Annotated in this window: 39 protein-coding genes, 1 rRNA gene and 1 riboswitch (1 of these 41 running past the window's edge); of the genes, 26 read left to right on the top strand and 14 right to left on the bottom strand. The window is 67.7% G+C overall.

Annotated features, from left to right (window positions below):
- Positions 1-23: 23 nt before the first annotated feature.
- Positions 24-138 (top strand): 5S ribosomal RNA (gene rrf, locus AC5P8R_RS17470).
- A 355-nt stretch (positions 139-493) separates the two neighbouring features.
- Here rrf and AC5P8R_RS17465 read toward each other — a convergent pair.
- The 3 genes from AC5P8R_RS17465 to hemH form a co-directional block, all read right to left on the bottom strand.
- Positions 494-2,599: a methyl-accepting chemotaxis protein gene (locus AC5P8R_RS17465; RefSeq protein ID WP_014648911.1), complete on the bottom strand. Its 2,106-nt coding sequence runs from the start codon at positions 2,597-2,599 to the stop codon at positions 494-496.
- 290 nt (positions 2,600-2,889) lie between these two features.
- Positions 2,890-3,744 carry an alpha/beta fold hydrolase gene (locus AC5P8R_RS17460; RefSeq protein WP_495223673.1) on the bottom strand — a complete coding sequence of 285 codons (855 nt, stop codon included), beginning with the start codon at positions 3,742-3,744 and terminating at the stop codon, positions 2,890-2,892.
- Positions 3,741-4,703: a ferrochelatase gene (hemH, locus tag AC5P8R_RS17455; RefSeq protein ID WP_032957857.1), complete on the bottom strand. Its 963-nt coding sequence runs from the start codon at positions 4,701-4,703 to the stop codon at positions 3,741-3,743. Before hemH ends, AC5P8R_RS17460 begins: the two co-directional genes overlap by 4 nt.
- A gap of 165 nt (positions 4,704-4,868) precedes the next feature.
- On the opposite strand from hemH, the gene AC5P8R_RS17450 reads away from it, so the two are divergent.
- From AC5P8R_RS17450 to tatC, 4 genes are all read left to right on the top strand, one after another.
- The gene (locus tag AC5P8R_RS17450; RefSeq protein WP_495223672.1) at positions 4,869-5,768 is read left to right on the top strand and encodes a lipid-binding SYLF domain-containing protein; all 900 of its coding nucleotides are present in this window, start codon (positions 4,869-4,871) and stop codon (positions 5,766-5,768) included.
- A gap of 75 nt (positions 5,769-5,843) precedes the next feature.
- Positions 5,844-6,071 carry a Sec-independent protein translocase subunit TatA gene (gene tatA, locus AC5P8R_RS17445; protein ID WP_014648907.1) on the top strand — a complete coding sequence of 76 codons (228 nt, stop codon included), beginning with the start codon at positions 5,844-5,846 and terminating at the stop codon, positions 6,069-6,071.
- A 15-nt stretch (positions 6,072-6,086) separates the two neighbouring features.
- Positions 6,087-6,545, top strand: coding sequence for a Sec-independent protein translocase protein TatB (gene tatB, locus AC5P8R_RS17440; RefSeq protein WP_032957854.1), 459 nt, complete (start codon positions 6,087-6,089; stop codon positions 6,543-6,545).
- A complete protein-coding gene (gene tatC, locus AC5P8R_RS17435; protein ID WP_005420449.1) occupies positions 6,542-7,291 on the top strand; it encodes a twin-arginine translocase subunit TatC in 750 nt (249 codons plus the stop codon). Before tatB ends, tatC begins: the two co-directional genes overlap by 4 nt.
- An 85-nt stretch (positions 7,292-7,376) precedes the next feature.
- Here the strand turns inward: tatC and AC5P8R_RS17430 are convergent, their stop codons facing one another.
- Genes AC5P8R_RS17430 through AC5P8R_RS17420 form a run of 3 tightly spaced genes read right to left on the bottom strand, consistent with a single transcriptional unit; the run spans position 7,377 to position 10,891 of the window.
- Positions 7,377-8,288, bottom strand: coding sequence for a BPSS1780 family membrane protein (locus tag AC5P8R_RS17430; RefSeq protein ID WP_014648905.1), 912 nt, complete (start codon positions 8,286-8,288; stop codon positions 7,377-7,379).
- A 49-nt stretch (positions 8,289-8,337) separates the two neighbouring features.
- Positions 8,338-9,084, bottom strand: coding sequence for a glutamine amidotransferase (locus AC5P8R_RS17425; RefSeq protein WP_014648904.1), 747 nt, complete (start codon positions 9,082-9,084; stop codon positions 8,338-8,340).
- Positions 9,056-10,891, bottom strand: coding sequence for a GspE/PulE family protein (locus AC5P8R_RS17420; protein ID WP_169411260.1), 1,836 nt, complete (start codon positions 10,889-10,891; stop codon positions 9,056-9,058). Before AC5P8R_RS17420 ends, AC5P8R_RS17425 begins: the two co-directional genes overlap by 29 nt.
- An 83-nt stretch (positions 10,892-10,974) precedes the next feature.
- Between AC5P8R_RS17420 and glyQ the strand changes: the two genes are divergently transcribed.
- The 4 genes from glyQ (at position 10,975) to AC5P8R_RS17400 (ending at position 19,913) form a co-directional block, all read left to right on the top strand.
- A complete protein-coding gene (glyQ, locus tag AC5P8R_RS17415) occupies positions 10,975-11,886 on the top strand; it encodes a glycine--tRNA ligase subunit alpha (protein WP_014648902.1) in 912 nt (303 codons plus the stop codon).
- A gap of 87 nt (positions 11,887-11,973) precedes the next feature.
- Positions 11,974-14,049 carry a glycine--tRNA ligase subunit beta gene (glyS, locus tag AC5P8R_RS17410; RefSeq protein WP_495223671.1) on the top strand — a complete coding sequence of 692 codons (2,076 nt, stop codon included), beginning with the start codon at positions 11,974-11,976 and terminating at the stop codon, positions 14,047-14,049.
- A gap of 213 nt (positions 14,050-14,262) precedes the next feature.
- Positions 14,263-16,059, top strand: coding sequence for an autotransporter assembly complex protein TamA (locus tag AC5P8R_RS17405; RefSeq protein ID WP_049407641.1), 1,797 nt, complete (start codon positions 14,263-14,265; stop codon positions 16,057-16,059).
- Positions 16,056-19,913 (top strand): translocation/assembly module TamB domain-containing protein, encoded by a 3,858-nt coding sequence (locus AC5P8R_RS17400; protein WP_014648899.1) that lies wholly within the window; start codon positions 16,056-16,058, stop codon positions 19,911-19,913. Before AC5P8R_RS17405 ends, AC5P8R_RS17400 begins: the two co-directional genes overlap by 4 nt.
- Positions 19,914-19,924: 11 nt before the next feature.
- On the opposite strand, the gene AC5P8R_RS17395 is transcribed toward AC5P8R_RS17400, so the two are convergent.
- The 3 genes from AC5P8R_RS17395 to AC5P8R_RS17385 all read right to left on the bottom strand — a co-directional run bounded on the left by AC5P8R_RS17395 (position 19,925) and on the right by AC5P8R_RS17385 (position 24,308).
- Positions 19,925-21,064: a heat-shock protein gene (locus tag AC5P8R_RS17395; RefSeq protein ID WP_495223670.1), complete on the bottom strand. Its 1,140-nt coding sequence runs from the start codon at positions 21,062-21,064 to the stop codon at positions 19,925-19,927.
- Positions 21,065-21,168: 104 nt separating this feature from the next.
- Entirely contained in the window at positions 21,169-22,623 is a 1,455-nt protein-coding gene (locus tag AC5P8R_RS17390; protein WP_495223669.1) for a J domain-containing protein, read from the bottom strand.
- Positions 22,620-24,308, bottom strand: coding sequence for a molecular chaperone HscC (locus tag AC5P8R_RS17385; RefSeq protein ID WP_046433293.1), 1,689 nt, complete (start codon positions 24,306-24,308; stop codon positions 22,620-22,622). The genes AC5P8R_RS17390 and AC5P8R_RS17385 overlap by 4 nt, the downstream gene beginning before the upstream one ends.
- Positions 24,309-24,434: 126 nt before the next feature.
- On the opposite strand from AC5P8R_RS17385, the gene AC5P8R_RS17380 reads away from it, so the two are divergent.
- From AC5P8R_RS17380 to AC5P8R_RS17365, 4 genes are all read left to right on the top strand, one after another.
- Positions 24,435-26,582, top strand: a complete 2,148-nt coding sequence (locus tag AC5P8R_RS17380) for a S46 family peptidase (RefSeq protein WP_049442105.1) — start codon at positions 24,435-24,437, stop codon at positions 26,580-26,582.
- Positions 26,583-26,789: 207 nt separating this feature from the next.
- Positions 26,790-30,248 (top strand): hybrid sensor histidine kinase/response regulator, encoded by a 3,459-nt coding sequence (locus AC5P8R_RS17375; RefSeq protein ID WP_014648893.1) that lies wholly within the window; start codon positions 26,790-26,792, stop codon positions 30,246-30,248.
- Positions 30,249-30,388: 140 nt separating this feature from the next.
- A riboswitch (yybP-ykoY riboswitch) is annotated at positions 30,389-30,478 on the top strand.
- Between the two features lie 88 nt (positions 30,479-30,566).
- Entirely contained in the window at positions 30,567-31,142 is a 576-nt protein-coding gene (locus AC5P8R_RS17370) for a manganese efflux pump MntP (RefSeq protein WP_032957840.1), read from the top strand.
- A 146-nt stretch (positions 31,143-31,288) separates the two neighbouring features.
- Positions 31,289-31,744: an REP-associated tyrosine transposase gene (locus AC5P8R_RS17365; protein ID WP_126411537.1), complete on the top strand. Its 456-nt coding sequence runs from the start codon at positions 31,289-31,291 to the stop codon at positions 31,742-31,744.
- A 102-nt stretch (positions 31,745-31,846) separates the two neighbouring features.
- Here AC5P8R_RS17365 and AC5P8R_RS17360 read toward each other — a convergent pair whose 3' ends face one another.
- Together AC5P8R_RS17360 and acs are read right to left on the bottom strand one after the other, a co-directional pair.
- Positions 31,847-32,512 (bottom strand): response regulator transcription factor, encoded by a 666-nt coding sequence (locus tag AC5P8R_RS17360; protein ID WP_006477308.1) that lies wholly within the window; start codon positions 32,510-32,512, stop codon positions 31,847-31,849.
- A gap of 97 nt (positions 32,513-32,609) precedes the next feature.
- Complete coding sequence (gene acs, locus AC5P8R_RS17355) at positions 32,610-34,553, bottom strand: acetate--CoA ligase (protein WP_495223668.1); 1,944 nt, start codon at positions 34,551-34,553, stop codon at positions 32,610-32,612.
- 245 nt (positions 34,554-34,798) lie between these two features.
- On the opposite strand from acs, the gene AC5P8R_RS17350 reads away from it, so the two are divergent.
- The 4 genes from AC5P8R_RS17350 (at position 34,799) to xth (ending at position 40,686) form a co-directional block, all read left to right on the top strand.
- Complete coding sequence (locus AC5P8R_RS17350; protein ID WP_046433283.1) at positions 34,799-36,226, top strand: DcaP family trimeric outer membrane transporter; 1,428 nt, start codon at positions 34,799-34,801, stop codon at positions 36,224-36,226.
- 227 nt (positions 36,227-36,453) lie between these two features.
- Positions 36,454-38,118, top strand: a complete 1,665-nt coding sequence (locus AC5P8R_RS17345; RefSeq protein WP_014648890.1) for an MFS transporter — start codon at positions 36,454-36,456, stop codon at positions 38,116-38,118.
- Between the two features lie 198 nt (positions 38,119-38,316).
- A complete protein-coding gene (locus AC5P8R_RS17340; RefSeq protein ID WP_495223667.1) occupies positions 38,317-39,726 on the top strand; it encodes a coniferyl aldehyde dehydrogenase in 1,410 nt (469 codons plus the stop codon).
- 192 nt (positions 39,727-39,918) lie between these two features.
- The gene (gene xth / locus AC5P8R_RS17335) at positions 39,919-40,686 is read left to right on the top strand and encodes an exodeoxyribonuclease III (RefSeq protein WP_495223666.1); all 768 of its coding nucleotides are present in this window, start codon (positions 39,919-39,921) and stop codon (positions 40,684-40,686) included.
- Between the two features lie 72 nt (positions 40,687-40,758).
- Here xth and AC5P8R_RS17330 read toward each other — a convergent pair whose 3' ends face one another.
- Entirely contained in the window at positions 40,759-41,010 is a 252-nt protein-coding gene (locus AC5P8R_RS17330; protein ID WP_014648887.1) for a GlsB/YeaQ/YmgE family stress response membrane protein, read from the bottom strand.
- An 84-nt stretch (positions 41,011-41,094) separates the two neighbouring features.
- On the opposite strand from AC5P8R_RS17330, the gene AC5P8R_RS17325 reads away from it, so the two are divergent.
- The 9 genes from AC5P8R_RS17325 to AC5P8R_RS17285 all read left to right on the top strand — a co-directional run bounded on the left by AC5P8R_RS17325 (position 41,095) and on the right by AC5P8R_RS17285 (position 49,224).
- On the top strand, positions 41,095-41,694 hold the full coding sequence (locus tag AC5P8R_RS17325) for a 4'-phosphopantetheinyl transferase family protein (protein WP_046433275.1): 600 nt from the start codon (positions 41,095-41,097) through the stop codon (positions 41,692-41,694).
- A gap of 39 nt (positions 41,695-41,733) precedes the next feature.
- Positions 41,734-42,372: a 16S rRNA (guanine(527)-N(7))-methyltransferase RsmG gene (rsmG, locus tag AC5P8R_RS17320; protein WP_495223665.1), complete on the top strand. Its 639-nt coding sequence runs from the start codon at positions 41,734-41,736 to the stop codon at positions 42,370-42,372.
- A gap of 112 nt (positions 42,373-42,484) precedes the next feature.
- Complete coding sequence (locus tag AC5P8R_RS17315; protein ID WP_014648884.1) at positions 42,485-43,282, top strand: ParA family protein; 798 nt, start codon at positions 42,485-42,487, stop codon at positions 43,280-43,282.
- Positions 43,282-44,205 (top strand): ParB/RepB/Spo0J family partition protein, encoded by a 924-nt coding sequence (locus AC5P8R_RS17310; RefSeq protein WP_014648883.1) that lies wholly within the window; start codon positions 43,282-43,284, stop codon positions 44,203-44,205. Before AC5P8R_RS17315 ends, AC5P8R_RS17310 begins: the two co-directional genes overlap by 1 nt.
- Before the next feature lie 127 nt (positions 44,206-44,332).
- On the top strand, positions 44,333-45,067 hold the full coding sequence (locus tag AC5P8R_RS17305; protein WP_262087746.1) for a suppressor of fused domain protein: 735 nt from the start codon (positions 44,333-44,335) through the stop codon (positions 45,065-45,067).
- A 45-nt stretch (positions 45,068-45,112) separates the two neighbouring features.
- Entirely contained in the window at positions 45,113-46,078 is a 966-nt protein-coding gene (locus tag AC5P8R_RS17300; protein WP_053494542.1) for an NAD-dependent epimerase/dehydratase family protein, read from the top strand.
- Positions 46,079-46,168: 90 nt separating this feature from the next.
- The gene (locus tag AC5P8R_RS17295) at positions 46,169-46,891 is read left to right on the top strand and encodes a glycosyltransferase family 2 protein (protein WP_005420380.1); all 723 of its coding nucleotides are present in this window, start codon (positions 46,169-46,171) and stop codon (positions 46,889-46,891) included.
- Positions 46,891-47,238, top strand: a complete 348-nt coding sequence (locus tag AC5P8R_RS17290) for a lipid-A-disaccharide synthase N-terminal domain-containing protein (RefSeq protein ID WP_014648879.1) — start codon at positions 46,891-46,893, stop codon at positions 47,236-47,238. The genes AC5P8R_RS17295 and AC5P8R_RS17290 overlap by 1 nt, the downstream gene beginning before the upstream one ends.
- A 213-nt stretch (positions 47,239-47,451) precedes the next feature.
- Positions 47,452-49,224: a DUF885 domain-containing protein gene (locus tag AC5P8R_RS17285; protein ID WP_495223664.1), complete on the top strand. Its 1,773-nt coding sequence runs from the start codon at positions 47,452-47,454 to the stop codon at positions 49,222-49,224.
- Between the two features lie 95 nt (positions 49,225-49,319).
- Here AC5P8R_RS17285 and AC5P8R_RS17280 read toward each other — a convergent pair whose 3' ends face one another.
- Both AC5P8R_RS17280 and AC5P8R_RS17275 read right to left on the bottom strand, forming a co-directional pair.
- A complete protein-coding gene (locus AC5P8R_RS17280; RefSeq protein ID WP_049442091.1) occupies positions 49,320-52,529 on the bottom strand; it encodes an efflux RND transporter permease subunit in 3,210 nt (1,069 codons plus the stop codon).
- 10 nt (positions 52,530-52,539) lie between these two features.
- Positions 52,540-53,020, bottom strand: partial view of an efflux RND transporter periplasmic adaptor subunit gene (locus AC5P8R_RS17275; protein WP_014648876.1) — the end only. It continues 725 nt past the right edge of the window; only the last 481 of its 1,206 coding nucleotides appear in the window; its start codon lies beyond the right edge, outside the window — the gene reads right to left on this strand; it ends in the stop codon at positions 52,540-52,542.

Here is a 53,020-nt window from a genome sequence, read left to right as displayed (position 1 = left end):
GAGTGCGACTCTCCAAAAGCCTCCCTGGTGAAATTAGCGCTGTGGAACCACCCGATCCCATCCCGAACTCGGAAGTGAAACGCAGCTGCGCCGATGGTAGTGTGGCTCAAGCCATGCGAGAGTAGGTCATCGCCAGGGTTTACATCCAAAACCCCGCTGCTCACGCAGCGGGGTTTTTCTTTGTGCGCAGAACATGCGGGTAGTGCCGGCCGCCGGCCGGCACCGCCATAGCTGCACACCGGCCGGTAGATGCACGCCATGCGTGGATATTCTCCGCGGGCAGCCCCAGCGCCAACCAGGGTTGGCGACTACCGAGGGCATGCGGGCGCACAGTAGATCCACGCCGTGTGTGGATGCGGCGCCAGCCAGGGTTGGCCGCTCCCCAAGGCAGGTCCGGAAGCGGCCTTTTTTCCTGACCCATCACGCAAAAGCAGGCAAAAAAAACGGCGCCCTGCGGGCGCCGTCTTGACCGGGATGGAACTGCAGGCCCGGATCAGGCGGCCCGCGAGACCTCGTGCGGTTCCTGCTGGCGGAACACCGATACCGCCTCGGTAAGCGTACCCGCCTGCAATTGCAGCTCGCGTGCGGCCGCGGTGGCTTCCTCCACAAGCGCGGCATTCTGCTGCGTCGCCTGGTCCATCTGCACCACGGTCTGGTTGATCTGCTCGATGCCGACCGACTGCTCCTGCGAGGCCGCCGAGATCTCGTGCATCAGGTGGCTGACATTCTCAACGCCCCCGACAATGCCCTGCATCCGCTGGCCCGCATCGGCCACCAGCTGGGCGCCTTCGCCCACCTGGCGACCTGCCTCATCGATCAGCTTCTTGATTTCTTGAGCCGCAGCGGCGGAGCGCTGCGCCAGCACGCGCACCTCGCTGGCCACCACCGCGAAGCCACGGCCCTGCTCGCCGGCACGGGCGGCCTCCACTGCCGCGTTGAGCGCGAGGATATTGGTCTGGAAGGCGATGCCATCGATCACGCCAGTGATGTCGCCGATCCGCTTCGAGGCTCCCTCGATCGCCTGCATGGTGTCGACGACCCGCTGCATGGCGACGTTGCCGTCGCTGGCGGCGCTCTGGGTGGTGATCGCCAGCTGGCTCGCCTCGCGCGCATGGGCAGCGTTCTGGCGCACGGTGGCAGTCAGCTCTTCCATCGAAGCGGCGGTTTCCTGCAGGTGCGCTGCCTGGCGCTCGCTGCGCTCGGACAGCGCGCCATTGCCCGCAGCGATTTCGCTGGCAGCGGTGCTGATCGAGGACGCGCACTGCTGGATACGGCCCACCATGCGCGCCAGCTGGCCGGCGGTGGCGTTGGCATCGCGCTGGATCGCGGCAAAGGCGCCGTGATACTCGCCATGCATGCGTCGATCGAGATCGCCGCTGGCCAGCGCCGAGAGCATCTGCCGCACCTCGTCAACCGTACTGCCCAACGTATCCAGCAGCTGGTTGATGCCACCGGTGAGGCCATCGAGGAAGCTGGCACCTTCGGTTGCCTGCAGGCGCTGGTCGAGGTCGCCGGCGGCGGCGGCCGCGACGATGCCGGCGACGGCGTTCTCCAAGGCGAGCTCATGGGTACGGTCATGCCACTCCACGGCAAAGCCCAGGCGCACGCCCTGTGCGTCGAAGACCGGAGTAACCACCTGTGCGAAGTGCACCGGGCCGATCTGTACCTTGCCGTTGTGGCTGACCTGCAGGCCATTGAGGATGGCGCGGATCCGGTCCGGGTTGGCGTGGAAGCGATGGATGCTGCTACCGACCAGGCGCTCGGCATCGAAATCGGGGAAGGCCTGGCGCAACGTTGCCTGCTGGTTGCGCAGCAGGGCCACCACCGAGCGGTTCACGTAGCGGATCACGTGATCGTTGTCGGCAATCATCATCGCGGTGCGCGAGGCATCGAGGGCCTGGCGGATCTGCGCGTTCTCGGCGTGTGCCTCGGCTTCGCGTCCACGCTGGGCCTGCACATGGCGTGCGGTGTCGGCCAGCGCATGGGCCAGCGAACCCGGTGCGTAGGCGGTGGTGTCAGCATGTGCACCAAGATCGGCGCCGGTGGCGATGTCGCGCGCCAGCGCGGCCAGCCGGCGGGGACCGTGGCCAAGTGCTTCGGTCTGCTGGCGGAGCCGCAGTGCGACCTGGCCAAGGAACAGGGTCAGGCCGGCCAGCATCGCGGCCTGCAGCAGCGCCGGCCCCACCGCAGCACCGGCCGGCAGCGGGGCCAGCAGTGCAAGCGTGCCGATGCTACCGGCCAGCCACACCGGCAGACGATCGCGATGGCCCAGCAGCACGCCCAGCAGCAGGGCGATCGGCAACGCCGGCGACAGGCCGGTGATCGCGGACAACAGGGCCAGCTGCAGCGCCACCAGGATTGCCAGGGCGTTGCGGGCGATGCCGCGGCCTGCCAGCGGACCGGCCAGCCACAAGGCGGGCAGCACAGCGCCCGCGGCCAACGCGGCGGCCACACCGTGCGGACCGCGCAGGGCCAGCACCAGCCCGGTCACGGCCAGTGCCGCGCTGCCGGTCAGCAGGCGGCGGTCAGCACCGCGGGCGAGCTGTTGCAGGTGCGACAGGCGGGCGGTATCGGGGGGACGGGCGGATGCAATGGACATCGGAGGCTCCTGGGTCAGCAGACGACAACGAGCACGCCGCAACGCACGCAGCAGGGCGTGACGAGGGCGGGTGCCGGGAATTCGAGGGATGCGGCGCGATCAGCGACGCGGAGACGGGACACCGCGGCCACATCCTGTGGGTGACGGTGCAGCAGAGCGGGCATGCGGACTTCCTTGCAGAACCAGACACATGCCGCAGGACCGACCGGGCCCGCGTGCAGCGGGCGCAGGGGCCCGCAACTGATGTATCGGCCGCAAACGCGCGGAGTGAAGCGCGCGGACGCCTGCGCTCAGCCGGCGTTGTCGTTGCTGAAGAAGTGCAGGATCACGCCTGCGATCTGTTCCGGATATTCCATGTGCAGGTGATGGTTGCCGGGAAACACTGCCAGCCGGCCATCCCGCAGGTGCTGCAGGCGATCGCTGCGCATCGGCTCGGGATAATACGACTGCGCCGGCGTGGCATAGATCACCTGTGTCGGGCAGGCGATGGCCTGCAGCAGGTTGTCGATCTGGCCCTCGCTGAGGCGGATCGCGGTGGGCAGCATCAGGCGCGGATCGCTGCACCAGCGATACCCGCCTTCGACCGGTTCCACGCCGCGCTCGACCAGCAGTCGTGCGCACGGTTCGCTGAGCTGGTTGGTCATCATCCGTGCGCGGATCGGCGCGGCCAGGTCGGGGAACACGCGCAGCTGCTTGCGCGCCAGCGCACGGGTGGCGTTCACATGCTCGCGCAGGCGATGGGCGGTCTCTTCTTCGGGGCCGCGCAGGCCGCCGAGAGCTTCGATCGCCACCAGGCGCTCGACGCGGTCGCTGACCGAGGCGGTGAGGCTGGCGATGCCGGCGCCCATCGAATGGCCGAGCAGGCTGAAGCGGTCCCAGCCCAGGGCGTCGGCCACATCAAGCACGTGGCAGATCGCGGCCGCCGTGGTGTAGCTGGCACCGGCCGGCAGGTGCGCGCTGTGGCCATGGCCGGGCAGGTCGATCGCCACCAGCTGCAGCGACGCCAGGTGTGGCGCCAGCGGCACGAAGCTGGCGGCATTGTCGAGCCAGCCATGCAGGGCCAGCACGCGCGGGCCGTCGCCGCTGTTGCGCAGGCCGGCGACGCGGGTGCCGCCCACCTCGAGTTCAAAGGGTTGCAGACTCATGCCAGCGAGGCCACGGCCAGTCGTGCCAGGGCGCGCGCGTGTTCCGGTTCGGCATTGAGGCAGGGGATGTAGCGCATCGTCGCGCCACGTTCGGCCAGCGTTTCGGTGAAGCCCATCGCGACTTCTTCCAGCGTTTCCAGGCAATCGGTGGCGAAGCCGGGGCAGACCACGTCGATCTGCTTCACACCGGATTCGGCCAACGCCCACAGGCTCGGCTCAGCGTAAGGCTGCAGCCAGCGCTCGCGGCCGAAGCGCGACTGGTAACCCATCTGCCAGTCGTCCTTGCCCAGGCCCAGCGCGTTGGCGATGGCCTGCGCGCTGGCCTCGCAGCGCTGCGGATACGGATCACCCGCGTCGGCCAGGCGCTGCGGGATGCCGTGGAAGGAGAACATCAGTTTCTGGCTGCGGCCGTGCTGTTCCCAGTAGCGGCGGATCGAGCCGGCAACGGCCTCGACCCAGCCCGGGTCGACCGAGTAGTCGCGTACCAGACTGACGGTCACGCCCGGGTTGCGCCGCTGCCAGGCGTCGACGCGGTCCTCGACCGAGGCGGTGGTGGTGGTGGAGTACTGCGGGTACAGCGGCAGCACCACGATGCGGCGTGCGCCTTCGCCGGCGAGGCGGTCGAGCTCGTGGGCCAGGGCCGGTTCGCCATAGCGCATTGCGTGGCGCACTTTCAGGGTTGGCAGCAGGGCCTGCATCGCCTGCGCCAGCTGCCGGGTATGGACCATCAGCGGTGAGCCATCCGGCAGCCAGACCTGGGCGTACTTGGCCGCCGAACGGCTGCTGCGCAGCGGCAGGATCAGTCCGCGCAGCAGCGGCTGCCACAGCAGTGGCGGGATCGCGACCACGCGGCGGTCGGATAGGAATTCGGCCAGGTAACGGCGTACGGCGGGGGCCGTCGGCGTATCGGGCGTGCCTAGGTTGACCGCCAGCACGGCGGTATCGGGTGCGTCGAGCATGGGGTGCATTGTCGCCGATCCGGTGTCGCACCGGGATGCAGGGTTCGGATTGCAGGCATAGCGGGCATCTATGTGAGCGGGGAGCGCTCATTGGCGATTCATGACAACACTACTAATTTCAGTCACTTGCTATATCTTCCTATGGACTGACTTCTGGAGCCTGCCATGCGTCGCCCGATCCAAGCCCTGCTGATCGCCGCCAGCCTGCTGTCCAGCCAGGCCATTGCCGGACCGCAGGAAGACCAGCGCGCCCGCAATGCCGTGCGCGTGCTGGCGGAGATCCAGGAAATCCCTGAACAGGGAATTCCGGACAAGTTGCTCGACGAAGGCCGCGCGGTCATCGTCATTCCCGACACGATCAAGGCCGGCCTGGTCATTGGCGGTCGTCGCGGCCACGGGCTGATGTCGGTGCGCATGCCCAATGGCGCCTGGTCCAGCCCGGTATTCGTCAAGCTGACCGGTGGCAGCATCGGCTTCCAGGCCGGCGTGCAGTCTTCCGACGTAGTGCTGGTGTTCCGCAACGACCGCAGCCTGGACAACCTGGTCAATGGCAAGTTCACGCTTGGCGCCGATGCCGGCGTTGCCGCCGGTCCGGTCGGCCGCAATGCCGCCGCCGCCACCGACGGCCAGCTGAAGGCCGAGATCTGGTCGTGGTCGCGCGCGCGCGGCCTGTTCGCCGGTGTCGCGCTGGATGGCGCGGTGCTGCAGATCGACGATGCCGCCAATCTGGACGCCTACGGCAGCAACACCACGCCGCGCATGATCTTCGAAGGTCGCGCCGTCGGTTCGCCGTCGATGGACGTGGTCGCCTTCCGCGATCGTCTGGAAGAGGCCACCTACGCCGCCCGCAACAACCGCAACGGCAACGGTGGCAATGCACCGCGTCCGGCGCCGGCGCCGGCTGCCGCCCCTGTGCCTGCGCCTGTTCAGGCAGCACCGGCGGCCCCGGCCGAAGCCACCACCGCGCCGCTGCAGAACGTTCCGCAGAACCCGCCGCCGCAGCAGCAGGGCTTCCAGCCGGTCAACGACGGCGAAATCCGCACGGAAACGCTGGGCGGAAACTGACTTTCGTCACGCGCGCCGGCTAACACCCGGTGCGCTATGCTCGACAGCCTGATCACTAACGTAACGAGCGTCTTTATGGGCAGTTTCAGCATCTGGCATTGGTTGGTCGTGCTGGCCATCGTCCTGCTGGTGTTCGGCACCAAGCGCCTGACCAGTGGCGCCAAGGACCTCGGTTCGGCGGTCAAGGAATTCAAGAAGGGCATGCGCGACGACGACAAGCCGAACGCGCAGCTGGGCGACGAGTCGCGCAGCCAGGACGCCTCGCGCACCGCGCAGGACGAGCACGACCGCACCCCTCGCTGATCCGGAGCGGTCGCGGTGTTTGATATCGGCTTCAGCGAACTGCTGGTGATCGCCGTGGTCGCCCTGGTGGTGCTCGGTCCCGAGCGCCTGCCCAAGGCGGCCCGCTTTGCCGGCCTGTGGGTGCGTCGCGCCCGCAATCAATGGGATTCGGTGAAACAGGAACTGGAGCGCGAACTGCAGGCCGAGGAGATCAAGCGGCAGATGCAGGACGTTCGCCAGGGCATGCAGGACACCGAGAACCAGCTGCGTGCCAGCGGCGAAGCGATCCGTCGCGAAGCGCAGGAGGCGCAGCAGCAGGGCGATACGCTGGCGCAGGAGGTACGCGCACCGGCGCCTGCGGATCTGCCGCCGCATATGAGCGGCCTGACCCGTGCCGATGCACCGGTACAGGAGGGCGTCGCTCCCGAGCCGACGCCGGCGACACCCCCTGAAGCCGGTGCGCCGCCGCCGCCGCGCACGGAGCGCCAGCCATGAGTGAACAGGATTTCGGCGAGAGCTCGCTGGTCGAACATCTGGTGGAACTGCGCGGCCGCCTGGTGCGCGCATTGCTGGGCCTGGGCGTGGTGCTGCTGGCGCTGCTGCCGTTCACCCAGAAGCTGTACAACGCGTTGGCCGAGCCGCTGGTCTCGCAGCTGCCGAACGGGCAGACGATGATTGCCACCAATCCGGCCGGCGCCTTCTTCGCGCCGTTGAAGCTGACCTTCTTCGTTGCCCTGTTCGTGGCGGTGCCGTGGCTGCTGTACCAGCTGTGGGCCTTCGTCGCGCCCGGCCTGTATGCGCGCGAGAAGCGCCTGGCGGTGCCGCTGCTGGTGTCCTCGGTGCTGCTGTTCTACACCGGCTGTGCCTTTGCCTACTTCCTGGTGCTGCCGGCGGTGTTCCACTTCCTCACCACCTTCAGCCCGGACGTGATTGCGATCACCCCGGATGCAAATGCCTACCTGGATTTCGTGCTGGCGATCTTCTTCGCCTTCGGCGGCAGCTTCGAACTGCCGGTGGCGATGGTGATCCTGGTGCTGCTGGGCTGGGTGACGCCGCAGCAGTTCAAGGAAGGCCGCGGCTACGCGATCGTCGGCATCTTCGTGCTGGCGGCGGTGCTGACCCCGCCGGACGTGGTTTCGCAGCTGATGCTGGCGATCCCGATGTGCCTGCTCTATGAGCTGGGCATCCACGCCGCACGCTGGCTGGTGCCGTCGTCGGCAGTCAAGAAGCCCGCCGCCTGAAAGAAAAAAGGGGACGGAGGGGATTAAGTCGTTTATGCCCAGTGTGTGCAGCTAACGACTTAATCCCCTCCGTCCCCTTTTTTCATCAGGCGTGGAAGATGTCGCTCGAGGTCGGCGTGGTCGGGATCGGCGGTGCGGCGCGGCTGCCACGGTGCACGAACATCTGCTTCCACGCGGCGTAGACCGCGCCGACATACAGCGGCATCAGCACCGTGGTCAGCACCAGCTGGGCGATGAAGGCGGCGGCCAGCGGGCCGCCGATCAGCATCGCGATCTGGATCACGATCACGAACAGGATGTAGATGCAGAACGCGGCGATCAGGCCGAGCACGGCGAACACGATCATTGCGCCGATGTTCTCGATGCAGCCCTGCAGGCTCAGGCGCAGCGCGTGCATGCCGCTCTGCTTGTCGAACACCACCAGCGCCGGCTGGGTGAACATTGCCAGCGACAGTGCGACCGCGCTCAGGAACACCAGCAGCATCCACAGTGCGATGCGCTTGGCCGGCAGGTTGGCCACCAGCGCCGCAGCATCGTCCGGCTTGATCTGCTGGCCACTGCGGCTGATCTCTTCCATCTTGGTCATGACCTCGCTGAAGGCGGTGAAGCCTTCGCGGCCGATCATCAGGAACAGCAGCGCGCCCAGCAGCAGCACCGCCAGCACCTGGATCGCCAGCGGCACCAGCAGGTGGCTGACGCGGTGGTCGCGGATCGGCTGCAGCAGGTGCGAGGCCAGGCCCGGGCGACCTTCGTCGATCTCACCCACGGCGTACAGCATGCCGCCGAACATGATCGGCGAGATGGCCAGGGTCATCAGCTGCACGGCCATGCCGGCGGCGCCGGGAATCAGCGTCGACAACAGGGTGACCACCCAGCTCACCAGCAGCCAGGTCAGACCGATCCGGGCCAGCTGCAGCGGCGCACGCCGATACAGCGAGAACGTATCCAGCAACCACTGGGCGCCCGCCGAGGCCGGCAGCTTGCGAATCTCTTTCATGGACATCCGGGAAGGACAGGAGGGGCCGGGCGCTTGCCCGTGCCGCCGATTATCCCTGTTTTGCCGCCGGCTGGGCTGAAGACAGCCGCGCCTGGCGAACGAAGCGGCGCAGCAGCTGGCGCGCCAGCGGTGCGGCGCTGACCGCGCGCTCGATGCTGCGGGCACAGCCGCCATGGCGGCCGATGCAGTCGGCGCGGGCACGCACGTAGCCGCGCATGTGGTGGGTGGCGAACTCGGGGTGGAACTGCACGCCCCAGGCCTGGCGCCCCCAGCGGAAGGCATGGCAGCCATCCAGCGGCGAGCGTGCCAGTACTTCGGCGCCGTCGGGCGCGCGCAACACGGTCTGCAGGTGGGTGGCGTGGGCGGCGAAGTGCTGCGGCAGGCCCTGGAACAGCGGGTCCTGCGCGGCCTGCGGCTGCAGCTCCAGTTCGATCGTGCCGGACTCGCGCCCGGCCGGGTTGTAGGCCACCTCCCCGCCCAGCGCGTGCGCCAGCAGCTGGTGCCCGTAGCAGATACCGAACACCGGCAGGTCGTCGTGGGCGGCCTGGCGCAGCCATGCGGCACTGCGCTCACTCCATTCGGCGTGGTCGGTGACGAAGGCGGCCGAGCCGGTCACCAGCACGCCGGCGAAGGCATGCGGGTCGGGCAGGGCATCCCCGTGTTCGACATCGACCACCACCGTCTCGTGCTCTTCCAGCCCGGCGGCCACCCGGATCCAGTGCGGGAAGCGCCCGTAGCGGCGCAGCGACGGCACCGGGCGGCCGGTTTCAAGGATCAGGAACGGGGCTGGGTTCATCCGGGGGCGGCAGGACTGACAGGACTTCCTCGATTGTAGTCAGCCCCTGCGCCACCTTTTCAAGCCCGGCCTGGCGCAGGGTTCGCAGCCCTTCAGCCCGCGCGGCACGGGTGAAACCGGCCAGATCCATGTCGGCGCGGATCTGCCCACGCAGCCGCGAGCCCAATGGCAGCAACTCATACAGGCCGATGCGGCCGAGGAATCCGGTGCGCCGGCACTCCAGGCAACCAACCGGCCGACAGGGCGTGGCGGCATCTGGATATGCAGCTTGGCTATCAGCCAGCACCGCCCAGTCGGCAGCACCAAGGGTGTGCGGCTGCTTGCAGTGCGGGCACAGGGTGCGCACAAGGCGCTGGGCGAGGATGCCGTTGAGGGTGCTGGCCAGCAGGTAGTGCGGCACGCCCAGGTCGAGCAGGCGGGTGACCGCCGACGGCGCGTCGTTGGTATGCAGCGTGGACAGCACCAGATGGCCGGTCAGCGAGGCCTGCACCGCCATCTGCGCGGTTTCCAGATCGCGGATCTCGCCGATCATGATGATGTCCGGGTCCTGCCGCAGCAGGGTGCGCACGCCGCTGGCGAAGTCCAGGTCGATGTTGGCCTGCACCTGCATCTGGTTGAACTCGGGCGCGATCATCTCGATCGGGTCCTCCACGGTGCACACGTTCACGTCCGGCGTGGCCAGCCGCTTCAGCGTGGAATACAGGGTGGTGGTCTTGCCTGAGCCGGTCGGGCCGGTGACCAGCACGATGCCGTGCGGGCGTTCGACCAGTGCATTCCAGTCGGCGGCCTCCTGCGGGCTGAAACCCAGCTGGTCGATGCTCTTGAAGGCGGCATCCGGGTCGAAGATGCGCATCACGCACTTCTCGCCGAAGGCGGTGGGCATGGTCGACAGGCGCATCTCGACCTCGCGGCCGCCCGGCGAGCGGGTCTTGATGCGGCCGTCCTGCGGGCGCCGGCGTTCGGCCAGGTCCATGCGGCCGAGCACCTTGATGCGGCTGACCACGGCGGTCATCACCGCCGGTGGCACCTCGAAGACCTTGTGCAGCACGCCATCGATGCGGAAGCGCATGCGCCCCATCTCGCGGCGCGGTTCCAGGTGGATGTCCGAGGCGCGCTGTTCGTAGGCATATTGCAGCAGCCAGTCGACGATGTGCACGATGTGCTGGTCGTCGGCATTGACGTCGCCGGTACGGCCCAGCTCGACCAGCTGCTCGAAGCTGGGCAGGGTGGTGCTGGCTTCGCCGCGGACATCGCCGCGCGCGCCACGCACCGAGCGGGTCACCCCGTAGAACTCCATGGTGTAGCGGTGCAGGTCGAGCGGATTGACCACCGCCAGCTCGATGCTGCGGCGGGTCAGGTGCTGCAGGTCGCGGCGCCACTCCTGCACCAGCGGCTCGCTGGTGGCCACCAGCACCCGTTCGGCATCCACCGCCAGCGGCAGGAAGCGGTGGCGGCGGGCGTAGGCATGGGAGACCAGCGCGGTGACAGCAGCGACGTCGACCCGGGTCGGATCGATGCGCAGGTAGCGGCTGCCGGTGCGCCGGGCCAGCCATTCGGTCAGGCGTTCCAGGGTCAGTTCGCCACCGTCGCGGGCGGCCAGCTTGAGGTTGGACAGCAACACCAGCGGGTGCACTTCACTGGCATTGCGCGCGCCCTGTGCGGAAAACCGCATGCGCTCGACGTCGTGCTCGGCCACCAGGCCATCGGCCAGCAGCGCTGCGCAGACCTGTTCGAAATGCAGGCGGCCCCACGGCAGCGGGATGTCGCCTGGCTCGCCGGGCGTGCCCACCGGCAGCCGATGTTCCATCTGCCTGCTCCTCCCGGGTACGGAATGCCCCGCAGGTCGGCCGTTATACTAACGCACCCCCTTGCCGGCCAAGACTCGTACGCATGTCCGCGACCCCGACCGTTCCGATCACCTTCCAGGGCCTGATCCAGACCCTGAACCAGTTCTGGGCCCAGCAGGGCTGCGTGCTCATCCAGCCGCTCGACCTGGAGGTGGGCGCCGGTACCTTCCACCCGGCCACCTTCCTGCGTGCGATCGGTCCGGAACGCTGGAACGCGGCCTACGTGCAGCCCTCGCGCCGCCCGACCGACGGCCGCTACGGCGAGAACCCGAACCGCCTGCAGCGCTACTACCAGTACCAGGTGGCGATGAAGCCGGCGCCGGACAACATCCAGCAGCTGTACCTGGATTCGCTGAAGGCGCTGGGCATCGACCCGCTGGTGCACGACCTGCGTTTCGTCGAGGACAACTGGGAATCGCCGACGCTGGGCGCCTGGGGCCTGGGCTGGGAAGTCTGGCTCAACGGCATGGAAGTGACCCAGTTCACCTACTTCCAGCAGGCCGGTGGCCTGGAGTGCCGCCCGGTGCTGGGCGAGATCACCTACGGTCTCGAACGCCTGTGCATGTACCTGCAGAACTGCGACAACGTCTACGACCTGGTCTGGACCTACGGCCCGGACGGGCAACCGGTGACCTATGGCGACGTCTACCACCAGAACGAAGTCGAGCAGAGCACCTACAACTTCGAATACGCCGACGTGGACGAAATGTTCCACCGCTTCGATGCCTGCGAGCGTGAAGCGCAGAAGCTGGTCGAGGTGGGCCTGCCGCTGCCGGCCTACGAGCAGGTGATGAAGGCCAGCCACACCTTCAACCTGCTTGATGCACGCCGCGCGATCAGCGTGACCGAGCGCCAGCGCTACATCCTGCGCGTGCGCGCGCTGGCCCAGGCGGTGGCCAAGGCGTACTACGAGCAGCGCGAGAAGCTGGGCTTCCCGGGTGCGAAGAAGGCCTGACGGGCCGTCGGCACCCACCCGCTTTTCATCAACTACCCGGGGCGCCGGACGCGTCGCGCGCTGCGCCCCCACCACAGGATCGAACCGATGAGCCAACTGTCCCCCCTGCTGATCGAACTGGGCACCGAGGAGCTGCCGGTCAAGGCGCTGCCGGGCCTGGCCCAGGCGTTCTTCGACGGTGTTGTCGAAGGCCTGCGCACGCGCGGCGTCGCGCTGGAACTGGGTGATGCACGCCCGCTGTCGACCCCCCGCCGCCTGGCCGTGCTGCTGCCGGGCGTGGGCCTGGAACAGCCGGAACAGCACAGCGAAGTGCTGGGCCCGTACCTGAACATCGCACTGGACGCCGAAGGCCAGCCGACCAAGGCGTTGCAGGGCTTCGCCGCCAAGGCCGGGATCGACTGGACCGCGCTGGAGAAGACCACCGATAACAAGGGTGAGCGCTTCGTGCACCGCGCGGTGACCCCGGGCGCACGCACCGCCAGCCTGCTGCCGGAGATCCTGCGCGAGGCGATTGCAGCGATGCCGATTCCCAAGCCGATGCGCTGGGGCGACCACACCTGGGGCTTTGCCCGCCCGGCGCACTGGCTGGTGCTGCTGCACGGTACCGAGGTGGTGGAGGCCGAACTGTTCGGCCTGCAGGCCGGCCGTGTCAGCCGTGGCCATCGCTTCCACCACGACCAGCCCGTGTTGCTGGCCCAGCCGCAGGACTATGTTGAAGCCCTGCGCGCCGCCTTCGTGCTGGTCGACCCGCGCGAGCGCCGTGCGCGCATCGTCGCCGAGGTCGAGGCCGCCGCGGCCAGGGCCGGTGGCAGCGCCCGCATCACCGACGACAACCTGGAGCAGGTGGTGAACCTGGTCGAGTGGCCGTCGGCGGTGCTGTGCAGCTTCGAACGTGCGTTCCTGGCAGTGCCGCAGGAAGCGCTGATCGAAACGATGGAGATCAACCAGAAGTTCTTCCCGGTGCTGGATGCCGCAGGCACGCTGACCGAGAAGTTCATCGGCATCGCCAACATCGAATCGAAGGACGTGGCCGAAGTGGCCAAGGGCTACGAGCGGGTGATCCGCCCGCGCTTTGCCGACGCCAAGTTCTTCTTCGACGAGGACCTGAAGCAGGGCCTGGCGTCGATGGGCGACGGCCTGAAGACGGTGACCTACCAGGCCAAGCTGGGCAGCGTGGCCGACAAGGTGGCGCGCGTGGCCGCCCTGGCCGAAGTGATCGCACCCCAGGTGGGTGCCGATGCCGTGCAGGCCAGGCGGGCTGCCGAATTGGCCAAGAACGACCTGCAGTCGCGCATGGTCAACGAGTTCCCGGAGCTGCAGGGCATCGCCGGCCGCCACTACGCCGTGGCCGGTGGCGAATCGACCGAGGTGGCGCTGGCCATCGACGAGGCCTACCAGCCGCGCTTCGGCGGTGATGACATCGCGCTGTCGCCGCTGGGCAAGGTGCTGGCCATCGCCGAACGCGTCGACACGCTGGCCGGTGGTTTCGCCGCAGGCCTGAAGCCGACCGGCAACAAGGACCCGTTCGCCCTGCGCCGCAATGCGCTGGGCCTGGCCCGCACGATCATCGAAAGCGGCTTCGAGCTGGACCTGCGCGCGCTGCTGGCCAGCGCCAACGCCGCCTTGGCCGCGCGCAACGTGCAGGCCGATGTCGGCGAGCTGTACGACTTCATTCTCGACCGCCTGAAGGGCTATTACGGCGACAGGGGCGTGCCGGCCACGCACTTCAACGCGGTGGCCGAACTGAAGCCGGCCTCGCTGTACGACTTCGACCGCCGCCTGGATGCGATCGGCACCTTCGCCGCACTGCCGGAAGCCGAAGCACTGGCTGCGGCCAACAAGCGCATCCGCAACATCCTGCGCAAGGCCGAGGGCGACATTCCGGCGCAGATCGACCCGGCGCTGCTGCAGGAAGACGCCGAGCGCGCGCTGGCCGAAGCGGTCACCGCCGCCATCGACGACACCGGCGCCAGCCTGCACCAGAAGGACTACGTGGCCGTGCTGGCACGCCTGGCGCGCCTGCGCCCGCAGGTCGACGCGTTCTTCGACGGGGTGATGGTCAATGCGGACGATCTGGCGCTGCGTGGCAACCGCCTGGCGCTGCTGACGATGCTGGGCGAGCGCCTGGGCAAGGTCGCGGCGATCGAGCATCTGTCGAGCTGATGCCCGTATCGGTAGTGCCGGCCGCTGGCCGGCATTACCCCCGCGCATCGCATCGCCGGTGGATGTCCATCGGGGTCATTGCCGGCATCGCGCACGATGCCGGCATCCTCGCCTGCATTCACGATGATCGCCACAAAGGTGCGTATTTTGACCGCCACTTAACAACCGATCCCGAATGACGTGATGCATTTCGCATCGTCACCTTCGGTCGGTATGCTGTCCCGCATGCAGCCAAAGAAATACGCCCTGCCGCTGATGGTCCTGTCGTTGGCCGCCACTTCCGTGGTCCACGCGCGCGGCACCATCGACAAGGTGGACATCAAGGGATTGGACAAGGGCGACGACGCCGCAATCATCGAGAACATCCAGGAATCGCTGTCGCTGTACGACACGATCGGCAAGGAACAGGGCGAATCGCGCCTGGAATACCTGCTGTCACAGGCCGAGCGGCAGACCCGCCAGGCACTGGAACCGTTCGGGTACTACAACCCGGTGATCAAGGTCGAGGCACCGCGCGAGGACGAACACGTGCGCGTGCTGATCCATGTCGACAAGGGCACCCCGGTGACCGTGCGCCGCGAGCACATCGACATCACCGGCCCGGCGATGTACGACCAGTACCTGCAGGATGACCTGGCCGCGTTCAAGCCGCGCAAGGGCCAGCGCTTCGAGCACACCCAGTACGAAGCCAGCAAGATCACCATCACCCGGCGCCTGGCCGAGCGCGGCTACTTCGACGCCGACTACACCCAGCGCCAGGTGCAGATCACCCGCGCCGACAACGCCGCCGACATCGACCTGACCTGGGACAGCGGCCGCCGCTACAACATGGGCCCGGTGCGCTTCCAGCAGGACTACTTCGTCGACAAGCTGTTCGATCCACTGGTCTACTGGGACCAGGGCAGCTACTACCACGAGGGCAAGCTGGACCGGCTGCGCGAGTCGCTGACCAAGCTGGACTACTTCAGCGTGATCGACATCCAGCCGCGCCCGGACCAGGCCGACGAGAACGGCGAAGTGCCGGTGGACGTGAAGCTGACGCGCGCCAAGCGCACCATCTATACCGCCGGCCTGAGCTACGGCAGCGAGAGCGGCCCGGGTGTGCGCGGTGGCATCGAGCGGCGCTTCCTGAACAACCGCGGCCACAAGATGAACACGCAGCTGGACTATGCGCAGAAGCGCAAGAGCCTGGTCACCAGTTACCGCATTCCGGCCTTCAACTGGCTCGACGGCTGGTACACCTTCGCCGCCAGCGCGTACGACGAGCAGACCGACTACATCGATCTGCGCAACTTCAAGCTGATCGCCAGCCGCAGCGGCGAGATCAACGAGCACTGGACCGCGATCGCCTCGATCAACGCACTGCGCGAGCGCTGGCGCTACGCGTCCGGCACCGAATTCACCGACGCCGTCTACAACACCTCGACGCTGGTGTACCCGCAGATGGTTGCCGACTACGTCAACGTCGACGACGAGATGTTCCCGCGCAAGGGCATCAGCGGCGCGGCGACGGTGCGTGCCGGCGTGGAAGGCGCCGGCTCGGATACCAGCTTTGTGCAGGCCAACGCCGTGCTGCGCTGGTACATCCCGGTGGGTGAAAGCAACCGCCTGATCCTGCGCGGTGAGGGGGGTACCACCTGGACCAGCGATCTGGTGGCGATGCCGCCGAGCCTGCGCTACTTCGCCGGCGGTGACCGCAGCATCCGCGGTTACGCCTACCGCGAAGTCGGCCCGCGCACACCCAAACCCGACAAATACGCGCTGGGCGCCAAGAACCTGGTGATCGGCTCGGCCGAGTACGAGCACTACTTCAATGGCGGCCCGTGGGGCGCGGCGGTGTTCGTCGATACCGGCAGCGCATTCGACAACACCATTGACCTGCACACCGGCGTCGGCTTCGGCGTGCGCTGGAAATCGCCGGTGGGCCCGGTGCGGGTGGATATCGCGCATGGCCTGAACAACCCGGATTCACAGTTCCAGCTTTACCTCAACATCGGAGCGGACCTGTGAGCACGCCCGCACCGAGCCCCGGCACGCCACCGCCGCGCGTGCGCTTCTACCGACGCCGCCGCTTCTGGGCCTGGTCCGGCGTCGGCGTGATCGGCGTGGTGCTGCTGGCCCTGCTGGCGGTGTACTGGCTGCTGCAGACCGTGGCCGGCCGCGATGTGCTGCTGGCCCAGGTGGTGGCGCGACTGCCGGTGGGCGCCAGCTTCACCTGGGACAAGGTGGAAGGCCCGGTGGCCGGTCCGCTGACCCTGTACAACGTCGACTTCCGCTACGACGACATCCATTTCCACGCCGAGCGCGCGCACCTGGAGCCGGACCTGCGCCCGCTGCTGGGCCGCAAGCTGCTGCTGGACAAGCTGGAGCTGACCAACGCGACGTTGAACCTGGCCAAGAGTGATGAGCCGTTCAAGCTGCCATCGTGGCCGGATTCGCTGCCGCAGATCGAGATGCCGCTGGCGATCCAGGCCGATGCCATCGCCATCGACGGCTTCCGCATCAGCCAGGCCAACGAACCGGTGATCGACATCAGCCGGGTGCGTGGTGGCATCGAGATCGCCAATGGCGAGTTCCAGGCGCACAAGCTGGTGGTGGACAGCGACATGGGCAACTTCACCGCCCAGGGCCGTTACATTCCGGCCAAGGACTACGACACCGATGTGACGGTGACGGCGGTGCTGCCAGCACCGCGTGGGCGCACCGCCGCTACGGTGGGCCTGGTCGCACGTGGCGACCTGTCGCACATGGAAGTGGCCGTAGCCGGGCGCGCGCCGAAGCCGCTGCACGCGATGCTGGTGTTCGATGGCCGCACCGACCCGAGCTGGAGCGCCAGCATCCGCAGTGACGAGCTGGATCTGGCGCTGTTGTCGCCAGCATTGGCGAGCTCGGCGATTGCGCCGTTGTCGCTGGACTTCACCGCCGCCGGCAAGGGCGGCAATGCCAACCTGCGCGGCAGGGTGAAGCAGGGCGACCAGGAGCTGGAACTGGCACCGTCGGTGGTGTCGCTGCAGGACCAGGTGCTGAAGGTCTCACCGCTGCTGGTGAAGGGCCTCGGTGGCGAAGCGCGGCTGGAAGGCACCGCCGACTTCAGCCAGGACGATCAGCAGAAACTCAATTTCTCGGTGGTCGCACGCGATCTGACCTACGTGCCGGCACCCGACCCGAACACGGCTGGCAGCGCACCGGTGCCGGTCACCCTGAAGGAAGCACGCTTCGGCCTGGCCGGTACCCTGAAGGCCTGGGCCGCGATCGGCCGTGCCGAGATCGAACGCGAGGCGCAGAAGGCGCAGCTGCAGTTCGACGTACGCGGCAATGACCAGGCCGCGTCGATCCACCAGCTGCAGGCGCAGACGCCGGGTGGGCAGCTGCAGGTGGAAGGCCAGGTGGCCTGGGCGCCGCAGCTGGACTGGGACGCCAAGGCCACGCTGAAGGACTTCGACCCCGGCTATTTCGTGCCGGGCTGGAACGGCCGCCTGTCCGGCAACCTGGCCTCCAAGGGCCGTCAGCTGCCGCCGCCGGCCAATGCCGCACCGGGCACGGCCGGCACGCTGGAAGCCACCGTCGACCTGCCGTCGCTGAAGGGCATCCTGCGCCAGCGCAACCTTGATGCACAGGGCAAGTTCGCGCTGCAGGGCGCGCAGGGCCAGGGTGACCTGAAGCTGTCGCTGGGCAGCAGCCGGGTGACCGCGTCGGGCAAGGTCGGCGACCGCCTCGACATCGATGCACGTTTCGAACCGCTGCAGCTGAGTGACCTGCTGCCGGGCGCCGACGGTGGCCTGCGCGGCCAGGTGCAGGTGAAGGGGCCGCGCGATGCGCCGGACATCACCGCCGACCTGGTCGGCAACAATCTCAACTGGGAGGGCTACGGCGCCGAGAGCGTGAGCATCAAGGGCCACCTGCCGTGGCGCGGCGACAGCGGCACGCTGGCGGTGCAGGGCCAGCAGGTCAACGCCGGCATGCTGCTGGAGCGCTTGAACGTGGATGCGCAGGGCAGTGTGTCCAACCTGCGCCTGGCTGCGCAGACCCGCAACGAGATGGGCGCGATCGAGCTGCAGGGCAGCGTGCGCCAGCAGGGGGCGCAGTGGCGTGGCGAGCTGGCCTCGCTGCGCATCGCACCGGTGAAGGGTGATGCGTGGTCGCTGCGTGCACCGGCGGCGTTCGCGATCAACGGCAGCACCTACACCCTGTCCGAAGCCTGCCTGGCCGCCGCCAGCAGCGGCGCGCTGTGCGCACAGGCCAACTGGCCGCGAGAAGGCCTGGTGGTGCGCAGTGACGCGCTGCCGCTGGCGCTGGTGCAGCCGTGGCTGCCGCCGCAGTCCGGCCGCCGCATCTACCTGCGCGGCGACGTCAGCCTGGACGCGCAGATCCGCCCGCGCGGCGCGGCCTGGGAAGGCCATGTGGAAGTGCGCTCGAAGGAAGGCGGCGTGCGCCTGGGCGAGAACCGCAACACCGTGGGCGATACCACCCGCGGCGAGCTGGTGCGCTATGACCAGTTCTCGCTGAAGCTCGACATGACCCCGGCCAGCATCAAGGGCTACCTGGGCATGGGCTTCCAGGGCAATGGCTTCGTCGACGCGAAGATGCAGACCGGCTGGGAAGCCAGCGCACCGCTGAACGGTGAGCTCTACCTCAACATGTCGCGGCTGTACTGGCTGGAGCTGTTCTCGCCGGACATCGTGCGCCCGACCGGCTTGATCGAAGGCCACGTCAGCCTGCGCGGTACGCGCGGGCAGCCGTCGCTGGGCGGCGACGCGCAGCTGAGCAACTTCAAGGGCGAATTCCCCGCGCTTGGCCTGACCTTCGACCAGGGCAAGGGCAGCTTCGTGGCCCAGCCCGACGGCTCGGCCAAGATCACCGCGCAGGCCAACTCGGGCCAGGGCACGCTGTATGTCGACGGCGGCCTGTCGTGGTTCGGTGATGCACAGCCGCTGCAGCTGAAGATCCACGGCGAGAACGTGCTGCTGTCCAACACCAGCGAGCTGCGCATCGTCGCCAACCCCAACCTCGACTTCACGTTGGCCAAGGCGGCGATGGAGCTGCGTGGCACCGTGCACGTGCCCGAGGCCGACATCGACCTGGAGCGCCTGGACCGTGGCACCTCGGTGTCCGAAGACGTGGTGGTGCTGGACCCGGCCGATCCGGAAGAGTCGCGCACCTCGCCGCTGGACATGGACCTGACGGTCAGCCTCGGCGACAAGGTGAAGATGACCGGGTTCGGCCTGAAGGGCGCGCTGACCGGCAAGATGCAGGTCTGGGCCAAGCCCGGCCGTGAAATGACCGCCAATGGCGGCCTGGAAGTGAGCGGCCGCTACAAGGCGTATGGGCAGGACCTGACCATCACCCGCGGCAACCTCACCTGGAACTACAACGCGGTGTCCGACCCGCGCATCAACATCCGCGCCGAGCGCCGGATCGGTGATGTCACCGCCGGCATCGACGTGACCGGGCGTGCGCAGCAGCCGCGCGCGGACGTGTGGTCCGATCCGGCAATGTCGCAGTCCGAGGCACTGGCCTATCTGGTGCTGGGACGCAGCCTGACCGGTGCCAGCAGCGACCAGGCGCAGCAGGTCAACGCGGCCTCGGCGGCGCTCTCGGCGGGCAGCGGCCTGCTGGCTTCGCAGCTGGGCGCCAAGCTGGGCCTGGACGACGCCGGCGTGAGCCAGTCGCGCGCGCTGGGCGGCTCGGTGATCGGTGTCGGCAAGTACATCTCGCCCAAGCTGTACGTCGGCTACGGCGTGTCGCTGGTCGGTGCCGGTTCGGTGATCACGCTGAAGTACCTGCTGCGCCGCGGGTTCGACGTGGAAGTGGAGTCGAGCACCGTGGAAAACCGCGGGTCGATCAACTGGCGGCGGGAGAAATAACCCGCTGCCCCTCAACCACCCTCTGTGTCGGGATCGGTCTGGCTGACAACGGCGAAGCAGGGGGCTGGCCTGCGCGGACGAGGCCCGTGCGTGAGCATGCCGTGCCCATCAAGCGCCGACGGTGGCTCGACGGGCGCTGGCGCGGACGCCGTCCGCGATGGGGTGCCTCCAACGAAAGGCGTCAGCATGAGGACGCCAGACACGATGACCACCGAGGCATGGATTGCCACGTGTTTCATGCTGGACGTGCTGATCGCGATAGGGCGAGCGGCATCACCGAGCAATGCCAGCGCTGCCAGAACGGCCAGCACGACGAGAGCGCCCAGCAGGCAGCGGACAATGGCCACCTGCATCTTCATGAGATTGAAGTGCCCGGGTTGGGATACCGCCATCCAGAAGGCGACCTGATCCGTGTCCAGTGGCGCCAGCGTGTCACGGACACCCTGCACTCCCAGACGCTGCATCGTTTGCCGCATGATGCCAGCACGCCCGGGCACGCTGGCCGACAGCAGCGATTGCAGCCAGTGCCACGGTCGGGTCAAGCGTTCCATGCGGGCATGGGCCTCGGTTACGGACACCCGGTCATGCGGTCGGTCCAGGGCTGCGGTGAGGGCCGTGTGGTTGCGCGGCTGCAGCTGCCAGCGGCGATGCAGCAGGTTGCGCCGTGCGCGGACCCGGTAGGGATCGATATCAGCCCGGATCTCATCCCAGCAGAAGTATCGACCCAGCAGATCGAAGTTGGACTCGCACAGCGGCTGGCCCTGGTGCAGCAGCTGCTGCAGTACCACGTCACCGATACGCGGCCTGTCGGCCAATGACCACAGCTCCGGGCGATGGGCCAGCCAGTGCTCGAAGCTGGCCGGGTCGGCGTCGCCGGCGGTGTTGATCAGCAGGCGCGCAAACCGGGGCAGGTTCAATGATGGCTCCACCACATCGTCCGGCATGTCGGTGTCGGGCGTGCATGGATGATGCAGCAACGGCATGTTGTCCATCGGCGAATGGCTGTCGTACGGCGCCGGTGGGCCGGGTGGGCTGTTGTCTGCAGGTGGCGTCGACAGCGCTTCTGCACTGCTTTCCTCCTGCCATTGCGTGCGGCTGCGTGCCCACAGCAGGGCCTGCTGGTAAGCCTCGTGCAGCGCCTGGAATGCCACCGGGTCTTCGTCCGGGCGTGCCGCGCGCAGTCTCTGCGCGTAGGCGCGCTTGATCGCCTTTTCGTCGGCGCTGGCGTCGAGCCCGAGAGCGTCCAGTGCCCGGTTCACACGGTGTTTCCAGAAGCAGGTGGAGGCAGGTCGATCGACAGGCGACGGCACCTGTCACGCAGGAACCAGGTGGTCCATAGCAGCAGGACCAGGGCGCAGCCCACTTCGGGGACGAACATGCCGATGCCCGGTCCAATCAGGTTGCGCGGCCGGAATCCCCGGCCATCCTCGCGCCGGATCCAGCGTGCCGTCGCCAGAGCAAGGCCAGGGAACAGCAGCAACGTACCTTCCAGCCGCAGATCCAGGCCATGGACCAGGATCAGGCTGGCGAGGGCGATCAGCGGCGCTGGCAACGCCAGCAGCCATCCCCAGCGCGAAGGGGGCAGATCCAGCGTCAGCTGGCGCAGCACCCAACGGACATGGACCCACAGAGCGCCGGCCAGGGCGAGCAGGACCCCGAGCAGCACGCCGCCTATGCCGAGCGCGGCGGCGGTGCGCAGGTCACGCTGGGCAAGACTCATGAGAGTCGAGCCACCGGCAATCGCGAGCGTCAGGGCAGCCAACAGGCCGCCCCGCAGCGCATTGACCTGGCAACGCCAGCGGTTGGGACGGGAAACGTCGGCAAGGCTGCGCCAGAACTGCACCTGCTGCCGATCCCAGGCGGCGGGCAATGGCTCCTGGCCGCCGCGTTCCAGCGCATCCAGCAGCGCGTTGACCTCAATGATGTGCTCGGGCAGCTGCGCCTGCCAGAGGGATCGTCGCGCGTGCCATGGCTGCGACAGGTAGCGCAGGCAACGCGCAAGGGTGACCCTCCCCAGCCGCAGGCTGCCCTCTTGTTCAAGCAGTGCCGACAGCTCTGCCGCATTCCCGGTCTCGGCGGCCCAGCGTCGATGACCGCGCGACTGGATCGATGCCAGCCTGTCCGGGTCCACGCCATCGTGTACATCATCCCAGCCAAAGCAGCGTGCCAGCAGACCCATGTTGGCTGCGCTGACGCTGTTGTGACTGCGTGCCAGTTCATCCAGCAGCGCGTCGCCCACCAATGGCTTGTAGCGCAGCGACCACAGCACCGGCGTGGCCTCCAGCCAGGGGCCGAAGTCTTCAGGGGAAGACAGATGGGCCATGCGCAGGATCGTGTGCGCATGGCCCGATACGTGGACCGCTCCCTCCAGTTCCGCCCCTGGTGCCGTGCGCAGCAGCACAGGCGTGCCGCGAGGTGGCCATGGAGGCGAGTACGAACGCGTTTCGGGCGGCGCCCATGCCACGTCTGCGTCGGGCGGCCAAGGTGCGATGTCGGTTGCATGCTCCGCCGGTTCGTCTTCGTCCGCGATATCGGCCAGCGCTTCCTGGCGGACCCAGTCCAATGCCGCCTGATAGGCCTCATGCAGGTGCTGGAAGGCGACCGGATCCTCGTCGGGTCGAGTCACCCGCAGGCGCTTTGCATAGGCGCGCTTGACCGCGCGCTCGTCAGCCGTTTGGTCCAGCTCCAGGACGTGCAGTGCCCAGCTCATGCATCGCGCTCGAGGGCGTCGAGTGCCTCGTCCAGCTGACGGCGATGACGCTCGACGGCAACGGCATCCTGGCTCTCCAGCACATGGCGGAAGCTGCTCAGCCACGACTGCAACTGTTCACGGTGATGGATGCGTTCCTCGTACAGGCGCTCGGTGCGGGCGATCACCGCGAGGTTGGGCTGGGCGTCACGCGGGTGGATCTTCAGCGCTTCCAGCGCGCGCAGGCGCTGCTGGATCTCTTCGGGTGACAGCAGCCCGGGATTCTGTTCCAGGATGAGCTCGTGGCGCCTGCCGGTGGCATCCTCGGTGACTTCCACCTGCAGCAGCCCGTTCACGTCGTAGGTGAAGCGGGCGGTGACGCTGCGTTCCTGCATCGGGACAGAATGGGTCAGCGGCACGGTCAGCTCACCGAGCTTGATGTTGCGATCCACCGTCGGGCTCTCGCCCTGGAACACGTCGATGCGGATGGCACTTTGCCGCTCGTGCAGCGGGTAGAAGCGATCCTCGCGGCTGACCGGCACCACGCTGTTGCGCTGGATGATCGGGTGGAAATAGCCGCTGCGCTCGCCACCGGCAGCATCCTGGCGGGACACCTGCGTGCCAAGCGTGTAGGGGCAGACATCGGTCAGCACGACTTCGCGCAGCGATTCGTCGCGCGCCTTCAATCCCGCTGCAACGGCGGCACCCAAGGCAATCGCCTGGTCCGGATGGACATGGCGCAGCGGCAGCCGGCCGAACATGCGGGTCGCAAGCCTGCTGACCATCGGCATGCGTACCGCACCGCCGACCAGGATGATGTCGTCCAGCGCCTCGGGCTTGAGCCGGGCGTCGCGGATCGCGCGCTCGATGGGCGCGCGCATGCGCAGCAGCAGTGGCTCGCAGAGCTGGGCGTAGCGAGCTTCATCCAGCTGCCACTGGCGTTCGCTGCCGGCCAGGGGCAACTGCAGGCTGGCAGTGCCGCTCTGGCTGAGTTCGCGCTTGAACAGTTCCAGCCGACGCAGCAGCTGCGCCTGCTCGGCAGCGGACAGGTCGCTGGCGGACGTGCCCTGGTCGGCGTGGAAGGCCTGCACGAGTACCTGCAGGAAATCCTCGCCGCCCAGGAAATTGTCGCCGGCGCTGGCATGCACTTCGACCACGCCATCGAACAGTTCCAGGATGGAGACGTCGAAGGTGCCGCCGCCCAGGTCCAGCACCAGCACGCGGCCTTCGCCGTCACGCTCCTGCAGACCATAGGCCAGCGCAGCGGCCGTGGGTTCATTGATCAGGCGCTCGACGCGGATGCCGGCCAGTTCGCCGGCGGCCCGGGTGGCCTTGCGCTGGGCGTCGGAGAAGTAGGCCGGCACGCTGATCACCGCTTCCTCCACCTTGTGGCCCAGGGCGGCTTCGGCGTCGGCCAGCAGCGAGCGCAGCACCATGGCCGAGAGCTCCTCGGGACGGAAACTGCGCTCACCCAGCCGGGTCTCACGGTCGCTGCCCATCCAGCGCTTGAAATGGGCCACGGTCTGCTGCGGATGGCTGACCAGGCGGTCACGGGCCGGCTGGCCGACCAGTACGGCACCATCGACGAGGCTGACCACCGAAGGGGTCAACAGCTCGCCATGGGCATTGGGGAACAGCTGCGGCCCAGCTGCCGTGTGCCTGCCGATGAGGGAATGGGTGGTGCCAAGATCGATGCCGACGATCATCTGCGAACGTCCGATGTGCAGAAAACGGCAATTCTAGGAGCGCGGCGCAGGCCTGACTATCGGGCGTTGCCCGACAGCGCCCCACGGGCTATGGTCCCGGGCTGTTCTGTCGTACCGGATTGCCTCATGTCACCACGCAAAGCCCTTCCCACCGCCCTGGCCCTGGGCCTGACCCTCGCCACCGGCGCCCACGCCGATGAAGGCATGTGGATGCCGACGCAGCTGCCGGACCTGGCCCAACCGCTGCAGGCCGCTGGCTTCAAGGGCAATCCGGCCGACCTGGCCAACGTCACCGCGCCGCCGCTGAGCGCCGTGGTGCGCGCCGGTGGTGGCACCGGTTCGTTCGTGTCCGCCGACGGCCTGCTGCTGACCAACCACCACGTGGCGATGGGCGTGATCCAGTACAACAGCTCGCCCGAGCACGACCTGATCGCTGGTGGCTTCATCGCCAGGGACCGTGCCGACGAGCGCCCGGCCAACCCGGACTTCCGCGTGCTGGTCACCGTCGGCTTCGACAAGGTGACCGACCAGGTGCTGGCGCAGGCCCGTGGCAAGACCGGCCGTGCCTACTTCGATGCCGTGGATGCAGCCAGCAAGCAGATCGTGGCCGAGTGCGAGAAGGACGGCAGCGTGCGCTGCTCGGTGGCCAACATGTACTACGGCACCGATTTCTACCGCATTGCCCAGCTGGAACTGAGCGACGTGCGCCTGGTGTATGCGCCGCCGCGTGCGATCGGCAACTACGGCGATGAGATCGACAACTTCATGTGGCCCCGCCACACCGGCGACTTCACCCTGCTGCGCGCCTACGTGGGCAAGGACGGCAAGCCGGCCGCCTACAGCAAGGACAACGTGCCCTACCAGGCGCCGGCACACCTGCAGATGTCGGTGGAAGGCCCGAAGGAAGGCGATTACGCGATGCTGGCCGGTTACCCGGGCATCACCTACCGCCACCGCACCGCGGCCGAATTCGCCGGCCAGATCGATACCGTGCTGCCGCGCCGCGTATCGGTGTTCCAGCAGATGATCGACACCATCGAGGCCGCCAGCGCCAAGGACGCGCAGGCGCGTACCCGCTACGCCTCGCAGCTGCAGTCGCTGAAGAACAACCGCAAGCGCGCCGCCGGCGAACTGGAAGGCCTGCTGCGCAGCGATGCGAAGGCCCAGCGTGCCGCCGACGAGACGGCCATGCTGGCTGCCACCGACCGCAGGTACCAGGGTGACATCAAGGCGCTGCTGGCCAACCTGTCGCAGGGTGCGGCGGTGGGCGAGCGTGACCTGCTGCTGGAGCAGATGGCCGCGCAGAGCCAGCTGCTGCGCTCGGCGCTGCTGCTGGAGCGCCTGCGCATCGAATCGGCCAAGCCGGACGCGCAGCGCGAGAGCGGCTACCAGCAGCGCGACCAGGCGATGATCGAAGGGGTGCTCAAGCAGGTCCAGCGCCGTTACGCGCCGGAGGTCGAGAAGGCCCTGCTGACCACCCTGCTGACCCGCTACCAGCAGCTGCCGGACGCGCAGCGCGTGGCCGAGTTCGACGCGGCCTTTGGTCGTACCCCACAGCAGCTGGCCAAGGCGCTGGACACCCTGTATGCCGGTACCCAGCTGGGTGAGGAAGCGCAGCGCCTGTCGCGCTTTGCCGCCGCACGCGAAGGCAAGGCACTGGCCGCCGATCCGCTGATCAGCGTGGCCGGTCCGCTGGTGGCCGCGCAGCTGCGCATCGAGAACGAGAGCAAGACCCGCGAAGGCGAGCAGCTGCGCCTGCGCCCGGCGTACATGCAGGCGCTGTTCGCCTGGCGTGCCAGGCAGGGCCGCGCGGTGTATCCGGATGCCAACCGCACCCTGCGCATCAGCTACGGCAAGGTCGAGGCGCTGCACCCGCGCGATGGCGTGACCTACTCGCCGGTGACCACCGTGGCCGGCATCGTCGAGAAGAACACCAACGCCTACCCGTTCGATGCACCCAAGCCGTTGCTGGCAGCGATCGCCAAGGGTGACTTCGGCAGCACCGCCGATCCGGCACTGAAGACCCAGACGGTCAACTTCCTGACCAACCTGGACACCACGGGCGGCAACTCCGGCTCGCCGGTGCTCAACGCCAGGGGCGAACTGATCGGCCTGAACTTCGACAGCAACTGGGAGTCGGTCAGCGCCAGCTGGTGGTTCGACCCGCGCTACAAGCGCGCCGTGCACGTGGACATGCGCTACCTGCGCTGGCTGCTGGCCAAGGTCTACCCGGCGCCCGAGCTGCTGAAGGAAATGGGCGTGCCGGCCCAATAGCGCCGGTACCTGGCAGGCGCCCACCGCTTCCTGGTGGGTGCCCATTGATTCCCGGTAGGTGCCCACTGTTAGTGGGCACGGATGTCCCCGTCACGACCAACGGTCGTGACCCACCAGACGGATCAACGATCGTGACCCACCGCCATGACCTACCCGCACGACCAGCGGTCGTGATCTACTGACCCCTGTCCTGACGGAAACGCACGCGTGGTCTCCAGCTGGATCCTGCTGCTGGTCTCGGTTGCCTATGCCGCGCTGCTGTTCGGCGTGGCGTGGTGGGGCGACCGTCGGCCGATGTACCCCGACCGGCCGTGGCTGCGGCCGGTGGTCTACAGCCTGGCACTGGCCGTGTACTGCTCGTCGTGGACCTTCTACGGCGCGGTCGGCACCGCCGTGCGCAACGGCGTGGGCTACCTGCCCATCTACATCGGCCCACTGCTGCTGCTGCTGTTCGGCTGGCGCATCATCGAGCGCCTGGCGCTGATCGCGCGCAGCCAGAACGTGGTCTCCATCGCCGATTTCATCTCCTCGCGCTTCGGTCGCTCGCGGCGGCTGGCGGCGCTGGTGGCGATCATCGCGCTGATCGGCATCATTCCGTACCTGGCGCTGCAGTACAAAGCGGTGGCGATGAGCCTGCAGGTGCTGACCGGCAACACCGGCCCGACCGGCTTCTTCACCGATCCCGCGCTGTACGTGGCGCTGCTGATGGCGCTGTTCGCCACCCTGTTCGGTACCCGCCAGGTCGATGCCACCGAACACCACCATGGCATGATGCTGGCCATCGCCTTCGAATCGGTGATCAAGCTGCTGGCGATGCTGGCCGTGGGCGTGTTCGCCTACCTGTGGCTGAGCAACCGCACCGACGCGGTGGTCGAGTCGGTGCATACGCTGTTCACCGGCCTGCCGCCGGTGGGCTTCATCTCGCAGACGCTGCTCAGTTTCCTGGCCATCATCTGCCTGCCGCGCCAGTTCCACGTGGCCGTGGTCGAGTGCGGCGATGTGCGCGACGTGCGCCGCGCGCGCTGGATGTTCGGCGGCTACCTGGTGCTGATCTCGGGCATGGTGCTGCCGATCGCCACCGCCGGCGTGACCCTGTTCGGCACCGGCGGCAGCGTCGCCGACGACTCGATGGTGCTGGCCCTGCCGCTGGCCGAAGGCCGCAATGCGCTGGCGCTGATCGCCTACGTGGGCGGCTTTTCGGCGGCCACCGGCATGGTCATCGTGTCGTCCATCGCACTGGCCACCATGGTCAGCAACGACCTGGTGATGCCGGTGCTGCTGCGTCGGAGCGGTGACCACCAGGAGGCCGCCGACGTCGCTTCGCGCGTGCTGTGGATCCGCCGCCTGGCGATCCTGCTGCTGGCGCTGATGGCCTACAGCTACTACCGCACCAGCAGCAATGACAGCACGCTGGCCTCGTACGGCCTGATGGCGTTCGCAGCGGTGGCGCAGTTCGCGCCCGGCCTGATCGGCGGCCTGTACTGGCGCGGTGCCAGCCGGCGTGGCGTCGAGGTGGGCATGCTGCTCGGCTTCGCCACCTGGCTGTACACCCTGCTGTTGCCGGCGATGACCATGGCCGGCTGGGTCGATGCCGCCTGGGTGCAGCACGGCCCGTTCGGCATCGAGTGGCTGCGCCCGCAGCAGCTGTTCGGCATGACCGGCTGGGATCCGCTGACCCATGGCACGTTCTGGTCGCTGCTGGTCAATGCGGCGACGATGATGCTGGTGTCCGCACGCTGGCGACCCGGCGTCGACGAGCGCCTGCGCGCTGCCCCCTTCCTCGACCCGTATGCCGAACGCCCGTCGGTGGCCGGCGGCTGGCCCGGCCACGTGCACGTGGGCGACCTGCTGGCACTGGCCTCGCGCGTGGTCGGCGAGCGCCACGCGCGGCGTTCGTTCTTCGAGCAGGCGCAGTCGCTGGGCCGCGAGCTGCAATCCTCGGCGCCTGCGGACCGGCCGTGGGTACAGTTCACCGAGCGTCTGTTGGCGGCCTCGATCGGCGCGGCATCGGCGCGCCTGCTGCTGACCAGCCTGCTGCGTGGCTCGGGCATGGACCTGGGCGAAGTGGTGGCGGTGCTGGACGAAGCGGGGCAGGAGCTGCGCTTCAACCGCGAGATCCTGTCGACCACGCTGGAGAACATCAGCGCCGGGGTCAGCGTGGTTGATCCGGACATGCGCCTGACCGCATGGAACCGCCGCTACCAGGACATGTTCGGCTACCCCGACGGCATGCTCTACGTGGGCCGCCCGGTGGCCGACCTGATCCGCTACAACGCCGAGCGCGGCGAGCTGGGCGAGGGCGATATCGAAGTGCAGATCAACCGCCGCATCGGCTACATGCGCGCCGGCTCACCGCACGTGTTCGAGCGCACCCGCAGCGACGGCAAGGTGATCGAGATGCGCGGCCAGGCGCTGCCCGGCGGCGGTTACGTGACCAGCTACAACGACATCACCGACTACAAGCACGCGGAGAAGGCACTGCTGGAAGCCAACGAGACGCTGGAACAGCGAGTGGCCGAGCGCTCGCACGAGGCCGAGGTCGCGCAGCAGTCGAAGACCCGCTTCCTGGCGGCGATCAGCCATGACGTGCTGCAACCGTTGAACGCCGCACGGCTGTTTGCTTCGGCGCTGCGCGACAGCGACCATGTGAGCGACGAGCAGAAGCACCTGGCCGAGCGCGTGGATGCGTCGCTGCGTGCTGCCGAAGAACTGCTTGATGGCCTGCTGGACGTGTCGCGGCTGGATGCCGGTGGCCTGCACCCGGTGATCGGCGAGTTCGACGTGAGCGCGCTGATGCGCGAACTGGCCGCGCAGTACACGCCGGTCGCCGCCGGCCGTGGCCTGCGCCTGGACCTGTTCACGCGTCCGGCCTGGGTGCGCAGTGATCGCCGCCTGCTGCGCCGCGTGCTGCAGAACTTCCTGGCCAATGCGCTGCGCTACACCCGTCAGGGCCGCATCGTGCTGGCGGTGCGCCAGCGTGGCAACGAAGTGGAGCTGCAGGTATGGGATACCGGCCCGGGCATTCCCGAGCACCACATGCGGCAGATCTTCGACGAGTTCCACCGCTACCAGCAGCCGTTCGATTGGGGCGAACAGGGGTTGGGCCTGGGCCTGTCGATCTGCCAGCGCATCTCGCGCCTGCTTGACCATCGCCTCAATGCGCGCAGCCGGGTTGGCAAGGGCTCGATGTTCTCGATCATCCTGCCGCGGGTGGCGCCGCTGCCGGGCTATACCGAACTGGCCGCGCCGGTACAGGCCGCAGCCGCGCCGCTGCGCAGCGATTCGCTGGCCGGCCTGCGCGTGCTGTGCGTAGACAACGACGAAGAGATCCTCGACGGCATGCGCGCGCTGCTCGGTCGCTGGCAGGTGCAGGTGATTACGGCATCGACGGTGGATCAGGCGCTGGAGAAAGTGGCCGAGCGGCCGCAGGTGATGCTGGTGGACTACCACCTGCACGACCGCATGGACGGTCTGGATGCGCTGGTGGCGCTGCGTGAAGCCGCCGGTTATCCGCTGCCGGGTGCGTTGTTGACCGCCGATGGCCGCGACGAACTGAAGCGGATGGCACGCGAACGCGGCTACCGCGTGCTGACCAAGCCGATCAAGCCGGCCTCGCTGCGCGCCTTCCTGGGCGCGCTGCGCGATGCCGGCAATAGCGATGCCTGATCGGCAATTGTAGAGCCGAGCCCGTGCTCGGCTCCCGAACGCATGGCGGCGCCGATATAGCCATCGCTATACAAACCAGCCCTGCCTGCGCGTTTCGCTGGAAATGCGCCACGTGCGGATCGCGATGCTAAGCTTCGCGTCCCCTTGGGGAGTAGCCGGATTCCTTCGCAGGAATCGTCCACGTCAACATACTCGGCCAGTGCGCCGTGGCGTGGACAACCATGATGGTTGGCGAGACCAGCGGCCCGCGCGCGCAACGTCAGGTTGGGCGCGAGCGCAGGCCGTGCGTCCGTCCCAGCCCGACCTCAGCCACCGCCCATGTCCCCCATTTCGATCCTCCTGATCGGCTTTGCCATGTCCACCGATGCCTTCGCCGCTGCAATCGGCAAGGGTGCGGCCATGCGCAAGCCGGTGTTCCGCGATGCATTGCGTGCCGGCATCATCTTCGGCGTCATCGAGGCGATCACGCCCATCATCGGCTGGCTGCTCGGTCGGGCTGCCCTGCAATACGTCGAAGCCTTCGACCACTGGATCGCCTTCGGCCTGCTCGGCGCGCTGGGTATCCACATGATCTACAACGGCCTGCGCCCGGACAGTGCCGAGGACGACGAAGATCCGTCGCAGCACCACGGCTTCTGGAAGCTGGCGCTGACCGGTTTCGCCACCAGCATCGACGCGATGGCGGTGGGCATCGGTCTGGCCTTCATGGACGTGCATATCGGCGTGATGGCCGCGGTCATCGGCCTGTGCACGCTGACCATGGTCACCGTCGGCATCATGCTCGGCCGCGTACTGGGCAGCATGGTCGGCAAGCGTGCGGAGATCATCGGTGGCGTGATCCTGGTGATCATCGGCGCAACGATCCTGTACGAACACCTGCACGGCGTGGGGTAACGCCCGCCCCTGTAGAGCCGAGCCCATGCTCGGCTGCTTCACATGGCAGCCGAGCGTGGGCTCGGCTCTACATTGGAGCATTCGCCGACATGCAGCACGGCATTTCGCTGATGGAGAGGCTGTCATGCGTGCCATAGCCTCTTCGCATGGCCAGTCCCGCACTCCGCTTTGGTCGCTGGTCGCAGACCGACAATGTCTACGCGATCACGGCTGTGACACGCGCACGCCGTCCCTGGTTCGACGACAAGGCCAATGTCGATCTGCTGATCGAAGCGCTGCGCACCGTAGAGCGGACGGGGCGGACCTCCTCCCTCGCCTGGGTGGTCATGCCGGACCACCTGCATTGGTTGGTCGAGTTGCGTACCGGAACGCTGGCCGGCTGCATGCAGATCCTGAAGTCCCGGAGTGGAAGATCCATCGCCAGGCGCGTTGATGCGAACGCACCGATCTGGCAGGCGGGGTTCTACGATCATGCGCTGCGCAGTGACGAGTGCCTGCGCACGCAGGCGATGTACATTGCAGCCAATCCCGTGCGTGCTGGGCTGGCCACGCGCATCGGGGAATACCCCTATGTATGGAGTCGATGGCGGCTTTGGGGGTAATCGGTATTGAGGCCAAGAGCAGCCGAGCATGGGCTCGGCTCTACAGGGGCATCATGAAGGCTGCGGAGCCGAGCACATGCTCGGCTCCGCAGTCCGTTACGATCAATCTTCTTCCGGCGGCAGCACGATGGCGTCGTCGTCGATCGCCAGCTTGCCGGCCATCAGCACGGCCTGGGTGCGGTTGGTCACGCCCAGCTTGCGCAGGATGGCGGTGACGTGGGCCTTGATCGTCGCTTCGGAGACATTGAGGTCGTAGGCGATCTGCTTGTTCAAGCGGCCGGCGCCCAGCATCTGCAGCACGCGGAACTGCTGCGGGGTCAGCTCGCGCAGGCGCTGGCCGACTTCGCGTTCTTCGCTGCCGGTGGGCGGCACGTTGTGCGCTTCCGGCGGTGCCCAGGTCTCGCCATCGAGGATGGTGCCCAGTGCGTGGCCGATGGTGTCCGAGTCCGCAGACTTCGGAATGAAGCCCAGCGCGCCGTGGTCGAGCGCGCGGCGCATCACCGTGGCTTCTTCGCGTGCGGACACCACCACCACCGGCAGGTGCGGGTGCAGCGAGCGCATGTGCACCAGCGCGTTGAAACCCTGCGCACCGGGCATGTTGAGGTCCATCAGGACCAGGTCGGCGTCGTTGTGCTGGTCGGCCAGTGCATACAGCGCTTCCACGCTGTCGGCCTCGAACAGCTGCACGCCGGGGATGACCCGCTGCACGGCCCCACGCAGGGCTTCGCGGAACAGCGGGTGGTCATCGGCAATCAGGAGGGTGGTCATGGTCGGGGGGAACCGTGGGGGGAAACTGCATGGGGCCAGATCCTACGGCGGTCAGAGCCCGTTCCTGGCGGAACGGGATCCGGCCCCGGGTCGTACGTCAGCGCACCTTGCGCTCGTCCACCAGCGAGGCCACCACCGATGGGTCGGCCAGGGTCGAGGTATCGCCGAGCTGGTCCGGCGCGTTCTCGGCGATCTTGCGCAGGATGCGGCGCATGATCTTGCCCGAGCGGGTCTTCGGCAGGCCCGGCGCCCACTGCAGGTGGTCCGGCGTGGCGATCGGGCCGATCTCCTTGCGCACCCAGGCGACCAGTTCCTTCTGCAGCTCGTCGCTCGGCGCCTCTTCGGCCACCAGCGTCACGTAGGCGTAGATGCCCTGGCCCTTCACGTCGTGCGGGAAGCCGACCACGGCCGCTTCGGCCACCTTGGGGTGCGAGACCAGCGCGCTTTCCACTTCGGCGGTGCCGATGCGGTGGCCGGACACGTTGATCACGTCGTCGACGCGACCAGTGATCCAGTAGTAGCCGTCTTCGTCGCGGCGGCAACCGTCGCCGGTGAAGTAGCTGCCCGGGTAGGTGCGGAAATAGGTATCGATGAAACGCTGGTGGTCGCCGTACACCGTGCGCATCTGGCCCGGCCAGGAATCACGGATGATCAGGTTGCCCTCGGTCGGGCCGTCCTGGACCTCGCCATCGGCATTGACCAGCGCCGGCTGCACGCCGAAGAAGGGCAGGGTGGCCGACCCCGGCTTGAGGTCCATCGCGCCGGCCAGCGGCGAGATCAGGATGCCGCCGGTCTCGGTCTGCCACCAGGTATCGACAATCGGGCAGCGGCTGTCGCCGACCACTTCGTAGTACCAGCGCCAGGCTTCCGGATTGATCGGCTCGCCGACGCTGCCGAGCAGGCGCAGCGACGCGCGCGATGTCTTCTTCACCGGCTCCTCGCCTTCGCGCATCAGCGCGCGGATGGCGGTCGGGGCGGTGTAGAAGATGGTCACCTTGTGCTTGTCGATGACGTTCCAGAAACGCGAGGTGTCCGGGTAGTTCGGCACGCCTTCGAACATCAGCGAGGTCGCGCCGTTGGCCAGCGGCCCGTACACGATGTAGCTGTGGCCGGTGACCCAGCCGACATCGGCGGTGCACCAGTAGACGTCGTCTTCGCGCAGGTCGAACACCGCTTCATGGGTGTAGGCCGCGTACAGCAGGTAACCGCCGGTGGTGTGCAGCACGCCCTTGGGCTTGCCGGTGGAACCGGAGGTGTAGAGGATGAACAGCGGGTCTTCCGCGTTCATGCGTTCCGGTTCGCAGCTGGCCGGCTGGCTGTCCACCACATCGTGGAACCAGCGGTCGCGCGGGGCCTGCATGTCCACCGCGCCGCCGGTGTGGCGTACCACCAGCACGGTTTCAACCGTATTCGTGCCCGGCAGCTTCAGCGCGGCATCAACGTTGGCCTTCAGCGGAATCCTGCGGCCACCGCGCAGGCCCTCGTCGGCGGTGATGATCAGCTTGCTCTGGCAGTCGCTGACGCGGTCGGCGATCGAATTCGGCGCGAAGCCACCGAACACCACCGAGTGGATCGCACCGATGCGCGCACAGGCCAGCATGGCCACCGCGGCGTCGACGATCATCGGCAGGTAGATGGTGACGCGGTCGCCCTTCTTGACGCCGAGGTTGCGCAGCGCGTTGCCGAGGCGGCAGGTGCGCTCGTACAGCTCGCGATAGGTCACGTGCTGGGCCGGTGCATCCGGGCCGTCCGGCTCGAACAGCAGGGCGGTCTTGTCGCCGCGCGTTTCCAGCTGGCGATCCAGGCAGTTCACGCTGGCATTGAGCTCGCCATCTTCGAACCACTTGATGTGGAAGTCGGACAGGTCATAGCTGACGTTCTTGATCTTCGTCGGCTTGCGCATCCATTGCAGGCGCTCGGCGGCCTTGCCCCAGAAACCATCCGGGTCGGTCACCGACGCCTGGTACTGCTGTTCGTACGACGTCTTGTCGATGCGTGCCTTGGCGGCGAACTGCGGATCGACGGGGTAGATATCAGCCATGGCACCCTCACTTGCACGTTGACTTTGTATGTGCGGTCGCAGCATCGCAACGACCGATCCCCCTCAGTTTGCCCCATTCACCCCCGGCCGCGTCACCACCCTGGTTAGACCATGGTCGAAAGTGAGCGCCCAGCAGGGCCGGGTTCGACCAATGGCCAATAGCCGCTGTGCGCGAACGCCCCGCAGTCTCGGCTCGACCGTGCCCCACGCGCGGCATCACCTTGCCACTTGGGAGAGAGGGCAACATGAGCCACCGTACGTTGAAAGCCGTGCGCACACCTTTGGCGGCCTGCCTGTTGGTCGCCCTGGTCGCACCGGGCATGGCGTTCGCAGAGACCGCCAAAGAGAAGGCACTGGAAGCACGCGTTGCCGAACTGGAACGCCAGGTCCAGCTGCTGCTGTCTTCGCAGCAACAACAACAGACCCAGATCAGCCAGACCCAGCAGGCGGTGACCGAAGTGCGCACGGTGCAGGCCGGGCAGAAGCCGGTCGCCTCGGTGCCGGCGGGCAAGCAGCCGATCCAGGTCACCACCATCACTCCGGGCGCCGCGCCCGGCACCACGGTCAAGATCGGTGGCTTCATCAAGGCCGACTTCCTGGCCACCCAGACCAGCGATGGCCAGCTGGCCGACGACGCCACCGGCCGTTCGCTGTACCTGCCGGGCCAGACCCCGGTGGAAGGCGCCGGCGGCAGCGGCAAGCGTTCGGGCACCGACTTCAACGCCCACGCCAAGTTCTCGCGCTTCAACCTGGGCATCGACAACGTGAGCGAATCGGGCAACAAGGCCGGTGCGTTCTTCGAGATGGACTTCTTCGGCAACTCGCTGGGCAACCAGACCGCCACCAATACCTATGGCGTGACCCTGCGCCACGCCTACATGTACTGGAACAACTGGATGGCCGGCCAGACCTGGTCCAACTTCATGGACGCGGCCGCGCTGCCGGAGGCGGTCGACTTCGTCGGCCCCACCGACGGCGTGATCTTCGTGCGCCAGGCCCAGGTGCGCTACACCCAGGGCGGCTTCAGCGTCGCACTGGAAAACCCGGAAACCACCACCCTCACCGGTACCCGCAACCCGGTCACCGGGGCCTGGACCAACGCCAGCGCCAACTCCGACCGTGGCAGCCTGCCCGACCTGACCATGCGTTATGGCTGGAAGGGCGACTGGGGCACCTTTGGTGTCGGTGGCATCGTCCGCCAGTTGAAGGTGGACAACCAGACCACCGGCGCGAAGGCCGACAAGGTGGCTGGCGGCCTGACCCTGGGCGGCAAGTGGGTGATGGGTGACAGCGATTCGCTGCACTACCAGCTGACCGGCGGCGAAGGCATCGCCCGCTACATCGGCCTGGGCATCACCGCCGACAGCGCCTACGACGTGGCCCGCGACGAGCTCAACCCGACCGGCGTGCTGGCCGGCTACGTGGGCTGGCGGCATGCGTTCTCGCCGAAGCTGCGCACCAACCTGATCTACGCGCGCAGCGACTACGACAACGACAGCATCCTCGGCCCGCTGGTGACCAAGAGCGTGCAGAGCATCCGCGGCAACATCTTCTATTCGCCGCTGCCCAAGGTCGATATCGGCGCCGAGCTGATGTACGGCCGTCGCGAAGTGGAGAACGGCAACAAGGGTGACATCACCCGGTTGCAGTTCACCACGAAGTACAGCTTCTAAGAGCGTGCCGGCCAGCGGCCGGCACCTACCGAGATGGGGTGCCGGCCAAGGTCGGCATCTACCGAGATGGGGTGCCGGCCAAGGTCGGCATCTACCGAGATGGGGTGCCGGCCAAGGTCGGCATCTACCGAGATGGGGTGCCGGCCAAAGTCGGCACCTACAGAGATTGTGTGCCGACCAACGGTCGGCACCCACCCACAACGATTGCTTCGGAGGGGAAGCGTCTTATGTCCAGCACTGCACCAGGCCCGCACCATGCGGCGGGCACCCTGACCAAGGGCCACAAGAAAGTCATCTTCGCCTCGAGCCTCGGCACGGTCTTCGAGTGGTATGACTTCTTCCTGTACGGCTCGCTCGCGGCCATCATCGCCAAGCAGTTCTTCAGTGGCGTCAATGAAACCACGGGCATGATCTTCGCCCTGCTGGCGTTCGCTGCCGGCTTCTTCGTGCGTCCGTTCGGCGCGGCCTTCTTCGGCAGCCTCGGCGACCGCATCGGCCGCAAGTACACCTTCCTGGTCACCATCCTGATCATGGGCATCTCGACCTTCCTGGTCGGCGTGCTGCCCAACTACGCCTCGATCGGTTTCGCCGCACCGGTGATCCTGATCATCCTGCGCCTGGCCCAGGGCCTGGCGATGGGCGGCGAGTACGGCGGTGCCGCCACCTACGTGGCCGAGCACGCGCCGGACGACAAGCGCGGCCTGTACACCAGCTTCATCCAGTGCACCGCCACGCTCGGCCTGTTCCTGTCGCTGCTGATCATCCTGGCCTGCCGCATGACGCTGGGCAACGAGGCCTTCGAAGCCTGGGGCTGGCGCATCCCGTTCCTGGTCTCGATCCTGCTGCTGGGCATTTCGGTATGGATCCGCCTGCAGCTGAGCGAATCGCCGCTGTTCCAGCAGATGAAGGCTGAAGGCAAGGGCTCCAAGACCCCGTTCCGCGACAGCCTGAAGGGTGGCAACCTGAAGCTGATGCTGCTGGTCCTGCTCGGTGCGGCGGCTGGCCAGGCGGTGGTCTGGTACGGCGGCCAGTTCTACGCGCTGTTCTTCCTCAGCAGCATGCTGAAGGTCGATGCCACCACCTCCTACCTGCTGATCGCCGCTGCGCTGGCACTGGGCACGCCGTTCTTCATCTTCTTCGGCTGGCTGTCCGACCGCATCGGTCGCAAGAAGATCATCCTGGCCGGCTGCCTGCTGGCGGCCATCACCTACATCCCGATCTTCAAGGGCCTGACCCACTTCGCCAATCCGGCCATCGAAGAAGCCCGCAGCAGCTCGCCGGCCCTGGTCGTGGCCGATCCGGCTACCTGCTCGTTCCAGTTCGATCCGGTCGGCCTGCGCAAGTTCACCAGCTCCTGCGACGTGGCCACCGCCGCGCTGACCAAGGCCGGTGTGCCGTACGACGTGCAGCCCGCCGCCGCCGGTTCGCTGGCGATGGTGAACGTGGGCAGCGCCAGCGTCACCTCGTATGAGGCCGCCGGCCTGACCAAGGAAGAAGGCAAGGCCAAGGCCGATGCGTTCGGTGCGGAACTGAAGACCGCCCTGACCACCGCCGGCTACCCGGCCAAGGCCGATGGCGCCCGCATCAACATCGCCGGCACCATCTTCATGCTGTGGCTGCTGGTGCTGTACGTGACCATGGTCTATGGCCCGATCGCCGCCTACCTGGTCGAACTGTTCCCGACCCGCATCCGCTATACCTCGATGTCGCTGCCGTACCACATCGGCAACGGCTGGTTCGGTGGCTTCCTGCCGGCGATCTCGTTCGCGCTGGTGGCCGGTACCGGCAACCTGTACTACGGCCTGTGGTACCCGATCGCGATCGCACTGATGTCGGTGGTGATCGGCGGCCTGTTCCTGCGCGAAACCAAGAACGTGGATATCACCAAGTAGCCGGTGGGTTCCATGCAGTGAAGGAAAGGCCGCGGTGCAGATCGCGGCCTTTCTGCTTGTGGGCCGTGCCCACTCGGCCCGCATCCGGTAGTGCCGGCCGCTGGCCGGCAACCTCCTGAATCGCCGCGGACATGAAGCCCTTGCCGGCCAGCGGCCGGCACTACCATTGCGTTGCGCAGCACCCCGTATAGTCGGCCCATGACCACCACCACGCCGGCCGACCTTCCCGCCCTCCTGCACACCCTGCGCAGCGCCTGGCAGGCCCAGCGCCCCACGCTCGACCAGCGCGAAGCCGACCTGCGCCGTCTGCGCGAGGCATTGAAGCCACGCCTGGACGAAATGGCCCAGGCCATCGCCGAGGACTTCGGGCATCGCGCCCACGTTGAATCGAAACTGGCCGATGGCATGAGTGTGCTGTCGGCCATCGACCACCTGCGGCGCCACCTGCGGCGCTGGTCGAAGCCGCAGCGCGTATCGGCCGGCTGGAAGCTGTGGCCGGCGCGCGCGCAGCTGCGGCCGACGCCGCTGGGCGTGGTCGGGGTGATCTCACCGTGGAACTACCCGGTCACGCTGGCGCTGGTGCCGTTGGCCACCGCGATTGCCGCCGGCAACCACGTGCTGCTCAAGCCCTCCGAACACACGCCGCGCACCAGCGCGTTCCTGGCCGATCTGCTGGCCAGCGTGTTCCCGCCCGATCGGGTGGCGGTGGTGCAGGGTGGGGCGGATGTGGCCGCAGCGGTGTCGTCGCTGCCGCTGGACCATCTGCTGTTCACCGGCTCGACGGCGGTTGGCCGCAAGGTGATGGCCGCCGCCGCTGAGCATCTGGTACCGGTCACACTGGAGCTGGGCGGCAAGTCGCCGGCGATTGTCTGTCGCGATTTCCCGCTGGACAAAGCCGCTGCGCGGCTGGCCACCGGCAAGTGGTTCAACGCGGGCCAGACCTGCATCGCGCCGGATTACGTGCTGATCGATACCGTTCGCCAGCGCGAATTCGTACAGGCGCTGCAGCAGCAGGTGCGCGAGCGCTATGGCGACTTCAGCGATGCCGACGACTACACCCGCATCATCAATGAAGGTCAGTACCGGCGCCTGCAGGGCTATCTGGCACAGGCGCGGCAACGCGGGGTGCCGGTGATTCCGTTGGCGCAGGTGGATGACGCGCGCGCCGACCGCGAGCGCCTGCTGGTGCCGACCGTGGTGCTGGACCCGCCGGACGACCTGGACCTGATGCGCGAGGAGATCTTCGGCCCGATCCTTCCGGTGCGGGCCTACCCGGACCTGGAGGCGGCGCTGGGCGACGTGCTGTCCCGCGACCGGCCGCTGGCGCTGTATCCCTTCAGCCACGACCGCGCGGCGGTGGAGCGCATCCTCGGCCAGGTGGTGGCCGGCGGGGTGACGGTGAATGACACGCTGCTGCACTTCGCCGCCGATGGCCTGCCGTTTGGCGGGGTAGGGGCCAGCGGCATGGGCGCGTACCACGGCCGCGCCGGGTTCGATGCGATGAGCAAGCGGCTGCCGGTGCTGTGGCAGTCGCGCTGGGCGGCCAGCGACCGGCTGCGGCCGCCGTATTCGAAGATTGCGGGGTTGTTGAAGCTGCTGCTTCGGTAGTGCCGGCCGCTGGCCGGCAACTGCGGGGTCCTGCCGACGGTTCAAGGGGTTGCCGGCCAGCAGCCGGCACTACCGGTGGGTGCCAACCCGCGCGGCCCATTCTGGTAGCTGCCAACCTTGGTTGGCACAGGGTGATTGCCGGCGCCAACCAAGGTTGGCGTCTACCAAAGCTGGCCCGGGTAGAATGCCCCCATGAAGATCGCCTCGTGGAACGTCAATTCGCTCAATGTCCGCCTGCCGCACCTGGAGCAGTGGCTCAAGGACTTCGGCCCGGACATCGTCGGCATCCAGGAAACCAAGCTGGAGGACCACAAGTTCCCCGATTCGGCGCTGATCGCCGCAGGCTATCGCAGCGTGTTCGCCGGCCAGAAGACCTACAACGGCGTGGCGCTGCTGTCGCGTGAGCCGGCGCAGGACGTGCAGATCGGCATTCCCGGTTTCGAGGACGAGCAGAAGCGCGTCATCGCCGGCACCTTTGGCGACCTGCGGGTGATCAACCTGTACGTGGTCAACGGCCAGGACATCGGTACCGACAAGTACGACTACAAGCTGCGCTGGCTGGAAGCGGTGCATGCCTGGATCGCCGAAGAGCTGCAGCGCCACCCGAAGCTGATCGTGATGGGCGACTTCAACATCGCCCCGGACGCGCGCGACGTGCACGACCCGGCGGTGTGGAACGACAACCACATCCTGACCTCCACCGCCGAGCGCGGCGCATTGAACAAGCTGCTGCAGCTGGGCCTGCACGATGGCTTCCGCCTGCACAACGACGAGGCGGGTACCTTCAGCTGGTGGGACTACCGTGCCGCCGGCTTCCGCCGCAACCTGGGCCTGCGCATCGACCTGACCCTGGTCTCCGATGCGCTGAAGGGCAGTGCGGTGGCCTCGGGCATCGACCGCGAGCCGCGCACCTGGGAACGCCCGAGTGACCATGCGCCGGCCTGGGTGCAGATCGGTTGAACGAACAGGGCCCGACGATTGCCGGGCCCGTTCTGGAACATCTGCCGGCCAGTGGCCGGCACTACCCTCAGATCACCGTATGCTCTTGCGGGTGAACAGGTTGACGATCGCCAGCAGGATCACCGCACCGATCAGCGAGAACAGGAAGGTGCGGAGGGTGATCGCTTCGTTGATGCCGCCGCCGAACAGCCAGCCGGAAATCAGCGCGCCGACGATGCCGACCACGATGTTGAGGATGATGCCCTGCTGGGCATCGCGCTTCATGATGATGCTGGCCAGCCAGCCTACGATGCCGCCGACGATCAGCCAGATGATGATGCCCATGATCGAACCTCCGGTGGGGAACTGTGACCAGTTGACGCGCAGGGCTGTGAACCCGTCGTGGAATTGCGTGATGGGCGTGTGCGCATGAGCCTGCCAGCCACCCTCGATGGCCCCTGGCGCTTCGGTCCGGTGACGGTCTGGCGGCGCCCGCATGTGCCGGGCCAGCGTGGTGAACCGCAGGCGCGGCAGGTGCTGGCGCAGGCATTGGGCGCCGACCCGCAGACGCTGCCGCTGGTCCGTGATGACAAGGGCCGGCCGGAACTGAGCGGCCCGTTGGCCCACTACGGCACCGGCTGGAGCCACAGCGGCGAGGTGCTGCTGGTGGCGCTGGGCGAAGGCGTGCGGCTGGGCGTGGACCTGGAGCTGCTGCGGCCGCGACCGCGCCTGCTGGAAATCGTGCGGCGCTTCTTCCACCCGCAGGAGGTGGCCTGGCTGGAACGCCTGGATGAGGCCGGGCGCGAGCACTGGTTCTTCCGCGTGTGGTGCGTCAAGGAGGCTATCCTCAAGGCGCATGGGCAGGGCATCTCGTTCGGCCTGCACCGCCTGCAGCTGGCGCCCGGGCCCGATGGCGCCCTGCACCTGCGCTGGTGCGACCCGGAACTGGGCGAGGCCGCGCGCTGGCACCTGCACGAGTGGCAGGCCAGCGGCCAGTTCCGCGCCGCATTGGCCTGGTATCCACACTGAAGCGGGGAATCGGCGCGCAAAACCGGCGATAATGCCGGCATGAGCGAACACCCACTTCCCGCCAGCGTGTCTGCCACGCTGGAACAGGGCCTGGCCAGCATGGGCCTGGACGCCGCGCTGGCGCCGCCGTTGCTGCGCTACCTGGCCCTGCTGCACCGCTGGAACGGCACCTACAACCTCACCGCCATCCGCGACCCGCAGGAGATGGTCACCCGCCACCTGCTCGACTCGCTGGCGATGCAGCCGTTCGTGGCCGACGGCAGCCTGGCCGACCTTGGCACCGGCCCCGGGCTGCCCGGCATCCCGCTGGCGATCGCCTGCCCGGGCCTGCAGGTCACCCTGGTCGAGAGCAACGGCAAGAAGGCGCGCTTCATGCGCGAAGCCGTGCGCCAGCTCGGCCTGGGCAACGCCCGCGTGGCCGAGTCGCGCGCCGAGGCGCTGGACGAGGCCGGCCGCTACGACCAGCTGACCGCGCGCGCGATGGACACCCTGGCCGGCATCGTCCGCGTCGGTGGCCACCTGCTGCGCCCCGGCGGCGTACTGCTGGCCATGAAGGGCGTCTACCCGCATGAGGAGATCGCGGACCTGCCGGCGGGCTGGCAGGTGCGCGAGGTGACCCCGTTGAGCGTGCCCGGCCTGGCCGGCGAACGCCACCTGGTCGCTGTTACAGGCCCCTGATTCCCGCCGCCAGCCCCTTGTGGAACAACGGGTTGGCGATCCACGATTTCCGCAAGGGGCCGGTTGTACGCATAATGACCGGTCCCAGCACACGTCGACGAGGCACACCCGCATGGCCCGCATCATCGCCATCGCCAACCAGAAGGGTGGCGTCGGCAAGACCACGACCGCCGTCAACCTGGCCGCTTCCCTGGCCAACGCACCCAAGCGCGTGCTGTTGGTCGACCTGGATTCGCAGGGCAACGCGACCATGGGCAGTGGCGTGGACAAACGCGAGCTGGCCGCCTCCACCTGTGACCTGCTGCTCGGCGAGAACAGCGCTGCCGATGTACGCGTGCAGACTGCCGAGGGTTACGACCTGCTGCCCGGCAATATCGACCTGACCGCCGCCGAGATCCAGCTGATGGGCCAGAGCGAGCGCGAGCAGCGCCTGAAGCGCGCGCTGGCGCCGATCCGCGACGAGTACGACTACATCCTGATCGACTGCCCGCCGGCGCTGTCGCTGCTGACGCTCAACGCGCTGGCCGCCGCCGACTCGGTGATCGTGCCGATGCAGTGCGAGTACTACGCGCTGGAAGGCCTGAGCGCGCTGGTGGAAACCATCGAAGCGCTGCGCACCAGCCTGAACCCGGCGCTGGAGATCGAAGGCGTGCTGCGCACCATGTTCGACGTGCGCAACAACCTGGCCAACGCAGTGTCGGCCGAGCTCACCGAGCACTTCGGCGACCGCGTGTTCCGCACCATCGTGCCGCGCAACGTGCGCCTGGCCGAGGCACCCAGCCATGGCCAGAGCATCGTCGGCTACGACCGCGCCTCGCGCGGTGGCGTGGCCTACCTGGGCCTGGCCGGCGAGATCATCCGCCGCAACAACGAACGCAACAAGGCCGGCAAGGCCGTGGAGATCGTCTGATGACCAGCAGCAAGCCGGCAGCCAAGAAGCGAGGCCTCGGCCGTGGCCTGGATGCGCTGTTGGGCCCGAAAGGCGCGGTCAGCCAGGTGCAGGCCACCACCGCGGTGATCGAGCCGCTGCCGGGTGAAGTGCTGCGCAAGTTGCCGGTCGGCCAGCTGCAGCCGGGCAAGTACCAGCCGCGCCGCGAGATGGACGAGGGCAAGCTGTCCGAGCTGGCCGACTCGATCAAGTCGCAGGGCGTGATCCAGCCGATCCTGGTGCGCCAGCTGCCGGCAGGCAACTACGAAATCGTCGCCGGTGAACGCCGTTGGCGCGCATCGCAGCTGGCCGGCCTGGACGAAGTGCCGGTGGTGGTGCGCGAGCTGGAAGACCGCACCGTCATCGCGATGGCGCTGATCGAGAACATCCAGCGCGAAGACCTCAACCCGCTGGAAGAAGCCGAGGCGCTGCAGCGCCTGATCAGCGAGTTCACCCTGACCCATGCCGAGGCCGCCGAGGCCGTCGGCCGCTCGCGCGCGGCGGTGTCCAACCTGCTGCGCCTGCTGGAGCTGCCGGTGGCGATCCGCCTGCTGCTGGAAACCCGCCGCCTGGAAATGGGCCACGCCCGCGCGCTGCTGACCCTGGCTCCCGAGCTGGCCGGCAAGCTGGCCCAGGAAGCAGCCGATGAAGGCTGGTCGGTGCGCGAGGTCGAGCGCCGTGCGCAGGCCTTCGCCGCCGGCAAGGTGCCGAGCAACCGCCCGGCGGCCACGCCGAAGGTGCAGCAGGCCGACATCGCCTCGCTGGAAACCGAACTGTCCGAAGCATTGGGCGCCAAGGTGGCGATCAATCATGGCCGCGGTGGCAAGGGCAAGCTGATCATCCACTACACCGACCTGGATACCCTGGACGGCGTGCTGGAAAAGCTGCGCACGCGCCAGGGCTGAGCCCGGCGCAGTGACAGGGGGCGCGGCCCGTTCCTGCCGTGTCCCGCCAATGACAGGGAACGTACCGCCGCGCGCGCCGTGGGAATGCACTGCCTTCCGGTCCGTGGCCTCATCCAGGGAGCAGGACATGAGCAACGAATACGAGGACGTCAGCCCGGACGGCACCCAGATACTGGTACATCGCCGCGAAAAGGACTTCGTGCTCGCCACCGGCGAAGAACGCCACATCGAGGCGATCAGCGCCCACCTCGAACGCCATCTGGGCCCGGTGTCCGGTGTCTTCCACGAGATCATCTCCGACCTGGTGCACATCGACGTGCACGTGGTGCCGGCCAATGACCACTGCCCTTACCTGCGCCTGGTCACCTCCGGCATGAGCGACCTGCCGATGACCGTGCCCGCCGAGGTGGACGCGGACGTGCCGCGCTACATGGAACTGATGGTGACCCTGCCGGCGGACTGGCCCATCTCCCAGGACGCCTTCGAGGACGAGCGCAATTACTGGCCGGTGCGCCTGCTGAAGGGCATGGCGCGGTTGCCGCACGAGTACGACACCTGGCTGGGCTTCGGCCACACCATTCCCAACGGCCATCCCAGCGAGCCCTATGCGCCGGGCGTGGGCTTCGACGGCGCCATCGTGCTGCCGCCGGTAACCACCCCGGAGGACTTTGCCATGCTGGAACTGGACGACGGCAAGACCATCAGCTTCATGAGCCTGGTCCCGCTGTACCCCGAAGAGATGGACCTGAAGCTGAGGAAGGGCGCCGAGGCGCTGCTCGACCGCTTCGACGCGAAGAAGATCCAGGATGTAATCGAACCCGGCCGCACCAACGTGGCGAAGAAGCGTTTCGGTTTGTTCTGAGACCGGTAACATCAGGGGCCTGAACTTCGTTTCCAGGCCCCTGCCATGACCATCCTGCTCACCGGCGCTGCCGGCTTCATCGGTGCCTACACCGCCCGCGCACTGCTGGAGGCCGGCCAGGCCGTGGTCGGCCTGGACAACTTCAACGATTACTACGACCCGCAGATCAAGCGCGACCGCGTGGCCGCGCTGTGCCCGTCGCTGGACCTGCGCGCGCTGGACCTGACCGACCGCGAGGGCCTGGCTGCGCTGTTCGATGAAGTGCAGCCGACGGCGGTGATCCATCTGGCCGCCCAGGCCGGCGTGCGCTATTCGCTGGAAAACCCGCACGCCTACGTCGACAGCAACCTGGTCGGCTTCGTCAACATGCTCGAACTGTGCCGCCACCGTGGCGTGCAGCACCTGGTGTATGCCTCCAGCAGCTCGGTCTACGGCGATTCGGCCACGCCGCCGTTCTCCGAGGACCAGCGCGTAGACCAGCCGCGTTCGCTGTACGCGGCGACCAAGGCGGCCAATGAGCTGATGGCCCATACCTACGCGCAGCTGTACGGCCTGCATGCCACCGGCCTGCGCTTCTTCACCGTGTATGGCCCGTGGGGCCGGCCGGACATGGCACCGCTGCTGTTCTCCCGCGCGGTGCTGGCCGGGCGGCCGATCGACGTGTTCAACGAGGGCCGCATGCAGCGCGATTTCACACATGTCTCCGACATTGTGTCCGGTATCCTCGGCGCCCTCGCGCATCCGGCCGACGGCCCGGTGCCGCACCGGGTGTTCAACCTCGGCAACCATACGCCGGTCGAGCTGGAGCGCTTCATCAGCGTGATCGAGCAGGCCGCCGGCCGCCCCGCGCAGAAGGTGTACAAGCCCATGCAGCCCGGCGACATGGTGCGCACGATGGCCGATACCCGGCGCGCACATGACGCTTTCGGCTTCGATGCGGTGACCCCGATCGAAGAAGGCCTGCCGCCTGTGGTGCAGTGGTGCCGCGAGTATTTTGGCGATCGCGCCTGAGGATGGATCCTCACGCCGCGGGGTTCATCTTCGGATAACCTCGGCAGCGGAGAATGCGCGGTCTTTGTCCCCCCTTTGGCCGAGTGCCTTATGAGCCAACCCGAGCTTTCCGTTGTCGTCCCGGTATTCAACGAGCGCGACAATGTCGCCCCGCTGGTCGCCGAAATCACCGCCGCGCTGCGTGGCCGGCTGCCGTTCGAAATCGTCTACATCGACGATCACTCGCGCGATGACACCCTGGCGGTGCTGCAGGGACTGAAGGCGACCACCCCGGAACTGCGCGTGCTGCACCATGTGAACCAGAGCGGGCAGAGCACCGCGGTGCGCACCGGCGTCAAGCACGCGCGCGCGCCGTGGATCGCGACCCTGGATGGCGATGGCCAGAACGATCCGGCCGATATCCCCAAGCTGCTCGCCGCACGCGACGCCGCCGAGGCGCAGGTGAAGCTGTTCGCCGGCTGGCGCGTCAACCGCCAGGACAGCGGCAGCAAGCGCTGGGCCAGCAAATGGGCCAACGCCATCCGTGCACGCATGCTGCGCGACGATACGCCCGATACCGGCTGCGGCATCAAGCTGTTCGAACGCAGCGCGTTCCTCGACCTGCCGTACTTCGACCACATGCACCGCTATCTGCCGGCGCTGATGCAGCGCGCCGGCTGGAAGACCACCAGCGTGCCGGTCAACCACCGCCACCGTACCGCTGGCGTGTCCAAGTACAACAACCTCGGCCGCGCGCTGGTCGGCATCCGCGACCTGCGTGGCGTGGCCTGGCTGATCACCCGCAGCAAGCGCACCGCGGTGGAGGAGCGCTGATGGATCTGGAGCTGCATTGGCTCGACCAGCCGCTGACCTGGCTGTACTGGACCGGCCTGCACGTGACCGGCTGGAAGCTGATCGGCTATACCGGCGCGCTGATGTTCGGCGGCCGCTGGCTGGTCCAGTTCGTCGCGTCCAAGCGCGCCGGCAAGCCGGTGATCCCGCGCCTGTTCTGGTACATGAGCGTGCTCGGCAGCCTGATGACGCTGAGCTACTTCCTGTTCTCGGCCAAGCAGGACTCGGTGGGCGTGCTGCAGAACCTGTTCCCGGCGTTCACCGCGCTGTACAGCCTGCACCTGGACATCAAGCACCGCGGCTGGAAGCGCGACAAGGCCAGCCACTGAGGCCCCGGGGGTCGGATCCCTTTTCATGGGAAAGGGCTCTGACCCCGTCCGGATCACCCCGTCCGGATCCGCGGCGCATCCACGCATGACGTGGGTCTACTGCGTACCTGGCTACCGGGGCCCCGGTCTGCTGCGCAGGCAGGACCTTCGTCCCATGCCACGGGCGATGGGCGGTGCCATGATCGGGGTCTGCCTTCCCGGGAACCTGTGCTCGTGAAAACCCGTCTTGCCGTTGCCCTGCTGATCGCCCTGTCCGCCCCCGCCGTGGCCCTGGCCGCGCCGCCCGCCACCGCCGCACCGTCCGGCGTGGCCACTGAATCGCCCGCCGACGCCGCCTTCCGCGCGCTGTACGAGAAGGAATGGAAGTGGCGCCAGCAGGGCGGTGGCGAGGCCAGCGAGGACGAGGACGCCCCGGCCAACGCCACCCGCATGCCCGACGTCGGCCCGGCCGCGCAGCAGGCGCGCCTGAAGGTGTGGGATGAGACCCTGGCCGCGCTGAAGAAGATCGACCCGAAGACCCTGTCGGCCGACAACCAGGTCAACTACGCGATCTACCACGACCAGGTGTTCAACCTGGCCGAAGAGACGCGCCTGCGCGGCTACGAGATGCCGTTCAACGCCGATTCCTCGTTCTGGTCCAACCTGTCCTTCATGGCCCGGCGCGAGATGAAGACCGTGCAGGACTACCAGAACTACATCGCACGCCTGAATGATGTACCGCGCTACTTCGGCCAGCAGACCGAGAACATGCGCGCCGGCCTGAAGCGTGGTTTCAGCGTGCCGCGCGCGGTGCTCGATGGCCGCGAAGTGTCCATCGCCACCGTCGCCGAGCTGAAGGACCCGACCGAATCGCCGCTGTACGCGCCGTTCAAGAAGCTGCCCACCACCATCCCGACCGCCGAGCAGGCCAGGCTGCAGGCGCAGGCGCGCGCGGCGATCAGCGGCAAGGTGGTGCCGGCGTTCCAGCAGCTGCGCACCTTCTTCGTCAACGAGTACGTGCCACAGGCGCGCACCACCCTGGCCGCCGAAGCGATGCCCGATGGCAAGGCGTACTACCGGCAGCAGATCCACGAATACACCACGCTGGACCTGTCGCCGGACGAGATCCACCGCATCGGCCTGGGCGAGGTCGAGCGCATCCAGAAGGAAATGAACGACATCATCAAGCAGGTGAAGTTCAAGGGCAGCTTCGCCGAGTTCCTGGCCTTCCTGCGTACCGATCCGCAGTTCTATGCAAAGACGCCGGAAGAGCTGCTGTCGCGTGCCGCGTGGATCTCCAAGCGGGCGGACGGCCAGCTGGGCAAGTACATGACGTTGCCGCGCGCGCGCTTCACCATCGTGCCGGTGCCGCCGGACATCGCACCGTTCTGGACGGCCGGCCGCGGTGGCATGGGCACCTACTGGCTCAACACCTACAACCTGCCGTCGCGCCCGCTGTACAACCTGCCGGCGCTGACCCTGCATGAATCCGATCCGGGCCACTCGCTGCAGGGCGCGATCGCCGCCGAGCAGAAGAACCTGCCGGAGTTCCGCCGCAACGCCTACATCTCCGCCTATGGCGAAGGCTGGGCGCTGTACTGCGAGAAACTGGGCGTGGAGATGGGCATCTACGAAACCCCGTACGAGGATTTCGGCCGCCTGACCTACGAGATGTGGCGTGCCGCGCGCCTGGTGATCGACACCGGCGTGCACAGCAAGGGCTGGACCCGCGAGCAGGCGTTGGCCTACCTGCGTGACCACACCGCGCTGAGCGAGCATGAAGTGACCACCGAGGTGGACCGCTACATCTCCTGGCCTGGCCAGGCGCTGAGCTACAAGCTGGGCGAGATCGCCATCGTGCGCCTGCGTGCGCAGGCCGAGAAGGAGCTGGGCGACAAGTTCGACATCAAGGGCTTCCACGACACCCTGCTCAAGCAGGGCTCGGTGCCGCTGCCGGTGTTGGAACAGCAGATCCAGGCCTACATCGCCGAGCGCAAGAAGGCCTGACCGTGCAAGGGTAGTGCCGGCCGCTGGCCGGCAACCCGACCCGGTCACGGGGTCGGATCCCTTTCCTGTGGAAAGGGCTCCGACCCCCTCTCGCCTCACCCCACCGGCCGCGGCTTGGCCACCCGTGCTGCGAAGGTCGGCAGCACCAGCAGGGTCAGCACGGTGGCGGTGATCAGGCCACCGATCACCACCGTGGCCAGCGGCTTCTGCACCTCCGCACCGGAACCGCTGGCAATCGCCATCGGGATGAAGCCGACGATCGCCACCAGCGCCGTGGTCAGCACCGCGCGGATGCGGCTGGAGGCACCGTTGATTGCTGCCTGCAGCGGCAGGTCGCCGGCGTCCAGGCGTTCGCGGATCGCCTGCATCAGCACCAGGCCGTTCAACGTGGCCACGCCGGAGACGGCGATGAAGCCAACTGCCGCCGATACCGAGAATGGCATGCCTCGCAGCAGCAGCGCGAGGATGCCACCGACCAGCGCCAACGGCACGCAGCTGAACACCAGAATGGCTTCCTTGCCGCTGCGCAGGGCCATGAACAGCAGGCTGCCGATCAGCAGGAACACCACCGGCACCACGGTTGCCAACCGCTTCTCCGCGCGCTGCAGGTTCTCGAACTGACCGCCCCAGGTCAGGTAGGCGCCCGGCGGCAGCGCCACGTCGGCCACCGCGGCCTGCGCCTCGCCGACGAAGCCGCCCAGATCGCGACCGCGCACGTTGGCCTGCACCACCACGCGGCGGCTGCCGTTGTTGCGGCTGATCTGGTTCGGCCCTTCGCTCACGGTAATGCGCGCCACCGACGACAACGGAATCACGAGCCCCGATGGCGTGGCGATCGGCAGCGAGGCCAGCTGGTCCGGATCGTTGCGCGAGGCATCGTCCAGGCGCACCACCACGTTGAAGCGGCGGTCGCCTTCGAAGATCTTGCCGGCCGTGGTACCGCCGATGCCGGTGGACAGCGCATCACTCACATCTGCAGCGCTCAACCCGTACTGTGCCGCCGCCACGTGGTCGATCGCCACGTTGAGCGTGGGCAGGCCGGAGATCTGTTCTACCCGCACGTCGGCCGCGCCATCCACCGCACGCAGCTTCAACGCCACCTGGTCGGCCACCTTCTGCAGCTGGCTGAAGTCATCACCGAAGATCATTACGGCCAGGTCGGTACGCACGCCGGAAATCAGTTCGTTGAAGCGCAGCTCGATCGGCTGGCTGAACTCGAAGCTGTTGCCCAGCTGCTGCCCGGCCAGTTTCTCGAAGCGCGCCACCAGTGCGTCCTTGGCCAGCGTCGGATCGGGCCAGTCCTTGCGTGGCTTCAACACGATCACGCTGTCGGAAATGTTGGTCGGCATCGGGTCGATCGCCGCCTCGGCGGTACCGGTGCGCGAGAACACGGTTTCCACTTCCGGCTGCTTGGCAATCGCCTTTTCCAGCGCCAGCTGCATTGCCAGTGACTGCTCCAGCGAGGTCGATGGCACGCGCAGGGCCTGCATCGCCACGTTGCCTTCATCCAGGGTCGGCATGAACTCGCGGCCCAGCAGCGAGAACGCGCCGATGCCCACCACCACCATCATCACCGCACCGGCCAGCACCGTGCGCGGATGTGCCACGGCCTTGCGCACCACCGGTTCGATGCGCGCACGCAGCACGCGGATCAGCCTGGTTTCGTGCTCGCCGTCGTCCGCGTGCGCATCGCCGTCCTTCACCTTGGGCTCGCGCACCAGCAGCGCGGCCATCGCCGGCACGAAGGTGAAGGAAAACAGGAAGGCACCGACCAGGGCCAGCATGAACGTGGCCGCCATCGGGTGGAACGTCTTGCCCTCCACGCCCTCCAGCGTGAGGATCGGCGCGAACACCAGCAGGATGATCAGCTGGCCGAAGGCCGCAGGGCGCGCCATCTTAATGGCCGAATCGGCGGCTACGCGCAGGCGTTCCATCGCGGTCAGCGCACGGCCCAGTTCGGCGCGGCGCTGGCCCAGCATCAGCAGTGTCGACTCGACCACGATCACCGCACCGTCCACCAGGATGCCGAAGTCCAGCGCACCCAGGCTCATCAGGTTGCCACTGATGCCGAAGCGGTTCATGCCGATCACTGCGAACAGGAACGACAGCGGAATCACCAGCGCGGTGATCGTTGCCGCACGCAGGTTGCCCAGCAGCAGGAACAGCACCACCACCACCAGCAGCGCGCCCTCGGTGAGGTTCCTGGCGACGGTCTTGATGGTGGAATTGACCAGCACGCTGCGGTCCAGCACCGGTGCCGCCACGATGTCGGCCGGCAGTGACTTGTTTACCTGTTCCAGGCGCGCGGCCGCTGCCTGGGCCACGGTGCGGCTGTTGCCACCGGCAATCATCAGCGCGGTGCCCAGCACGGCTTCATGGCCGTTGCGGCTGGCCGCACCCAGCCGCGGCGCGCGGCTCAGTTCCACCGTGGCCACATCGGCTACGCGTACCACCACGCCATTGCGGGTCGCCACCGGGGCCTGTGCCAGGTCGTCGGTGGTCAGCGCCAGGCCGTCGGCACGTACCACCAGGCCCTCGCCGGCACGCTGTACGAAGCCGGCACCGGCCTGCACGTTGGAACGCTGCAGCGCAGTGACCAGGTCGGCCAGGCCGAGGCCATGCGCGGCCAGTCTGGCGCTGTCCGGATGCACGCCGTATTCCTTCACGTAGCCGCCGACCGTATCGACGCCGGCCAGCCCCGGGCTGGAACGCATCTGCGGCGCGATGATCCAGTCCTGCACGGTGCGCAGGTAGGTCGCACGTTCTTCGGGCGTACGCAGCAGGTTGCCTTCCGGTGTGCGGTAGACCTCGCCGGCCTGCCAGCCCGCTTCATCGGGTTTGGCCAGTTTGGCCGGATCGAACGCGGTGAAGTCCACCGTCCACATCAGCACCTCGCCAAGGCCGGTGGTGACCGGCGACAGCATCGGTGATGCACCATCGGGCAGGTCTTCCGATGCCTCGCGCATGCGTTCGGCCACCTGCTGGCGGGCGAAGTAGATGTCGGTGGCATCGGTGAAGATCGCGGTGACCTGCGAGAAACCATTGCGCGACAGCGAACGCGTGGTGGTCAGGCCGGGGATGCCGGCCAGCGCGGTTTCCAGCGGGTAGGTCACCTGCCGCTCGATCTGCTCCGGTGTCAGCGCCGGTGCCACCGTGTTGATCTGTACCTGACGGTTGGTGATGTCCGGCACCGCGTCGATCGGCAGCTTGCCCAGCTGGAACAGGCCCACCGCGGCGATCAGTGCGGCCATGAACACCACCAGCCAGCGGTGGCGCACCGCTGTTTCAATGATCAGCTTGAACATGGTCGCCTCCTCAGTGGCCGTGCTCGGCTTCGCCCTTGGCCAGCTCGGCCTTGAGCAGGAAGGCATTGGCACCGACGATGCGCTCGCTGCCGGTCAGCCCAGCGAGGATCTCGATGCGGTCACCGGCACGGCGCCCGGCCAGCACCGGCTGCGCCTTGAAGCCACCTTCGACGGCGACAAACACCGCGCTGCTGCCATCAACGTTCTGCACTGCATCGGCCGGGACGCTGAGCGAACCGTCCTGGCCTTCGGTGACCACCACGGCCGAGACCGGCGAACCGGCCGGCGGCAGCGACGCATCCACCGGGGTGGCGCGGATCACCGCGACGCCGCCCTGCTGGCGCACATCGGCGGCCGAACCGGTGACGGTGGCGGTGAAGCTGCCACCCGGCACGCTCACTTCCAGCGTCATGCCGGGCGTGACCTGTGCGGCCAGCGCCGGCGGTGCGGTGAACACCAGCTCGTTCATTGTCGGGTCGGCGACATCGGCG

It is taken from the genome of Stenotrophomonas sp. YJH_SMC_73, from assembly GCF_059370155.1.
Note: the sequence above shows the minus strand (reverse complement) of the source record. Positions and strands in the feature narration are given on the sequence as shown.

Coding starts and splice junctions, on each gene's coding strand:
- AC5P8R_RS17325 (WP_046433275.1), top strand. CDS start 41,095: ATGAGCCTGCCAGCCACCCTCGATGGCCCCTGGCGCTTCGGTCCGGTG.
- glyQ (WP_014648902.1), top strand. CDS start 10,975: ATGTCCGCGACCCCGACCGTTCCGATCACCTTCCAGGGCCTGATCCAG.
- AC5P8R_RS17340 (WP_495223667.1), top strand. CDS start 38,317: ATGACCACCACCACGCCGGCCGACCTTCCCGCCCTCCTGCACACCCTG.
- xth (WP_495223666.1), top strand. CDS start 39,919: ATGAAGATCGCCTCGTGGAACGTCAATTCGCTCAATGTCCGCCTGCCG.
- AC5P8R_RS17430 (WP_014648905.1), bottom strand. CDS start 8,288: ATGAAAGAGATTCGCAAGCTGCCGGCCTCGGCGGGCGCCCAGTGGTTG.
- AC5P8R_RS17315 (WP_014648884.1), top strand. CDS start 42,485: ATGGCCCGCATCATCGCCATCGCCAACCAGAAGGGTGGCGTCGGCAAG.
- AC5P8R_RS17350 (WP_046433283.1), top strand. CDS start 34,799: ATGAGCCACCGTACGTTGAAAGCCGTGCGCACACCTTTGGCGGCCTGC.
- AC5P8R_RS17390 (WP_495223669.1), bottom strand. CDS start 22,623: ATGAGCTGGGCACTGCACGTCCTGGAGCTGGACCAAACGGCTGACGAG.
- AC5P8R_RS17460 (WP_495223673.1), bottom strand. CDS start 3,744: ATGAGTCTGCAACCCTTTGAACTCGAGGTGGGCGGCACCCGCGTCGCC.
- tatC (WP_005420449.1), top strand. CDS start 6,542: ATGAGTGAACAGGATTTCGGCGAGAGCTCGCTGGTCGAACATCTGGTG.
- AC5P8R_RS17465 (WP_014648911.1), bottom strand. CDS start 2,599: ATGTCCATTGCATCCGCCCGTCCCCCCGATACCGCCCGCCTGTCGCAC.
- AC5P8R_RS17360 (WP_006477308.1), bottom strand. CDS start 32,512: ATGACCACCCTCCTGATTGCCGATGACCACCCGCTGTTCCGCGAAGCC.
- glyS (WP_495223671.1), top strand. CDS start 11,974: ATGAGCCAACTGTCCCCCCTGCTGATCGAACTGGGCACCGAGGAGCTG.
- AC5P8R_RS17290 (WP_014648879.1), top strand. CDS start 46,891: ATGGATCTGGAGCTGCATTGGCTCGACCAGCCGCTGACCTGGCTGTAC.
- AC5P8R_RS17385 (WP_046433293.1), bottom strand. CDS start 24,308: ATGATCGTCGGCATCGATCTTGGCACCACCCATTCCCTCATCGGCAGG.
- AC5P8R_RS17425 (WP_014648904.1), bottom strand. CDS start 9,084: ATGAACCCAGCCCCGTTCCTGATCCTTGAAACCGGCCGCCCGGTGCCG.
- AC5P8R_RS17305 (WP_262087746.1), top strand. CDS start 44,333: ATGAGCAACGAATACGAGGACGTCAGCCCGGACGGCACCCAGATACTG.
- tatA (WP_014648907.1), top strand. CDS start 5,844: ATGGGCAGTTTCAGCATCTGGCATTGGTTGGTCGTGCTGGCCATCGTC.
- AC5P8R_RS17295 (WP_005420380.1), top strand. CDS start 46,169: ATGAGCCAACCCGAGCTTTCCGTTGTCGTCCCGGTATTCAACGAGCGC.
- AC5P8R_RS17310 (WP_014648883.1), top strand. CDS start 43,282: ATGACCAGCAGCAAGCCGGCAGCCAAGAAGCGAGGCCTCGGCCGTGGC.
- AC5P8R_RS17370 (WP_032957840.1), top strand. CDS start 30,567: ATGTCCCCCATTTCGATCCTCCTGATCGGCTTTGCCATGTCCACCGAT.
- AC5P8R_RS17450 (WP_495223672.1), top strand. CDS start 4,869: ATGCGTCGCCCGATCCAAGCCCTGCTGATCGCCGCCAGCCTGCTGTCC.
- AC5P8R_RS17365 (WP_126411537.1), top strand. CDS start 31,289: ATGGCCAGTCCCGCACTCCGCTTTGGTCGCTGGTCGCAGACCGACAAT.
- AC5P8R_RS17420 (WP_169411260.1), bottom strand. CDS start 10,891: ATGGAACATCGGCTGCCGGTGGGCACGCCCGGCGAGCCAGGCGACATC.
- AC5P8R_RS17380 (WP_049442105.1), top strand. CDS start 24,435: ATGTCACCACGCAAAGCCCTTCCCACCGCCCTGGCCCTGGGCCTGACC.
- AC5P8R_RS17345 (WP_014648890.1), top strand. CDS start 36,454: ATGTCCAGCACTGCACCAGGCCCGCACCATGCGGCGGGCACCCTGACC.
- AC5P8R_RS17330 (WP_014648887.1), bottom strand. CDS start 41,010: ATGGGCATCATCATCTGGCTGATCGTCGGCGGCATCGTAGGCTGGCTG.
- acs (WP_495223668.1), bottom strand. CDS start 34,553: ATGGCTGATATCTACCCCGTCGATCCGCAGTTCGCCGCCAAGGCACGC.
- rsmG (WP_495223665.1), top strand. CDS start 41,734: ATGAGCGAACACCCACTTCCCGCCAGCGTGTCTGCCACGCTGGAACAG.
- AC5P8R_RS17405 (WP_049407641.1), top strand. CDS start 14,263: ATGCTGTCCCGCATGCAGCCAAAGAAATACGCCCTGCCGCTGATGGTC.
- hemH (WP_032957857.1), bottom strand. CDS start 4,703: ATGCTCGACGCACCCGATACCGCCGTGCTGGCGGTCAACCTAGGCACG.
- AC5P8R_RS17280 (WP_049442091.1), bottom strand. CDS start 52,529: ATGTTCAAGCTGATCATTGAAACAGCGGTGCGCCACCGCTGGCTGGTG.
- AC5P8R_RS17300 (WP_053494542.1), top strand. CDS start 45,113: ATGACCATCCTGCTCACCGGCGCTGCCGGCTTCATCGGTGCCTACACC.